This window comes from Micromonospora sp. WMMC241 (assembly GCF_027460165.1).
Lineage (GTDB): Bacteria > Actinomycetota > Actinomycetes > Mycobacteriales > Micromonosporaceae > Micromonospora > Micromonospora humi.
In genome coordinates this window covers 6539120-6596790 of sequence record NZ_JAPZBF010000001.1, presented here as the reverse complement: position 1 = coordinate 6596790, position 57671 = coordinate 6539120, and the positions used below count along the sequence as shown (strand labels likewise).

At 71.8% G+C, this 57671-nt stretch carries 50 protein-coding genes and 2 tRNA genes (2 of these 52 running past the window's edge); 29 read left to right on the top strand and 23 right to left on the bottom strand.

The annotated features are described in order from the left end of the window. The 4 genes from rplI to rpsF all read right to left on the bottom strand — a co-directional run. Positions 1–423: the 5' portion of a 50S ribosomal protein L9 gene (gene rplI / locus O7598_RS30115; protein WP_091061823.1), read on the bottom strand. 24 nt of this gene lie to the left of the window's left edge; the window shows 423 of its 447 coding nt (coding positions 1–423); it begins with the start codon at positions 421–423; its stop codon lies beyond the left edge, outside the window. A 14-nt stretch (positions 424–437) separates the two neighbouring features. After that, positions 438–677, bottom strand: coding sequence for a 30S ribosomal protein S18 (rpsR, locus tag O7598_RS30110; RefSeq protein WP_007073789.1), 240 nt, complete (start codon positions 675–677; stop codon positions 438–440). Between the two features lie 41 nt (positions 678–718). Further along, positions 719–1255 carry a single-stranded DNA-binding protein gene (locus O7598_RS30105; protein WP_269694542.1) on the bottom strand — a complete coding sequence of 179 codons (537 nt, stop codon included), beginning with the start codon at positions 1253–1255 and terminating at the stop codon, positions 719–721. An 82-nt stretch (positions 1256–1337) separates the two neighbouring features. After that, positions 1338–1628: a 30S ribosomal protein S6 gene (gene rpsF / locus O7598_RS30100; protein WP_088643630.1), complete on the bottom strand. Its 291-nt coding sequence runs from the start codon at positions 1626–1628 to the stop codon at positions 1338–1340. Between the two features lie 615 nt (positions 1629–2243). Between rpsF and O7598_RS30095 the strand changes: the two genes are divergently transcribed. Then, positions 2244–3026 (top strand): deoxyribonuclease IV, encoded by a 783-nt coding sequence (locus O7598_RS30095; RefSeq protein WP_091061825.1) that lies wholly within the window; start codon positions 2244–2246, stop codon positions 3024–3026. Beyond that, on the top strand, positions 3023–5377 hold the full coding sequence (locus O7598_RS30090; RefSeq protein ID WP_269694541.1) for a hypothetical protein: 2355 nt from the start codon (positions 3023–3025) through the stop codon (positions 5375–5377). The genes O7598_RS30095 and O7598_RS30090 overlap by 4 nt, the downstream gene beginning before the upstream one ends. 55 nt (positions 5378–5432) lie before the next feature. Here O7598_RS30090 and O7598_RS30085 read toward each other — a convergent pair whose 3' ends face one another. The 3 genes from O7598_RS30085 to O7598_RS30075 form a co-directional block, all read right to left on the bottom strand. Continuing rightward, on the bottom strand, positions 5433–6992 hold the full coding sequence (locus tag O7598_RS30085; RefSeq protein ID WP_269694540.1) for a glycosyltransferase family 87 protein: 1560 nt from the start codon (positions 6990–6992) through the stop codon (positions 5433–5435). A 121-nt stretch (positions 6993–7113) separates the two neighbouring features. Further along, positions 7114–9939, bottom strand: coding sequence for a transglycosylase domain-containing protein (locus O7598_RS30080; RefSeq protein WP_269694539.1), 2826 nt, complete (start codon positions 9937–9939; stop codon positions 7114–7116). Positions 9940–10133: 194 nt separating this feature from the next. Then, positions 10134–10580, bottom strand: coding sequence for a DUF5318 domain-containing protein (locus O7598_RS30075; RefSeq protein WP_269694538.1), 447 nt, complete (start codon positions 10578–10580; stop codon positions 10134–10136). Positions 10581–10756: 176 nt separating this feature from the next. Between O7598_RS30075 and O7598_RS30070 the strand changes: the two genes are divergently transcribed. Next, complete coding sequence (locus tag O7598_RS30070; protein ID WP_091062388.1) at positions 10757–11395, top strand: PadR family transcriptional regulator; 639 nt, start codon at positions 10757–10759, stop codon at positions 11393–11395. A gap of 23 nt (positions 11396–11418) precedes the next feature. Further along, a complete protein-coding gene (locus tag O7598_RS30065) occupies positions 11419–12498 on the top strand; it encodes an inositol-3-phosphate synthase (RefSeq protein ID WP_269694537.1) in 1080 nt (359 codons plus the stop codon). Positions 12499–12564: 66 nt separating this feature from the next. Here the strand turns inward: O7598_RS30065 and O7598_RS30060 are convergent, their stop codons facing one another. Beyond that, positions 12565–13044 (bottom strand): methylated-DNA--[protein]-cysteine S-methyltransferase, encoded by a 480-nt coding sequence (locus O7598_RS30060; protein WP_269694536.1) that lies wholly within the window; start codon positions 13042–13044, stop codon positions 12565–12567. Positions 13045–13111: 67 nt separating this feature from the next. Between O7598_RS30060 and O7598_RS30055 the strand changes: the two genes are divergently transcribed. The 4 genes from O7598_RS30055 to O7598_RS30040 are packed head-to-tail and all read left to right on the top strand — an operon-like array spanning position 13112 to position 16813. Further along, the gene (locus O7598_RS30055) at positions 13112–13621 is read left to right on the top strand and encodes a SigE family RNA polymerase sigma factor (protein WP_269694535.1); all 510 of its coding nucleotides are present in this window, start codon (positions 13112–13114) and stop codon (positions 13619–13621) included. Continuing rightward, entirely contained in the window at positions 13618–14709 is a 1092-nt protein-coding gene (locus tag O7598_RS30050; protein ID WP_269694534.1) for a hypothetical protein, read from the top strand. Before O7598_RS30055 ends, O7598_RS30050 begins: the two co-directional genes overlap by 4 nt. Positions 14710–14740: 31 nt before the next feature. Continuing rightward, positions 14741–15283 carry a hypothetical protein gene (locus tag O7598_RS30045; protein WP_269694533.1) on the top strand — a complete coding sequence of 181 codons (543 nt, stop codon included), beginning with the start codon at positions 14741–14743 and terminating at the stop codon, positions 15281–15283. Positions 15284–15307: 24 nt separating this feature from the next. Then, positions 15308–16813, top strand: a complete 1506-nt coding sequence (locus O7598_RS30040) for a flotillin family protein (protein ID WP_269694532.1) — start codon at positions 15308–15310, stop codon at positions 16811–16813. 63 nt (positions 16814–16876) lie between these two features. Here O7598_RS30040 and O7598_RS30035 read toward each other — a convergent pair whose 3' ends face one another. Continuing rightward, positions 16877–18916, bottom strand: coding sequence for a S8 family serine peptidase (locus tag O7598_RS30035; RefSeq protein WP_269694531.1), 2040 nt, complete (start codon positions 18914–18916; stop codon positions 16877–16879). Between the two features lie 185 nt (positions 18917–19101). Further along, a complete protein-coding gene (locus O7598_RS30030; RefSeq protein ID WP_269694530.1) occupies positions 19102–20565 on the bottom strand; it encodes a CCA tRNA nucleotidyltransferase in 1464 nt (487 codons plus the stop codon). Between the two features lie 131 nt (positions 20566–20696). Between O7598_RS30030 and murJ the strand changes: the two genes are divergently transcribed. The 7 genes from murJ (at position 20697) to O7598_RS29995 (ending at position 28964) form a co-directional block, all read left to right on the top strand. Beyond that, positions 20697–22442, top strand: a complete 1746-nt coding sequence (gene murJ, locus O7598_RS30025) for a murein biosynthesis integral membrane protein MurJ (RefSeq protein ID WP_269694529.1) — start codon at positions 20697–20699, stop codon at positions 22440–22442. A 371-nt stretch (positions 22443–22813) separates the two neighbouring features. Continuing rightward, complete coding sequence (locus tag O7598_RS30020) at positions 22814–24436, top strand: protein kinase family protein (RefSeq protein WP_269694528.1); 1623 nt, start codon at positions 22814–22816, stop codon at positions 24434–24436. A 43-nt stretch (positions 24437–24479) separates the two neighbouring features. Next, positions 24480–25208 carry an RNA polymerase sigma factor SigM gene (sigM, locus tag O7598_RS30015; RefSeq protein WP_269694527.1) on the top strand — a complete coding sequence of 243 codons (729 nt, stop codon included), beginning with the start codon at positions 24480–24482 and terminating at the stop codon, positions 25206–25208. Beyond that, positions 25205–26188 (top strand): hypothetical protein, encoded by a 984-nt coding sequence (locus O7598_RS30010; protein ID WP_269694526.1) that lies wholly within the window; start codon positions 25205–25207, stop codon positions 26186–26188. The genes sigM and O7598_RS30010 overlap by 4 nt, the downstream gene beginning before the upstream one ends. Positions 26189–26332: 144 nt before the next feature. After that, positions 26333–27286: a thioredoxin-disulfide reductase gene (gene trxB / locus O7598_RS30005; protein ID WP_269694525.1), complete on the top strand. Its 954-nt coding sequence runs from the start codon at positions 26333–26335 to the stop codon at positions 27284–27286. A gap of 27 nt (positions 27287–27313) precedes the next feature. Further along, on the top strand, positions 27314–27637 hold the full coding sequence (gene trxA, locus O7598_RS30000; protein ID WP_269694524.1) for a thioredoxin: 324 nt from the start codon (positions 27314–27316) through the stop codon (positions 27635–27637). A 166-nt stretch (positions 27638–27803) separates the two neighbouring features. Beyond that, complete coding sequence (locus O7598_RS29995; RefSeq protein WP_269694523.1) at positions 27804–28964, top strand: N-acetylmuramoyl-L-alanine amidase; 1161 nt, start codon at positions 27804–27806, stop codon at positions 28962–28964. A gap of 8 nt (positions 28965–28972) precedes the next feature. Here the strand turns inward: O7598_RS29995 and O7598_RS29990 are convergent, their stop codons facing one another. Next, positions 28973–29638, bottom strand: coding sequence for a GNAT family N-acetyltransferase (locus O7598_RS29990; RefSeq protein ID WP_269694522.1), 666 nt, complete (start codon positions 29636–29638; stop codon positions 28973–28975). A 292-nt stretch (positions 29639–29930) separates the two neighbouring features. On the opposite strand from O7598_RS29990, the gene O7598_RS29985 reads away from it, so the two are divergent. Continuing rightward, positions 29931–31244 carry an aminotransferase-like domain-containing protein gene (locus tag O7598_RS29985; protein WP_269694521.1) on the top strand — a complete coding sequence of 438 codons (1314 nt, stop codon included), beginning with the start codon at positions 29931–29933 and terminating at the stop codon, positions 31242–31244. 7 nt (positions 31245–31251) lie between these two features. Further along, the gene (locus O7598_RS29980; protein ID WP_269694520.1) at positions 31252–32253 is read left to right on the top strand and encodes a D-alanine--D-alanine ligase family protein; all 1002 of its coding nucleotides are present in this window, start codon (positions 31252–31254) and stop codon (positions 32251–32253) included. Between the two features lies 1 nt (position 32254). On the opposite strand, the gene O7598_RS29975 is transcribed toward O7598_RS29980, so the two are convergent. The 9 genes from O7598_RS29975 to rpmH form a co-directional block, all read right to left on the bottom strand. Next, positions 32255–33337, bottom strand: coding sequence for a hypothetical protein (locus O7598_RS29975; protein WP_442929905.1), 1083 nt, complete (start codon positions 33335–33337; stop codon positions 32255–32257). 1516 nt (positions 33338–34853) lie between these two features. After that, on the bottom strand, positions 34854–35891 hold the full coding sequence (locus tag O7598_RS29970) for a ParB/RepB/Spo0J family partition protein (RefSeq protein ID WP_269694519.1): 1038 nt from the start codon (positions 35889–35891) through the stop codon (positions 34854–34856). Positions 35892–35918: 27 nt separating this feature from the next. After that, the gene (locus tag O7598_RS29965; protein ID WP_269694518.1) at positions 35919–37259 is read right to left on the bottom strand and encodes an AAA family ATPase; all 1341 of its coding nucleotides are present in this window, start codon (positions 37257–37259) and stop codon (positions 35919–35921) included. A gap of 246 nt (positions 37260–37505) precedes the next feature. Further along, complete coding sequence (gene rsmG, locus O7598_RS29960; RefSeq protein ID WP_269695033.1) at positions 37506–38255, bottom strand: 16S rRNA (guanine(527)-N(7))-methyltransferase RsmG; 750 nt, start codon at positions 38253–38255, stop codon at positions 37506–37508. A gap of 398 nt (positions 38256–38653) precedes the next feature. After that, a complete protein-coding gene (locus tag O7598_RS29955; protein ID WP_269694517.1) occupies positions 38654–39229 on the bottom strand; it encodes a Jag family protein in 576 nt (191 codons plus the stop codon). A 215-nt stretch (positions 39230–39444) separates the two neighbouring features. After that, entirely contained in the window at positions 39445–40434 is a 990-nt protein-coding gene (gene yidC / locus O7598_RS29950) for a membrane protein insertase YidC (RefSeq protein WP_269694516.1), read from the bottom strand. A gap of 3 nt (positions 40435–40437) precedes the next feature. Next, the gene (yidD, locus tag O7598_RS29945) at positions 40438–40677 is read right to left on the bottom strand and encodes a membrane protein insertion efficiency factor YidD (protein WP_217628610.1); all 240 of its coding nucleotides are present in this window, start codon (positions 40675–40677) and stop codon (positions 40438–40440) included. Between the two features lie 41 nt (positions 40678–40718). Next, positions 40719–41135 (bottom strand): ribonuclease P protein component, encoded by a 417-nt coding sequence (rnpA, locus tag O7598_RS29940; RefSeq protein ID WP_269694515.1) that lies wholly within the window; start codon positions 41133–41135, stop codon positions 40719–40721. A 34-nt stretch (positions 41136–41169) separates the two neighbouring features. Then, positions 41170–41307 carry a 50S ribosomal protein L34 gene (gene rpmH / locus O7598_RS29935; RefSeq protein ID WP_091061882.1) on the bottom strand — a complete coding sequence of 46 codons (138 nt, stop codon included), beginning with the start codon at positions 41305–41307 and terminating at the stop codon, positions 41170–41172. Between the two features lie 551 nt (positions 41308–41858). Between rpmH and dnaA the strand changes: the two genes are divergently transcribed. The 5 genes from dnaA to O7598_RS29910 all read left to right on the top strand — a co-directional run bounded on the left by dnaA (position 41859) and on the right by O7598_RS29910 (position 48356). Further along, on the top strand, positions 41859–43682 hold the full coding sequence (gene dnaA / locus O7598_RS29930; RefSeq protein ID WP_269694514.1) for a chromosomal replication initiator protein DnaA: 1824 nt from the start codon (positions 41859–41861) through the stop codon (positions 43680–43682). A gap of 806 nt (positions 43683–44488) precedes the next feature. After that, positions 44489–45622 carry a DNA polymerase III subunit beta gene (gene dnaN, locus O7598_RS29925; RefSeq protein ID WP_269694513.1) on the top strand — a complete coding sequence of 378 codons (1134 nt, stop codon included), beginning with the start codon at positions 44489–44491 and terminating at the stop codon, positions 45620–45622. A gap of 41 nt (positions 45623–45663) precedes the next feature. Further along, a complete protein-coding gene (gnd, locus tag O7598_RS29920) occupies positions 45664–46536 on the top strand; it encodes a phosphogluconate dehydrogenase (NAD(+)-dependent, decarboxylating) (protein WP_269694512.1) in 873 nt (290 codons plus the stop codon). Positions 46537–46552: 16 nt separating this feature from the next. Next, positions 46553–47686 (top strand): DNA replication/repair protein RecF, encoded by a 1134-nt coding sequence (recF, locus tag O7598_RS29915; RefSeq protein WP_269694511.1) that lies wholly within the window; start codon positions 46553–46555, stop codon positions 47684–47686. Then, a complete protein-coding gene (locus O7598_RS29910) occupies positions 47676–48356 on the top strand; it encodes a DUF721 domain-containing protein (RefSeq protein ID WP_269694510.1) in 681 nt (226 codons plus the stop codon). Before recF ends, O7598_RS29910 begins: the two co-directional genes overlap by 11 nt. A 7-nt stretch (positions 48357–48363) precedes the next feature. Here O7598_RS29910 and O7598_RS29905 read toward each other — a convergent pair whose 3' ends face one another. Beyond that, positions 48364–48918: a hypothetical protein gene (locus O7598_RS29905; RefSeq protein ID WP_091061892.1), complete on the bottom strand. Its 555-nt coding sequence runs from the start codon at positions 48916–48918 to the stop codon at positions 48364–48366. A 547-nt stretch (positions 48919–49465) separates the two neighbouring features. On the opposite strand from O7598_RS29905, the gene gyrB reads away from it, so the two are divergent. From gyrB to argJ, 7 genes are all read left to right on the top strand, one after another. Beyond that, on the top strand, positions 49466–51412 hold the full coding sequence (gene gyrB / locus O7598_RS29900; RefSeq protein ID WP_269694509.1) for a DNA topoisomerase (ATP-hydrolyzing) subunit B: 1947 nt from the start codon (positions 49466–49468) through the stop codon (positions 51410–51412). A 130-nt stretch (positions 51413–51542) separates the two neighbouring features. Beyond that, on the top strand, positions 51543–54062 hold the full coding sequence (gene gyrA, locus O7598_RS29895) for a DNA gyrase subunit A (protein ID WP_269694508.1): 2520 nt from the start codon (positions 51543–51545) through the stop codon (positions 54060–54062). Between the two features lie 3 nt (positions 54063–54065). Further along, a complete protein-coding gene (locus tag O7598_RS29890; RefSeq protein WP_269694507.1) occupies positions 54066–55010 on the top strand; it encodes a DUF3566 domain-containing protein in 945 nt (314 codons plus the stop codon). Between the two features lie 123 nt (positions 55011–55133). Next, positions 55134–55207 (top strand) — tRNA-Ile (locus O7598_RS29885). Between the two features lie 43 nt (positions 55208–55250). Further along, entirely contained in the window at positions 55251–55379 is a 129-nt protein-coding gene (locus O7598_RS29880) for a DLW-39 family protein (RefSeq protein ID WP_013283222.1), read from the top strand. 33 nt (positions 55380–55412) lie between these two features. Then, positions 55413–55488: transfer RNA gene (locus tag O7598_RS29875), tRNA-Ala, on the top strand. A gap of 88 nt (positions 55489–55576) precedes the next feature. Beyond that, positions 55577–56728, top strand: coding sequence for a bifunctional glutamate N-acetyltransferase/amino-acid acetyltransferase ArgJ (gene argJ / locus O7598_RS29870; protein WP_269694506.1), 1152 nt, complete (start codon positions 55577–55579; stop codon positions 56726–56728). Positions 56729–56779: 51 nt separating this feature from the next. On the opposite strand, the gene O7598_RS29865 is transcribed toward argJ, so the two are convergent. Beyond that, positions 56780–57625 (bottom strand): DMT family transporter, encoded by an 846-nt coding sequence (locus tag O7598_RS29865; protein WP_269694505.1) that lies wholly within the window; start codon positions 57623–57625, stop codon positions 56780–56782. A gap of 15 nt (positions 57626–57640) precedes the next feature. Continuing rightward, positions 57641–57671, bottom strand: the end of a protein-coding gene (locus O7598_RS29860) for a methionyl-tRNA formyltransferase (protein WP_269694504.1). It continues 917 nt past the right edge of the window; 31 of the gene's 948 nt are visible here — the last part of the coding sequence; its start codon lies beyond the right edge, outside the window — the gene reads right to left on this strand; its stop codon occupies positions 57641–57643.

The window sequence follows — 57671 nt, the reverse complement described above, 5'->3', positions numbered from 1 at the left end:
GAACTTGGCGGTCACCTCGGGGTGCAGGCGAATGCTGACCGGGTAGGCGCCGAGCGACTTGATGTGGCCCGGCGTCTCCAGCCGGCGACGGTCCAGGGTCGGACCACCGGCCGCCTTGACGGCGTCGACGATCTCGGCCGGGGTGACCGAGCCGAAGAGCCGGCCGCCGTCGCCGGCGCGGGCCTTCAGGTTGACCTTCAGGCCCTCGAGCTGGCCCTTGATCTCGTTGGCGTGGCCGAGGTCGCGGACCTCGCGGGCCGAGCGGGCCCGCTTGATGACCGTGACCTGCTTCTCGGCACCCTTGGTCCAGGCGATCGCGAAGCCCTGCGGCAGCAGGTAGTTACGGCCGAAGCCGTCCTTCACCTCGACGATGTCGCCCGGAGAGCCGAGGCCGGACACCTCCTGAGTAAGGATGATCTTCATGTCCGTGCCTCCCCTCAGCGTGCCGTGGCCGTGTACGGCAGGAGCGCCATCTCGCGGGCGTTCTTGACCGCACGGGCGATCTGCCGCTGCTGCTGCGAGGTAACGCCGGTCACCCGTCGAGCGCGGATCTTGCCGCGGTCGGAGATGAACTTGCGCAGCAGCGCGGTGTCCTTGTAATCGATATAGGTGATCCCGTCCTTGTCGAGCGGGTTCACCTTCTTCTTCGGCTTGCGCAGTGCCGCAGCCTTCGCCATTGCTCTTGCTCCTGGTTTGCGATCGCGGGCGCTCGGCGCCATCAGAACGGGGGCTCCTCGTCGAAGTTTCCGCCGCCCGAACCAGCGCGGGAGGGGGCCGGGGCAGCCGAGGCCCAGGGGTCGTCGAAGTTGCCTCCGCCGCCACCCTGGCCACCACCGCCACCACCGCCGAAGCCGCCGCCTCCGCCACCGGAGCGGGACATCTTCTGCACCTTCGCCGTGGCGTAGCGCAGGGACGGGCCGATCTCGTCGACCTCCAGCTCGATGACGGTGCGCTTCTCACCCTCGCGGGTCTCGTACGACCGCTGACGCAGCCGGCCGGACACGATCACCCGGGCGCCGCGCTGCAGCGACTCGGCGACGTTCTCGGCGGCCTGGCGCCAGACCGTGCACGAGAGGAACAGCGGCTCGCCGTCCTTCCACTCGCCGGACGCCTTCTCCAGGAACCGGGGCGTCGAAGCGACCCGGAACTTCGCGACCGCCGCACCGGACGGGGTGAATCGCAACTCGGGGTCATCGGTCAGGTTGCCGATGACCGTGATGGTGGTGTCTCCTGCCATGACCATCTCCTCGCGCACTCATCGTTGTGCCGTACAGGCTCTCAGAGCCCTCCGACAGCGCGGATGAGGTTTTGATCCGGACGTGCCGGGTCCTAGATGCTCAGCGCATCTCCGGGCGAATGACCTTGGTGCGCAGCACCGACTCGTTGAGTCGGAGCTGACGGTCCAGCTCGGCCACGGCCTCCGGTGTCGCCTGGAGGTCGACGACGGCGTAGATGCCCTCGGCCTTCTTGTTGATCTCGTACGCGAGGCGCCGGCGGCCCCACACGTCGGTCTTCTCCACCGAGCCACCCGCGGTCCGGATCACGTTCAGGTACGTGTCGAGAGACGGGGCGACGGTGCGCTCCTCGAGGCTGGGATCGAGGATCACCATGACTTCATAGTGACGCAAGACGTGCTCACCTCCTGTGGGCTAGGCGGCCACGGTCCTTCCGTGGCAGGAGGTCGTGCGTCGTTGCCCGCCGGTGCCGGGGGAACCCGGCCGGACGCGGACAACCGGACCAGGATAGCCGGTCCGGACGATCATGCCGGGGCCGGTGGTCCGGGTGGCTCCGGAGGCGGCGACAGGGGCCCACCTCCGGCGTCGCGCGCCGAGAAGGTGGACCCCTGTCCACGGGGCCGCGAGGCGTCCCGTCCGCATTCCTTGGGTGGGACCTGGGGAGGAACGACCACACCGATGAGGTTGGATCGAGGACGCCCCGCGGAGCTTTATCATGTTGTCGCCTGGTGTGACCATACAGCGGCTCTCGTCACCACTTGGGGTAAATGCAGGAATTCGTCCAGCTGGTGGATCGCGCCCCGTCGTGCCGGGCCGCACGGCGGGGCGTCCCGTTGCCGGGGGCCTTGCCTGCCCGTGCCGTGCTGTGGACCACGTCCGGGCGGAGCGTCGACCATCGATCTCACCTCGGACAACGACCGCCGGGCCAGGTGGTGACGCGCACTCGGAGCCGCGACCCCCCGCGTGCGAGTACGCCGGGCGTCGGCGGGGCGACGTAGGCTGCCCTGCATGCGAATCGGAGCCCACGTCGATCCGGCCGACCCGCTGGCCGAGGCGACCGCCCGGGAGGCGGACGCGGTGCAGTTCTTCCTCGCCGACCCGCAGGGTTGGAAGGCCCCGAAGCCCCGCGAGGACGCCGAACGCCTGCGCGCCGCCGACGTCGACCTCTACGTCCACGCGCCGTATGTGATCAACGTGGCCACGCTCAACAACCGGATCCGCATCCCCAGCCGCAAGCTGCTCCTCGGTCACGCCACCGCCGCGGCGGCCGTCGGCGCCAAGGGTCTGATCGTGCACGGCGGTCACGTCAACGCCGGGGACGACCTCGCCAAGGGCTTCGACAACTGGCGCAAGACCTTCGCGTACGCGGCCGATTCCGGCGGCTTCCCGCTGCCGGTGCTGATCGAGAACACCGCCGGCGGTGACAACGCCTGCGCCCGCCACCTCGACGCGCTGGCCCGCCTCTGGGACGCGCTCGGCGACCACGAGGTCGGCTTCTGCCTCGACACCTGTCACGCCCACGCCGGCGGCGAGGAACTGCTGGGCCTGGTCGACCGGGTGAAGGCGATCACCGGTCGGATCGACCTGATCCACGCCAACAACTCCAAGGGCGCCTTCAACTCGGGCCAGGACCGCCACGACAACCTCACCGGCGGCACGATCGATCCCGAGCTGCTGGTGGCGGTGATCCGGGCGGCCGGCGCGCCGGTGATCGTCGAGACCCCCGGAGGCGTCGAGGGCCAGGCGTCCGACATCGCGTTCCTGCGCGGCCAGCTGGGCGCCACGGCATGACCGGGGAGCAGTCCGGCGCGACCGGGGCCGCCCCCCAGGCGGAGGCCGCCGCGACAGACGCGAAGCCGGCACCGGGCAGGGCATCGGCCGCACGGGTCGGAGCCACCTCGACCGCGACGGCCGCCACCCACGACGAGCCCCCGGGGACCACCGCGGCCGGCGGCGACGAGACCGCCGAAGAAGGCCGGACCGGCGGGAACGACAGCGGCACCAGGACCGCCGGGGCCGACGCCAAGCACGGGACCGGCGGCCCGGACGGCGACGCTCGGACCGAGAGCAGAACCGCAGGCGCGGACCGCGACGCCGCGGCCGACGCCCAGGACAGGACCGCAGGCACGGACCGCGCCCCCCGGAACGACGCCCAGGACAAGACCGCCGGCACTGACCCCGACTCCGGGACCGACGCCCAGGACAGGACCGCCGGCACTGACCCCGACCCCGAAACCGACGCCCAGGACAAGACCGTCGGCACGGACCGCGGCCCCGGGACCGACACCGAGGACAAGACCGCCGGCACGGACCGCGACCCCGGGACCGAGACCGACGGCAGGGGCGAAGCCGGGGGTACGGACGGCGACGCGCCGGCGGACCGCTGGACCGCGTTCGGGCCGGCCCCCGAGCCGGTGCTCGGTCGGGCCCGTCGGACCGGGCGCGCGGTGGGCCGGTTCCTGGTGCACGAATGGACGCTCGCCGCCGTCGCCACGCTGGTGGTGGCCGCGGCGATGACCTGGCCCACCCTGCGCTACCCGCGTTACACGCTGCCGCAGGACTACTGGGACCCGAGCCTGCAGGCGTGGCAGATGGCGTGGTCCGGGCACATCCTGCGTACCGACCCGGCGATGCTGTGGCACTCCAACACGTTCTTCCCGGAGAACTGGAGCTTCGCCTTCTCCGACACCCTGCTCGGGTACGCTCCGGCGGGCCTGATCGGGGTCGGCCCGGAGCAGGCCGTGCTGCGCTACAACATCATGTTCGTGCTCGCTCACGCGCTCGCCGCGTTCGGGGCGTACGCGCTGGCCCGGCAGCTCGGTGCGGGCCGGATCGGCGGCGCGGTGGCCGGCGCGAGCTTCGCGTACGCGCCGTGGCTGCTGGCCCAGGCCGGGCACCTGCACATCATCTCCAACGGCGGCATCCCGCTGGCGCTGGCCATGCTCGCCCGTGGGCACGGCTGGTCGCTGCGCCACGGCTACCGCCCGCGTCGCCGGCACGCGGGCTGGGCGCTGGCCGGTTGGCTGGTGGCCGCCTGGCAGCTCACCCTCGGCTTCGGCATCGGGTTGCCGTTCGCCTACCTGTTGGCCGGCGTCGGGCTGGTCGCGGTGGTGCTGTGGTTCGTCCGTCGTCGGCGGGTGAAGCGTCCGTTCGGCCGGCGGCTGTTCCTGGCCGACCTGGTCGGCGCGCTCGTCTTCGCCGCGGTCGGCGGGTTGCTGGCGATTCCGTTCTTCAAGGTCGCCGAGCTGCATCCGAACGCGGCGCGCTCACTCGCCGAGATCGACCTCTACTCGCCGCCGGCCAGCGGCTTCTTCACCGCGCCGGCCGAGTCCCGGGTCTGGGGCGGACTGCACGAGGGGGCGCGGGCGGTGCTGCCGTGGCATCCGGAGATGACGTTGCTGCCGGGCTTCGCGCTCTACGCGCTGGCCGCCGGCGGCTTGTTCTTCTCGGTCTGGCGGGTCCGCCACCGGCTCTTCCTGCTCGCCGGTGTGCTGGTGACGATGGCGCTGGCGATGGGCACCCGGTTCCTCGGCGGCCGGTTCACCTACGTGCCGCTCTTCGACTACCTGCCGGGCTGGAACGGGCTGCGGACGCCGGGCCGGATGATGCTCTGGACCACGCTGCTGCTCGGCCTGCTCGCGGCCGGCGCGGTCACCGCGTTCTGCATGCGGGTGCGTGAGCTGGCCGCCGAACGGGTCCCGCCGTGGCCGGGCCCTTGGCTGCGGCTGGCCACGCTGGTGCCGCTGGTGCTGGTGCTGGTCGAGGGGTTGAACGTCACGCCGCACCCGGTGGTGCCGCGGCAGCCGGCGGCGATGCGCACCGTCGACGGTCCGATGCTGGTGCTGCCCAGCAGCCAGAACCTCGACCAGCCGGTGATGCTCTGGTCGACCGACAGGTTCCAGCCGATGGTCAACGGTGGCAGCGGCTTCACCCCGAACTCCCAGGCCCAGGTCCGTGAGGCCACGGTCAGTTTCCCCGACTACGCCAGCATCGACTACCTCCGGCGGATCGGGGTCCGGAACGTGGTGGTGCTCCGGGACCAGCTCGGCGGCACCCCGTGGGAGGGGATGCTCGACCGGCCGGTGGAAGGGCTGGGCGTGACCCGGGAGCAGGTCGGCGAGGCGGTCGTCTACCGGCTGTGAGGCCGGCCGGGCCGCCTCGCGTCCCGGCCGGCGCGCCCCGCCGCCGCCGTCCCGGTCAGGCCGGAACGGGATCGACGGGGCGGTCGGCGGCGGCGCCGGAGCGCCAACGTTGGTGCCAGGGCGCGTCGGGTGCGCCGTCGAGCAACCCGCCGTCGGGGTCGTCGGCGTAGGTCTGCCGCACCGCGTCGCGCTCCGGTCGCAGGATGTCCCGGATGACGAAGCCGCAGAGCACCGCCACGGTGACCAGGCGCAGGGTGGACGCCAGCACGAAGACGCCCTCGGGGAAGACCGGCCGGGAGGTGGCGGTGCCGAGCAGTTCGCCGTAGAAGGCGGCGAAGTAGCAGACCTCGGCGAACTGCCAGGCCAGGAACGCGCCCCAGCGCGGCCGGGCGAGCACCGCCAGCGGCAGCAGCCAGAGCACGAACTGCTGCGACCAGACCTTGCTGAAGATCAGGAAGGCGGCGACGATCAGGAAGGCGACCGGGGCCAGCCGGGGCCGGCGCGGGGCGAGCATCGCGAGCGCGGCCACGCCGAGGCAGGCCAGCCCGAAGAGCAGGTACGACACCCAGTTGAGCGTGGAGATGTTGGCGTTGAGCCACTCGAACGGGCCGAGTTCACCGGGGGCGGACGGGCTGATCCGACCGTCCAGGTAGCGGCCGATGTACCAGAGCGTGCCCCAGTCGATGGGCCGGGTGGTGTTCAGGTCGAAGAACCGCCCCCAGCTCTCCCGGTAGGGGATCGCCACCGGCAGGTTGACCGCGACCAGCGTCACCAGCGCGGTGGCCGTGGTGACGAGCCCGGCCAGCAGCCGGCCGGCCCGCAACGTGAGCACCAGGATCGGGCCGAGGAGGAACAGCGGCCACATCTTCGCCGCGCCGCCGAGCCCGAGCAGCACGCCGGCCAGTCCGGGAAGCAGCATGCCGTACCGGTCGGGCCGGGCGCGCGCCCACGCCAGCAGGCCGAACGCGGCCAGGCCGACGGCGAGCAGGTCCCAGTTGACGGTGGCGGTGAGCACCAGGGCCGGGGCGAGCGCGAACAGGGCCGCGTCCCAGGGTCGTCGGCGGCGCAGGCTGAGGATGACCGCGACGGTGGCGACCGCGAGCGCGCCGAGCACCAGCGCGTTGAGGTTGTAGAACCACTGCCCCTGGTTGATGCCCGGGTTGTCGACGCCGAGGGCGTGCACCGGCAGGCCGAGCGCGCCCATGAAGTAGCCGGTCAGCACCGGGTATTCCACCGGGTGGTCGGCGTAGGGGACCTTGCCCTCGTTGAGCCCTTCGGCGTAGTAGAGCGCCAGCACGTCGGTGTAGCACATCCGGGTGTACTGGACGTTGTTCTGCCAGGCGCCGTCCTGGCAGGGCGACTTCTGCACCCAGTGCAGGGCGAGCGTGAGGCAGACCAGGGCCAGCACGATCCGCGCCGCAGTCCAGAACCGGCCCTCGCGACCGGCCGGCCGGTCGAGGGCGGTGGCGTGGTCACCGAGCGGCCCGCCGATCAGGCCGGACGTGCCCCGCACGAACCAGTCCGAGCGGGACGGATGGTCGGCGGTCGCTCCGGGTCGGGGCGACTCCCCGGACGCACCGGGTTCATCGATGCCTGCGGTCGACTGGGTGCTCATGGTGAGGCATCCTGCCGTACGTCGGGGGTGTCCGTCCCGCCGCGCGCGGAGAAATTCCGGTACGCGAAACGCGGCGGCGGCCGGACCGCTCGGGTCCGGCCGCCGCCGTCAGGGCTACGCGTCAGTTCGTCTGTCTGGTCGGTGGCGTGCTGGGCAGCACGCCACCGCCTCGGCCGCCGCCCCCGGGGAAGCCGGGGAGACCACCGCCCTGGTCGCCACCACCGCCCGGGTTACCGCCGCCGGGGTTACCGCCGCCCTGGTTGCCACCGCCCTGGTTGCCGTCGGGGCAGAACAGGCCCAGCGGATCGCAGGCGGGGCCGCCGGGGGTCGGCGGCGGCGGGGCCGGCATGTCGCCGTTGCCGACGTCGTCCTTGCCGATGTTCGCGGCCGGCGGGAAGTCGAGTTTCTCCTTGTCCTTCAACGCGTCGTTCATGAAGCGCTGGAAGATGGCACCGGGCATCTTGGCACCGCTGATCTTGTTGCCGTCCTTGTCCTTGATCGCCTTGCGGGCGTCCTTGTTGCCGACCCAGACCGCGGTGGCGAGTTGTGGCGTGTAGCCGATCATCCAGGCGTCGCCGTTGTCGAGCGTCTTCGCGTTCAACTCCCAGGTGCCGGTCTTCTCCGCGGCCTTCCGGCCGTCGTCGAGCCGCCGGTTCACCTGGCCCGGGTATTCCTCCAGCACCGAGGTGACGTCGGCGACGACGTCCTTCTTGATGCGTTGCTCCGGGGTGGTCTTCACCGTCTTGAGCACGTCCCACTTACCGGTGTCCGGGTTCTGCTTCTCGACCTTCCGGATGAAGTGCGCCTTGTTGTAGAAGCCCTGGTTGGCGAACGTGGCCACGCCGTTGGCGTGGTCGAGCACCGTGATCGGGTACTGGCCGTAGCCGATGACGTGGAAGAACGGATCGGGCGCGAGGTCCTTGGCGTCGTACTTGGCGAGGTCGTACGCCTTGGCGGGGTTGGTGTCCGTCCGCCACATGGTGCTGACGCCGGCCTTCTTGGCCATGTCGAGCACCTTGTCCGGGCCGATCTTCTCGGTGATGTAGTAGAACGGCACGTTCAGCGACTTGAGCGTCGACTGTTCGAGCGTGCAGGAGTTGCCGCAGCTGGCGTCGACACCCGCGTTGCTGACGGTGAACTCCATCTTGTCCGGCTTGAAGGACTTGCCCTTCCAGCGGGACTTCAGGGAGATGCCCTCGTCGAGGGCCGCCGCCAGCGTGTAGATCTTGAAGCTCGACCCGGGCGAGTGACCACCGCTGACCACGCCGTTGTCGACGTTCTTGCCGGCGTAGTCGGTGCCGGTGCCGTTGTCGCCGCCGTAGTAGGCGCGCACCTCGCCGTTACTGGGGTCGATCGACACCAGCGCCGCCATCAGGTTGCCCGGCTGGCCGGCCAGCTCGGAACCCTTCTTGGCCCGCTGCGCGGCAGCCACCGCGGCGCTCTGGACCTTGGCGTCGATGGTGGTGGTGACCCGGTAGCCGCCGCGGCTCAGCGCCTTGGCGCAGAGCGGATTCTTGTCGGTGACCTCGGCCTCGTTGTCGGTGCAGAGCTTCATCTCGCGCAGTTCCTGCGAGACGTAGTTGACGACGTTGCCGTACGGCGTGTCGATGCCGAAGCCGCCGGCGCTGTTCTTGGACGGCTTCTGAAGCGACTTGGTCGGGTACTCCGTGGGGTGCGGTGGCGTGTTCGGCGCGTCGAGCCACTTCTCGGTGATCATGCCGTTGATGACGTAGTTCCAGCGGTCCAGCGCGGCCTGCTGGTTGATCGCCGGGTCGTAGCCCTGGTGCGTGGCGCTCGGCTCGGGCTGCTTGATCAACGCGGCCAGCACCGCGCCCTCGGCGACGGTCAGCTTGGCGACGTCCTTGCCGAAGTACGTCCGCGCCGCCGCCTGGATGCCGTACGCGCCGCGCCCGAAGTAGATCACGTTCAGGTAGTGCTGCATGATCACGCTTTTGTCGTACTTGTCGTTCAGCTTGGAGGCGAGAATCGCCTCCTTCACCTTGCGGCCGTACGTGTCCTGGTTCAGGTTGTCGAACGCGTTGCGCGCGTACTGCTGGGTGATGGTCGAGGCACCCTGCTTGTCGCCACCGCTGACGTTGTTCCAGGCGGCCCGCGCGATGCCCTTGTAGTCCACGCCGGAGTGGCGGTAGAAGTTCCGGTCCTCCGCCGCCGCGACCGCGTGCTGGACCCACACCGGGATCTGCTGGATGGTGACCAGCTGCCGGTTCTGGTCGCCGATCCGCGCGATGGGCGTCTTGCCGGTCCGGTCGTAGATGGTGGTGGACAGCGGGGGGATGGTGTCCTCCGGCAGCAGCACCTTCTGCGAGTACCAGGTGAAGCTCACGACGCCGATGCCGGCGAGCATGATGAACACGGCGAAGCCGGCAATCAGCATGTTGAGCCGACGGCGCTTCTTCGACCGGGCCGGGTCGTCACCGCGACCGCCCCGCGCCGGGCCGAGGGGCACGCCCGGGCCACCGGGGCCGCCCGGGCCACCGCCGCTGAAGCCGGGCACGCCGGCCCGGGCCACCGCGGCCCGACCGCCGACCGGCGCCGCGCCGACGCTCGCCCGCCCGGCCCCGCCCACGCTCGCCGCGCCCACCGAGGCGCGTCCGGCCGGGCCGGCCGGGGAGACCGGGACCGACGCCCGACCGGCGCCCGCGCGCCCGGAGACGCCGGGTGCCGGCGAGACGGGCACCGAGGCCCGGCCCGCGCCGGCCCGGCCGACCGGGGCCGCGCCGGCGGTGCCGCGGGGCGCCGGTGGCACGCCGCTGACCGGGGCTCGGCCGCCGGCGCCGCGTGGCGTGACCGAGGCGCGCGCCGAGGCACCGCCCTCCGGGGCGCCGGACCAGCCGTTCCCGCGCGGGCTCCGCTCGGAGCCGGGGTCGCCGTTCGGGCCCGGGATCTGGGCCCGCCCACGCGAAGAACTGGAATCGCCGTAGTTCATTCCTCACACCCTGCCGGTCGCGGTGGGACGCGGGGGCGTCGCCACCGGGTTGCCGTGAGCTGAAACACGGGACGCTACCTGCCGGCCCTGCCGGCGCGCGCCCGTCAAATGCGAGCTATTCGGACCAATCACGCTTAACGGCTGTCGCTCGTGCCGCCCGGACAACGGGCCGGCGACGATCGGGACAGCCGTGTTCACCGTTGCGCCTCTCGCCTTCGCCGAGGGGTGGAGCCGTCGGCCACGGCCACCCCGGTCGCGTCCCCCGCCTCGCCCGCGAGACCGTCCCGGCCGAGCAGGAACTGCTCGACGAGATGGTTCCAGTCGCAGCCGGGGCAGACCTCCACCACGAACACCTGGAACTCACGCAACGTCATGGCCAGGACGGGCAACTCCGCCCGGGTACGCGCCTGGCCCGCCGACTGCTTGAGTTCGTCACCGTAAATGTAGTGGACGTGGATCAGGTTCTCGCTACGGCAGATCGGGCAGCGATGATCGGTCGGCTCGCCGTGGAAGTGGGCGGCGTTCTTCAGGTACGGCGAGGCGTCACAGACGTCGTACGTGCCGATCCGACCGGCGAGAAGCTCACGCAGCACCGCTCGCTTCTGGAGCGAGTAGTCGACCACCTGGCGCTGCGTACGCATGCGGCAAAGGGTACGCGCTCCGGCGAACCGAGGCGACCATGGTCACGATCAGTGACGATCGCGTCGCGTAACCCGGGGTTTGCCCTGGCCACCCCCGTCCGCTAACGTGCGATGTATCGGCCCGATACATCGCGGTGGTTAGCCCTCCACGCAGGGGGAAAGAAGGGATGGCGCCCGTGCTCGAGTTCGCCATCCTGGGCCTCCTGCAGGAGGCTCCGATGCACGGCTACGAGCTGCGCAAGGAGTTGACCGCCAAGCTCGGCGCCATCCGGGCGGCGATCAGCTACGGCTCGCTCTACCCGACCCTGCGCCGGCTGCAGGCGGCGGGATGGATCACCGAAGCCGCCGAGACACCCGCGACCGCCGAGGAGGTTCCCGCGCTGACCAGCCGACGCGGTCGGGTGGTCTACACCATTACCGCGGAGGGCAAGGAACGCTTCGCCCAGCTGATAGCGCAGGCTGGACCCGAGACGTACGACGACACGGGCTTCGGCGTGCACTTCGCGTTCTTCGCCCGGACCGACCAGGCCACCCGGCTCCGGATCCTGGAAGGTCGCCGTCGCAAGATCGAGGAGCGTCGCGAGGGTCTTCGCGACGTGCTCGGCCGGGCGGCCGAGCGCCTCGACGCGTACACCCTGGAACTGCAGCGCCACGGGCTCGACGCCTGCGAGCGCGAGGTCCGCTGGCTGGAGGAGCTCATCGCCAACGAGCGCTCCGGCCGGGCCCCGGCCGCCCCGGACACCGGGACGGCCACGGGCCGAGGAGACAACGACAGCCCGCCCACGCCTGGAACGTCCAGGACAGAGCGGCCGTGATGAAGAAGAAGGAGGCAGACGCTATGGGCTCCGTCCGCGTCGCCATCGTCGGTGTGGGTAACTGCGCCTCGTCCCTCGTACAGGGCGTGGAGTACTACCGGGACGCCGACCCGAACGACCGCGTCCCGGGTCTCATGCACGTCACCTTCGGCGACTACCACGTCTCGGACGTGACGTTCGTCGCGGCGTTCGACGTGGACGCCAAGAAGGTGGGCATGGACCTCGCGGAGGCGATCGTCGCCAGCGAGAACAACACGATCAAGCTGTGCGACGTCCCGCCGACCGGCGTGACCGTGCAGCGCGGCCCGACCTTCGACGGCCTGGGCCAGTACTACCGCGAGATCGTCGAGGAGTCGGACGCCAAGCCGGTCGACGTGGCCCAGGCGCTGCGCGACGCGCAGGTCGACGTGGTCGTCTCCTACCTGCCGGTGGGTTCCGAGCAGGCCGACAAGTTCTACGCCCAGGCCGCGATCGACGCCGGCTGCGCGTTCGTCAACGCCCTGCCGGTCTTCATCGCCTCCGACCCGGAGTGGGCGCAGAAGTTCACCGACGCCGGTCTGCCGATCGTGGGTGACGACATCAAGAGCCAGGTCGGCGCCACCATCGTGCACCGCGCGCTGGCGAAGCTCTTCGAGGACCGCGGGGTCGAGCTGCTGCGCACGTACCAGCTCAACTTCGGCGGCAACATGGACTTCATGAACATGCTGGAGCGCAACCGCCTGGTCTCCAAGAAGATCTCGAAGACCCAGTCGGTGACCTCGCAGATCCCGCACGAGATGAGCAAGAGCGACGTGCACATCGGCCCGTCCGACCACGTGCCGTGGCTGGACGACCGCAAGTGGGCGTACATCCGCCTGGAGGGCCGCTCCTTCGGTGACACCCCGCTCAACGCGGAGCTGAAGCTCGAGGTGTGGGACTCGCCGAACTCGGCAGGTGTCATCATCGACGCCGTCCGCGCCGCGAAGATCGCGCTGGACCGGAAGATCGGTGGCCCGATCCTCTCCGCCTCCTCGTACTTCATGAAGTCCCCGCCGGAGCAGTACGCCGACCACGACGCGCACGCCGCCGTCGAGGCGTTCATCGCCGGCGAGATCGAGCGCTGACGCGCCGTACCGCATGAAGGAAGAAGGCCGGGTCCGCGCGGACCCGGCCTTCTCCTTTCGCGTACGTCAGGACCAGGCGCGGCGCAGCGCCCCGGCCGCCTCCAACTCCAGCAGCGTCACCTTGCGCGGCAGCCCGCCGCCGAAGCCGACCAGCTTGCCGCCTGCCCCGACGATCCGGTGGCAGGGCACGATCACCGGCACCGGGTTGCGGTTGCACGCCACCCCCACCGCCCGAGCGGCACCCGGATCACCGAGCGCCTTCGCCACCTCGCCGTAGGTGGTCGTCTCCCCGTAGGGAATGCGTGTCATCTCGCGCCAGACCGCGCGCTCGAACTCCGAGCCGCGGGGCGCCGACACCGGCACGTCGAACTCGGTCAGCTCGCCCGCGAAGTAGGCCCGCAGCTCCGCCACGGCCTGCCGGGCCAGGTCGTCACCGGGCTCCTCGTCGGCCGAGGCCACCCGGCCGAAGTGCGCGCCACGCACGGCGTCGGCGTCCGTGCCGACGGAGAACTCCCCGATCGGCGAGTCGAGCACTGTCCAGCGCATGGCACCCATTCTCGCGCGGCGGGCAAAGTTTCCCGCACACCGGGCGTCTGAGAGACGGAGGTGGACGGTGGCCGAGGTCGACCGGGAGTTCACCGCGTTCGTCAACGAGCGCGGAGCGGCCCTGCTACGGGTCGCGTACGCGCTCGCCGGCAACCAGCACGCGGCGGAGGACCTGCTGCAGAACGCGCTGGCCAAGGCGTACGCCCGGTGGCCCCGGATCCGCGGCGACGCGGAGCCGTACGTGAAACGGATCCTCTACCACGACCAGGTCTCCGGCTGGCGGCGGCGGGCGCGACGCGCGGAGGTCCCGGTGGCCGACCTGCCGGAACGACCGGCGGCCGGTGACGACAGCGACCTGCGGCTGCTGTTGCGCGACGCGCTGCGCGCGCTGCCGCCCCGCCAGCGGGCCGTGTTGACGCTGCGCTACCTGGAGGACCTGAGCGTCGAGCAGACCGCCGCGATGCTCGGCTGCCGGCCGGGCACCGTGGCCAGTCAGAGCGCGAAGGCGCTGGCTCGGTTCCGGCAACTCGTGCCGGCGCTCGACGAGCTGACCACCCCGGCGGAGGTGACCCGATGAGCACGTCGCTGGACGAGACGCTCCGCACGGCCGTACGCGCCCTGGCCGACGACGCAGTGCCCGCGCCGGACCTGGCCTGGCGGGCGCTCGGGCACGGCCGACGGCTCCGCCGCCGCCGGCGGGTCGCCGCGACCGCCGCCGTGCTGGTCGCCGTGGTCGCGGTGACCCTGCCGTTCGTGCTGCTGCGCCCCCGCCCCGCGCCGCCGCCCACCGCACCGCCGGTCACCGCCGTCCCGTCGCCGGTGATCCGGTCGGCGCCGGGCGCGAACTGGTCGAACGGCCCGTTGACACTGCCGGGCGGCTGGGTGGTCACCAGCCTGAACGAGGTCGCCAAGTCGAACGGGAAGTCCGACCGGGCACGCGGCCGTTACCTCGTCAACGGCCGCTACGACGCGGTCCTCCCCGCCCCGACCGGGTCGCTGGTCGCGGTCTGGGACGACGACCGACCCCGCCAGGTCGGGCTCGTCGACCTGGCGCGCGGGACGACGCGTTGGTACGAGCCGGGTCGTGCGCTCGGCGCGCCGAACTGGTCGCCGGACGGCCGGCGCCTGGTGTTCACCAGCCAGCGGGTCGACCACTTCGGCTTCGTCGTGCTGAACGCGAAGGGCGCCGGCCGCACCCACGCCGTCGACACCGACGAGTTCCTCTGCACCGACCACTGCTTCTTCCTCTGGAGCCGGGACGGACGGGAGGTGCTGCTCCAGCAGACCGACCCGGGCCGCCCCCGGTCCGAGTCGGCCCGGCACCCGCGCCGGGGCGTGCAGTTCTTCTCCGCCGACACCGGCCGGCCCACCCGCTTCGAGCCGTTACCCGGTGACCCGGCCGGGCCGTGGGCCTGGTCGCCGGACGGGAAACTGGTGGTCGTCCAGGGGCAGCGGGAGCCGCTGCTGGTGGAGGCGGCGACCGGCCGGGTGGTCAACGCGCTGCCCGCTGCCGACGCCGTCTGGGCCGGCCCCGATCGGCTGCTCTACCGGCGGCCGAACGGCTCGCACGAGTTCGTGTACGCCGACACCACCGGCCGGGAGCTGGTCCGCCAGCCGCTGCCGGAGGAGTTCCGCCTCGCCGAGGTGACCATCGCGCCGGGCTGAGCGGTCGCTGAGGGTTCGCTGTACGCAGTGGATGTTGCGCGATGTCGATACTGTGCAGGTCGTGGCCACGGGGACGCTCATCTTCCTGATCATCGGTGGAGCCGGTGTCGGAGTGCTGACGCTCGCCCTGCTCGGTTCGGGAGTGCTGCACCTCGGCCACCCGGACGTCGACGGGCCGGTGTCGCTGGAGGCGGTCGCCGGGTTCACCGGAGCGTTCGGGTTCGGCGCCGCGATCGTCAACGAGCTGCTCGGGGGGCGTACCTCCGGGATGATCGCGGCGGCGGCGGCCGGCGGCGTGCTCGCCGCCGTGCCCACCGGCTGGCTGGCGACCCGACTGAGCCGCGCGGCCCGCAACATGCGCACCGACGCCACCCCCACCCGTGACCACCTGACCGGCGCGATCGGCCTGGTGGTGACCCCGATCCCCGTCGGCGGCTACGGCGAGGTCCGGGTACGCCTCGCCGGCCAGCCGGTCAAGCTCAACGCCCGGGCCGACCAGCCCATCGGAATCGGCGCCCGGATCTTCGTGGTCGAAGCGCTCAGCGAGACCAGCGTGCACGTCGAGACCTACTGAATCCCTCAACAGACGGGAACCCCCATGCCCCTGCTCGTCGCCATCGGCGGCGCGGTCCTCCTCGCCGTCCTGCTCGTGTTCTTCGTGCTCTCCCGGATCAAGGTCGCCGGGCCGAACGAGGCGTTCATCGTCACCGGCCGCAAGGGCCGGACCACCCAGACCGCCGACGGCATCCGATCCACCGACATGTCCGGGCAGAAGGTCGTGCTCGGCGCCTCGGTCTTCGTGCTGCCGGTGGTGCAGAAGCTCCAGTCCCTCGACCTGTCCAGCCGACGCATCGACGTCGGCATCCGGGGCGCGGTGAGCAAGCAGGGCATCCGTGCCGACCTGCACGGCGTCGCGATCGTCAAGGTCGGCGGCACCGAGGACGCGATCCGGGCCGCCGCCCAGCGCTTCCTGCACCAGCAGGACGAGATCGACAACTTCACCCGGGAGGTGCTGGCCGGCGCGCTGCGCTCGATCGTCGGCCGGCTCACCGTCGAGGAGGTCATCCGGGACCGGGCCGCGTTCGCCAGCGCGGTGGCCGAGGAGGCCGAGCACTCGATGACCAACCAGGGCCTGGTGCTGGACACGTTCCAGCTCCAGGACATCCTGGCCGAGGGCTCATACCTGGCCGACCTGGGCCGGCCCGAGGCCGCCCGGGTGCTCAAGGACGCGGCCATCGCCGAGGCCCGGGCCCGGCAGGCCGCCGAGCAGGAGCGGCTGCTCGCCGAGGAGGCGATCGCCGAGGCGAACCGGAACCTGTCGCTCAAGCAGGCCGGCATCCAGGCCGAGATCGACGCGGCGAAGGCGAAGTCGGCAGCGGCCGGTCCGCTCGCCCAGGCCGAGCGGGACCAGGCGATCCTCTCCGAGCAGCAGAAGGTGGCCGAGCGCAACGCCGAGCTGAAGCAGCGCCAGCTCGACACCGAGGTGCGCAAGCCGGCCGACGCCCAGCGGTACAAGGTGGAGCAGGAGGCCGAGGCGGCCCGCAACGCGGCGGTGCTGCGCGCCGACGCCGAGCGGCAGGCCACCATCGCCGCCGCCCAGGCCGTCGCCGAGCAGTCCCGGCTCACCGGTGAGGGTGAGCGGGCCCGCCGGGCCGCGCTGGCCGAGGCGAACGCGATCGAAGGCGCCAAGGAGGGCGAGGCCGAGCAGCGCCGGCGCTCCGCGATCGCCGAGGCGGTCGAGCGGGAGGGCCAGGCCGAGGCCGCGGCCATCCTGGCCAAGGGGCAGGCGGAGGCCGACGCGATGGCCCGCAAGGCCGAGGCGTTCGCCGCGTACGGCGAGGCCGCGGTGCTGGACCTGCTGGTCAAGGTGCTGCCCGAGGTGGTCGGCGCGGCCAGCGCCCCGATCGGCGCGATCGACAATATGACCGTCATCTCCACCGACGGCGCCTCCTCGCTGACCAAGTCGGTGGCCGGGAACGTCGCCCAGGGCCTCCAGCTCGGCAGCGACCTGACCGGCATCGACCTGGCCGGGCTGCTGGCCCGGCTGGGCGGCGCGCACACCAACGGCAAGAGCACGGTGGACGGCAGCACCGTCAACCCGTGACGAACGACGGCGCCCGCCGGTTCCCCTCGGGGAGCCGGCGGGCGCCGTCGTGTGTGGTGCCGGTCAGAGCACGGCGAAGACGAACTTCTCGCCGTTGCCCAGGCCCAGCGTCGCGCTGTTCAGGTTGATCGCGCGGCTGGCGATGAGCCGGGTGCCACCGGTGCTGCCGGCGGTGACCGCCTTGCCGTTGGCGTTCGCCCGCAGGTAGACCGAGCCGTCGGCGTTGTAGTCGACGAAGTCGAAGACCTCCCAGGCGCCGGGTGACGTGGCCCGGGCGATCAGCGGCTTGCTGCCGCCGCTCTCCGCGGTGACGAACTTCTTGTTGACCAGCGCACGCAACGTGAAGTAGCCGTCGCCGACGCTGACGACCTCGTACTTCTCCCACGCGCCGACCGCCGTGGACCGGGCGATCAGCGGCAGCGTGCCGCTGTTCTCCGCGGCCACGTACTTGCCGTTGGCCACCGCCTTGATGCCGACGACCGGGGCGGCGGCGTCGAAGTCGAACTTCTCCGCGGTGCCGATGGAGGTCTTGCTGGCGATCAGCGCGGTGGTGGTGTTCGAGGCGGTGACGTACTTCCCGTTGACCACCGCCTTCAGGCTGACGGTGCCGTCGGCGTTGGTGACGATCTGGAACTTCTCCCAGGCGCCGATCGAGGCGGCGCGGGCGAGCAGCGGCCTGCTGCCGCCACCGTCCGCGCTGACGAACTTGTTGTTCGCCTTCGCGCGCAGCCCGTAAAGGCCGCTGCCGGCGTCCACCACGTCGTACCTCTCCCAGGCGCCGGCCTCGGTGCCGCGCGCGACCAGCGGCTTGCTGCCGCTGCTCTCCGCCGTCACGTAGCGGCCGTTGCTCCGGGCCTTCAGGCCGTAGGACTCGCGGGCGACCACGGCGTTGCCGACGTGCAGGAGCCGGTCGACCGAGCCCATGGTGTCGTGCACCGCGCCGGCGATGCTGGTGTCCACGATCGAGTCGCGTACCTGCTGCGGGGTCCAGTCCGGGTGCGCCTCCAGCAGCAGCGCGGCGGCGCCCGCGACGTGCGGGGAGGCCATCGAGGTGCCGCTCATCGACTCGGTGCCGGAGGCGGTGCCGGCCTTCGCCGACACGATGCCGGCACCCGGGGCGTAGGTGTCCAGGCAGCGGCCGAAGTTGGAGAACCAGGCCCGCATGTCGATCCGGTCGGTGGCGCCGACCGTGATGGCCGCCGGGACGCGTGCCGGCGTGATCCCGCAGGCGTCCTTCCAGCTGTTGCCGGCCGCGATCGCGTAGCTGATGCCGGCGGCGATGGAGCGGCTGATCGCGTCGTCGACCGCCTGGTCGACGCCGGGGAAGCCCAGGCTCATGTTCGCCACGGACGGCCCGGTGGCGTGCGCGGTCACCCAGTCGATGCCGGCGATCACGTCCTCGCTGTCGCCGCCGCCGGCGCAGTCGAGCACCCGGACCGCGACCAGCTTGACGTCCTTGGCCACGCCGTACTTCGTGCCGCCGATGGTGCCGGCGACGTGCGTGCCGTGCCCGTCGCAGTCCTGCGCGACGTCGTCGGAGTCGACCGCGTCGTAGCCGTTCACGGCCCGCCCGCCGAAGTCCTGGTGGGCGATGTCGATGCCGGTGTCGATGACGTACGCGGTCACCCCGGCGCCGGTCGCCGGGTAGGTGTAACGGCCGTCGGCCTTCGCCTTGGCCTGGTCGATCCGGTCCAGGCCCCAGGGCGGGGTGCTCTGGGTGCCGGTGGCCGTCGCGCGTTGGACCTGCTGGACGTACGCGACGTCGGGGTCTGCGGCGAGACGCTCGGCCTGCCGGCGGTCCATGCTGGCGGAGTAGCCGTGCAGCGCCTTGCCGAACACCCGGCGGACGGAACCGCCGTGCTCGCCGGCGAGGGCCGACGCGGCGGACTTCACCTTGGCCGGGGTGGCCTTGCCGTTCTTGAGGACGACGATGTAGCGGCCGGGCACCGCCCCGGCCGTGTCGGCGCCGCGGACCGGGCCGCGCTTCGGGCCGTCCGGCGCGGCAGACGCCGGGCCGGCGGTGGCGGCGCAGAGGATGGAGGTGGCGGAGGTGAGGGCGAGCCCCACCAACGCGGAGCGGCGCAGCGCGCCGTGGCGTGACACTGAATGGACTCCCCGTCTCCAGCGACCGTCCGGAGCGGACGGGCGGATGCGATCAGGACAGCCGCGCCCGTCGGGCCGGGGGGCTGGTGATGACCAACATCATGCGGGAAAGATCGACCGGACCACGTCATCCGTTCGGTCGACACGCCGGCGTATCGTCGTCGATTTTCCGCCGGGGCCGACGATCAGCCGACGATGCCCTCGGCGCGCGCCCAGCGCAGCAGCTCCGCCTCGGCCTCGTCGCGGTCCAGCGGCCCGCGCTCCAGTCGCAGCTCCTTGAGGTGCTGCCAGGCGCGCCCGACCACCGGGCCCGGCGGCACGCCGAGCAGCTCCATGATCGCGTTGCCGTCCAGGTCCGGCCGGACCCGGGCCAGATCCTCCTCGGCGGCGATCCGGGCGATCCGCTCCTCCAGCGCGTCGTAGTCGGCCGCGAGCTGGGCCGCCTTGCGCCGGTTACGGGTGGTGCAGTCGGAGCGGGTCAGCTTGTGCAGTCGGGACAGCAGGTCACCGGCGTCGGTGACGTACCGGCGCACCGCCGAGTCGGTCCACTCGCCCCGGCCGTACCCGTAGAAGCGCAGGTGCAGCCCGACCAGCTTGACCACCTGGGAGGTGACGTCCTTGGGATAGCGCAGCGCCTTCATCCGGGCCTTGGTGAGCCGGGCGCCGACCACCTCGTGGTGGTGGAAGCTGACCCGGCCGTCCCCGCCGACCGCCTTGGTGCCGGGCTTGCCGACGTCGTGCATGAGCGCGGCCATCCGCAGCACGAAGTCGCAGCCGTCGGACTCCATCGACATGGCGTTGGTGACCACGGTGAGGGTGTGCTCGTAGACGTCCTTGTGCTGGGCGTGCTCGTCGATCGTGAGCTTGAGGCCGGTCAGCTCCGGGAGGAAGCGCTCGGCCAGGCCGGTGTCGACGAGCAGGCGCAGGCCGGTCACCGGGTCGGCGCCGCACAGCAGCTTGGTGAACTCGTCCCGGATCCGCTCGGCGGTGATCCGGTCGAGGTCGGACGCCATCCGGGTCATCGCGGCGCGGACGTCGGGGTGGACGGCGAAGCGGAGCTGGGCGGCGAACCGGGCCGCGCGCAGCATCCGCAGCGGGTCGTCGCGGAACGACTCCTGCGGCGTCCCGGGGGTACGGATGATCTTGGCGGCCAGGTCGGCCAGGCCGCCGTACGGGTCGGTGAACCGGTGGTCGGGGAGGCTCACCGCCATCGCGTTGACGGTGAAGTCGCGGCGCTTCAGGTCCTCGGTCAGGCTGGTGCCGTACTGCACCACCGGGTTGCGGCTCACCTGGTCGTAGACCTCCGCCCGGAAGGTGGTGATCTCCAGGGTGAGCCCGTCGCGCTGGCAGGCGATGGTGCCGAACTCACGCCCGGTTTCCCAGATCGACTCGGCCCAGCCGCGTACGACCTTCACCGTCTCGTCCGGGTGGGCGTCGGTGCAGAAGTCGAGGTCGTTGCCGAGCCGGCCGAGCAGCGCGTCCCGGACGGAGCCGCCCACCAGGTGCAGTTCGTGACCGGCCCGGGCAAAGCGCCGGCCCAGCTCGTCGGCGACCGGGGAGACGCGGAGCAGTTCGGCGACGGCGTTGCGCTGCGCGGCGGTCAGCTCGTGGCGTTCGGCGGCGGACGCGGAGGCGGAGGCTTCGGACATGGGATCGCCAGCCTATCGGGCCGGGGGTGGATCGACCGCGCCGGGCGCGGGTAACCGGCCGAGGTTGACTAAGGTTCCGGTTGTGCGGGGCCGTCGGGGCCCGGTTCCGGCGTACCCCTGGAGGCTGGCAGATGAGCGGCGGCGGGCTCTACCGCAGCGCGAACGCGCACGACGGCGGCCTGCCGCCGGACGACGGCGCCACCTTCATCTCGGCCGAGCCGCTGAACCAGCCCGGCGCCGAGGCGGTCGCGCCGCCGCAGGAGATCGTCGCCGAGACCAGCGCCGCGGCGAACAGCGCGGTGATGGCGATCGGCAGCCTGGTCAGCCGGGGTACGGGCTTCATCCGCAACCTGATGATCGGCGCCGCGCTCGGTGGCGCGCTGGTCGGCGACGCCTACACCACCGCGATCTTCCTGCCGAACCAGGTCTACGAGTTCCTGCTCGGCGGCGTGCTCACCAGCGTGCTGATCCCGGTGCTGGTCCGGCGGCGCAAGTCCGACCCGGACCGGGGCGAGGCGTACTCGCAGCGGTTGCTCACGCTCGCCGTGCTGGCACTGGCGGCCGTCGCGCTGATCGCCATGGCCGGGGCCTCGGTGCTCACCGCCATCTATGCGGGCGGCAAGGACCAGGACTACCAGGGCCTGGTCACCGGACTGTCGTACCTGATGCTGCCGATGCTGTTCTTCACCGGCGTGAGCGCGCTGATCGCCGCGGTGCTGAACACCCGCGGGCACTTCGCCGCCCCGATGTGGGCGCCGATCCTGAACAACCTGGTGGTCATCGCCGTCTGCGGGATCTACATCGCGGTCTTCGGCGCCAAGATCATCCAACCCGGCGAGATGAGCTGGGAACGGGTCCTGCTGATCGGCGGCGGCACGCTGCTCGGCGTCGCGGTCCAGACCGCCGGGCTGCTGCCCGCGCTGCGCAAGGTCGACTTCCGGTGGAAGTGGCGGTTCGACTTCCGCGCGCTCGGCCTGGCGGAGCTGGCCCGACTCGGCGGCTGGATGTTCTGCTACGTCGGGGTCAACCAGCTCGGCCTCTTCGTCGTGGTCAACCTGCTCACCCGGGCCGCCGGGGGCAAGAACGCCGGTCTGCTGATCTACAACAACGTGTTCCTGCTGCTGATGATGGCGCACGGCATCATCGCGGTCTCGATCATCACGGCACTGATGCCCCGGATGAGCGCGGCCGCCGCCGAGGGCCGGTTCGCCGACGTCACGGCCGACCTGTCCCGCGGCACCCGGATGGTCACCGCGGTGCTGGCCCCGATCGCGGTCTGCTACGCCGTACTGGCCGGGCCGATCTCCGTGATGGTGTTCCGCTACGGCGCCTTCGACGGCGACAACGCGGTGGCCACGTCGACGGTCCTGCTGGTGGCGGCGCTCGGGCTGGTGCCGTTCGCGGTCAGCCAGCTCTTCACGTTCGCCTTCTACGCGCTGCCCGACACCCGCACCCCGGCGCTGATCAACATCCCGGTGGTGATCCTGCGGGTGCTGCTCCAGGTGGGCCTCTTCCTGATCTTCTCGAACACGTTCGCGGCGGCCGGGATGATGCTCGGCAACGCGGTGTCGTACCTGGCCGCGGCGATCATCTCGGCCATGCTGCTGCGGCCCCGGGTGGGCCGGATCGGGCTGGGCCGGATCATGAAGACCCTCGGTCGGGTGGTGGTGGCCGCGCTGGGTGCCGCGCTGGTCGGGGTGCTCGTGGTCGCGGTGCTCCCCGGCGACCCGGAGGGCCTGAGCCGGCTGGCCGCGGCGGTCCAACTGGTGATCGGCGGCGCGGCGATCGGCGGGACGTACCTCGGCCTGGCCATGCTGCTGCGGATCGGTGAGATCACCGAGGTGGTGGGGATGGTGCGGCGGCGGCTCGGGCGCTGAGCCCGCCACGCCGGACCGTCGTGACCGACGGTGAACGAGGATCACCAGGCTGGGGATACGGCTGTGGATAACTCGGGATTCCGCCGTCCAGTGGGCCTCTCGGCCTGTGGACAACCAACCGTACGGCTGAGGGTGCCCAGGCCGGGGCGGGGAAAGCAGGAGCACGCCACACCGGTACGCCCCTGCGCCGCTCACTTGCCGTCAACCTCTAGATTGGCGGTGCGTGTCCGCGGTGACTGGCTTCCCACCGGCCGCAGCGGGAAGATGACATGTCGGAGAACCGGGCATCCCGGGTAAGGTCGCACTCGACGGGTACGTCCGGCGTCGACGTCGACCGTGCCGGTTCCACCGAAGCCAGAGCGGGAAACCACATGCCCAGCAACACGGGTCCATCGATCGACACGATCACCGAGGGAGGACGGGTGACCCAGGTCGGCGAGGGTCAGGAAGCGGAGGAAACCTCTCCGGCGGTCGTGACCCTCGGTGCTCCCACCGTCGGTGAGCTCCTCGCCGAGCGCTACGAGCTGGTCGAGCACATCAACAACGACAGCGCCGGCCGGCTGGTCTGGCGCGGTGTCGACGTGGTGCTGCGCCGGCCCGTCGCGGTGGTCCTCCGCTATCCGGGTGGCGACTCCGCCACCGAGATGCTCCAGGCCGCGGTCGCCGCGAGCCGGGTGATCCATCCCAACCTGGTCGGCGTCTACGACGCCATCGACGAGGACGACCGGGCCTACGTGGTACGCGAGTGGGTCGACGGTCAGTCGCTGCGCGAGATGGTGGCCGCCGACGGTCCGCTGGACCCGGCCCGCGCCACCGCGATCGGCAACGCCGTCGCCAGCGCGCTGGCCGCAGTGCACGCCACCGGCATGGTGCACGGCAACATCCACCCCGGCACGGTGATGATCAGCGACGACGGCCGGGTGGTGGTGGCCGACGCGCGCACCGACGGGGCGGACAGCCAGGAGAACGACCTGCGGGCCGTCGGCGGGGTGCTCTACTTCGCCCTGACCGGGCACTGGCCGCACGGGGAGGCCCCGCTGCACGGCGCCACCGCCGGGCACGGTCGGGCCGCCCTGCCCGACGCCGTGCGGGACTCCGCCGGCGGCATCGCCGCGCCCCGCCAGGTGCGCGCCGGGGTGCCGGCCTATCTCGACGACCTCACCATGGACCTGCTCGACCCGGAGATCGCCCCGCCCTCGTCGGACGTGCTGTCCGCCGAGCTGAGTCGGCTCGACATCCCGGCCGACGAGCAGTTCCTGGAGCAGGCCGGGCCGTTGCGCTTCACCGCCGATCCCGGCGAGGAGCCGTCCCCGCTGGCCGCGGCCGGCGGCCGCAAGGTGGCGCTCGGTGTCGCCGGCCTGCTGGCGGTGGCCCTGGTCGGGCTGTTCATCGGGATCAACGTGCTCGGTGGCGGCGACGACGGCGGCAAGGAGCCGGTGTCCCAGCCCTCCAACAGCGCCCCCGCCACGGGCGGCGGCAGCAGCGAACCCGAAGCGCCCGCCGCCCGCAAGCTCAACGTCCAGGACGTCCGGATCATCGATCCGAAGAGCAAGGACCGCGCCGAGGTGCGCGACGCCGAGAAGGTCATCGACGGCACCGACGAAGAGGGCTGGGAGACCCAGACCTACCGGAACAACGGCAAGTTCGGCGGCCTCAAGGACGGCATGGGCATCTGGATCGACCTGGGCGCCCCGCACACGGTCAAGTCGGTGCAGGCCACGCTGTCGTCCGCAGGCGCGGCCGCCGAGCTGCGCACCGGCACCAACGGCGACTTCCCGTCCAGCTCCACCGGGGACAAGCAACTCGTCGCGGCCTACCCCACGGTGATCGGGCAGCCGTTCGAGAGCAGCGACTCCGGCACCAACATGATCTTCAACGGGTTCGACCCCGCCAAGAAGTACCAGTACCTCCTCTTCTGGATCACCGAGCTGCCGGAGAAGGACAGCGGCGGCTGGAAGCTGGGGGTTCAGGAGATCACGGTCCAGGGCTCGTGAGCCGCCCGCCGTACCCCCGTCGCCACCTCCCCCGGACGTGGTGATGGCGGGTCCCGGCGCGCGCACCTCCGGGCCGGCGACCGGCGACGGGCTGCCGGCCGGGTCCGACCTGGAGCTGCTCCGGGCCCACGTGGCCGGCGACCGGGACGCCTTCACCGAGCTGTTCCACAGGCATCGCGACCGGCTCTGGGCGGTGGCCCTGCGGACGATCGGCGACCGCGAGGACGCGGCCGACGCGCTCCAGGACGCGATGCTGTCGGCGCACCGCGCCGCGGCCCGCTTCCGGGGCGACTCGGCGGTCACCACCTGGCTGCACCGCATCGTGGTGAACGCGTGCCTGGACCGGATGCGGCGACGCCAGACCCACGCCACCGTCCCGCTGCCGGACGGGGTGCACGACGACGGGGAGCCCGGTCGGCACACCGGTGGGGTGGAACCGGCCGCGCCCGCCCGCGACCACGACACGGCGCTGGTGGTCCGGCAGGCGCTCGCGGCCCTGCCGGCGGAGCAGCGGGCGGCGCTCGTCCTGGTCGACGTGCAGGGCTACCCGGTGGCCGAGGTGGCCCGGATCCTCGGCGTCGCCGAGGGCACGGTGAAGAGCCGGTGCGCCCGCGGTCGGGCCCGGCTCGCCGTGGTCCTCGGGCACCTGCGTACCGGCTCGGACGACCCGACGGACGTGCCCCGGGTCACGGCGGGGAACCGCAGGCCGCCCGAGGGCGTCGGATCCTCGTCGGGGCACGCCCGACCGGACGCCAGCCAGGAGGAGCCGTGAGTTCCCGCCAGTTCAGCGAGGTCGACCACGACCTGCTCGCCGACTACCTCGGCGGGGCGCTGGACGGCACCCCCGAGCAGGCCACCGTGGCCCGGCTGGTCGAGCAGGAACCGGCCTGGGCCGAGGCGTACGACGCGCTGGCCCGCGCGACGGACCTGGTCCACGCCGACCTGGCCGCCTGGGCGGCGGAGCCCACCCCGGAGCTGCCGGTGGCGGTGTCCGACCGGATCACCGCCGCGCTCGCCGGCGCCGGCCCCGCTCCGGTCGCCGGCCACGTGCCCGACGCGCCCGGCCGCGAGGCGACGACGACAGTGCCGGCGCAACCCGTCCGGGCGACCCGTCCGCCCGGCCCGGCGTCCCGCTCCGAACGGCACCGCGGCCCGGGTCGGCGGTCCCGGCGCTGGGGCCGGGTCGCCGGACCGGTGGCCCTGGCCGCGGCCTCGGTCGCCGCGGCGGGTCTCGGCGTGAGTTGGCTGACGAACGCGGGCGGCTACGGCGACACCACGGCCGACCGGGCGGCCGGGGAGGCCGCGCCGGCCGTCGGCGCGCCGTACCGCACCACCGGGCCGGCCGTGCGCAGCGGCACGGACTGGACCCCGGAGCGCTTCGCCCCGGGTGTGGGCGGTGCCACGAAGGGCCCCGCCCGGCCGGACATGGCCGGACCGTCGGGTGCGGCGAAGGACGGCCGGGAGAGCCCGTTCTCCGCCGCCACGGAGGAGAAGCGGCTGAGCGCGCCCGGTGGGACGGACCGACTCGACCGCCCCGAGGCGCTGGCCGCCTGCCTGACCGCGATCGGCGCCGAGCACGGTGCCACCCCACTCACCGTCGACCTGGTCGACTACGCCCGGTTCCAGGGCGCCCCGGCGCTGGTGGTCACGTTCTCCGACGCCGGCGGCAGCCGCTGGGGCTGGGTGAGCGGACCGGAATGCGGCGTACCCGGGTCCGGCGCGGACACCCGGTTCCGCACGCGGGTAGGGTGAAACCGCGGTCAGCGGGCCTGTCCCGCCACGTGACGTGACCCACCGGATGACCGGCTCGGGAATCCCCGCTTCGTACGATGACGTTCTGCAAGTCAGGCGCCGGCCCTGCGCGCCGGTGACGAACACACACATCGGGAGACGGCAGTGGACGAGGTCCGCAACCTGATCATCATCGGCTCCGGGCCGGCCGGTTACACCGCGGCGGTCTACGCGGCACGCGCCAACCTCAAGCCGCTGGTGATCGAGGGCGTGCAGTCCGGTGGCGCGCTGATGACCACCACCGAGGTGGAGAACTTCCCCGGCTTCGCCGACGGCATCCTCGGTCCCGAGCTGATGGACAACATGCGCAAGCAGGCCGAGCGGTTCGGCGCCGAGTTCCTGACTGACGACGTGACCCGGGTCGAGCTGAAGGACACCGGCGAGATCGGCTCCGACGCGGTGAGCACCGTGTGGGTCGGCGAGACCGCCTACCGGGCCCGGGCCGTGATCCTCTCCACCGGCTCGGCGTGGCGTCCACTCGGCGTGCCGGGCGAGCAGGAATACCTCGGTCACGGCGTGTCGTCCTGCGCCACCTGTGACGGCTTCTTCTTCCGCAACCAGCACATCGTGGTGGTCGGCGGCGGCGACTCGGCCATGGAGGAGGCGAGCTTCCTCACCCGCTTCGCCGAGTCGGTGACGATCATCCACCGCCGCGACTCGTTCCGGGCCAGCAAGATCATGGCGGAACGCGCGCTCGGCAACGAGAAGATCAAGGTCGAGTGGAACACCACCGTCGAGGAGATCCTCGGCGACGACGGCAAGGTCAGCGGCGTCCGGGTGCGCAACGTGCACACCGGCGAGAGCAAGGTGCTGGACGTCACCGGCGTCTTCGTGGCGATCGGCCACGACCCGCGCAGCGAACTCTTCCGCGACCAGGTGGAGCTCGACGACGAGGGCTACGTCAAGGTGCAGGCGCCCAGCACCCGCACCGACGTGCCCGGCGTGTTCGCCGCCGGCGACGTGGTGGACCACACCTACCGGCAGGCCATCACGGCGGCCGGCACCGGGTGCGCGGCCGCGCTGGACGCCGAGCGCTTCATCGCCACCCTGCAGGGCTGAGAATTTCACGAGGAGGAGGGGTTCATAGTGGGAGCAACCAAGGCGGTCACGGACGCGAGCTTCGCGAACGACGTGCTGAAGTCCGACAAGCCGGTTCTGGTCGACTTCTGGGCGGAGTGGTGCGGTCCGTGCCGCAAGGTCTCGCCGCTGCTGGAGGAGATCGCGGGCGAGATGAGTGACCAGGTCACCATCGTCAAGCTCAACATCGACGAGAACCCCGAGACGGCGCGCACCTACCGGGTGATGTCCGTGCCGACGCTGACCATCTTCAAGGACGGCGAGCCGGTGCAGTCGATCGCCGGTGCCAAGCCGAAGGGCGAGCTGGTCAAGCTCATCGAATCGGCGCTCTGAGGCCGTACCCGACACCGCCGGAACCCCCGTCGCCCCGCCCGGGTGACGGGGGTTCCGGCTTTCCTGACCTGCGCGAACACGAACCCGGTGGGTGACCGGCCACGGTACGCTCCGTAGGCGTCCGTCGGAGTTCCGGTCCACCAGCTTCCGAGCAGAGGGGGTCGTCGTGCGTCCGATCCGACCCGGTGACCGGGGACCCGCGGTGGCCGAGATCCGCACCGTCCTCGCCGGCCTGGAACTCCTGCCCGCCGACGGCCACGCCGACGACTACGACGCCCAGACGGAGCGTGCGGTCCGCGCCTTCCAACAGTCACGCGGCCTGAGCGTCGACGGGCGCGTCGGCGCGGAGACCTGGCGGGCGCTGGACGCGGCCCGTTGGCGGTTCGGCGCCCGCGCCCTCTACCACGCCGTTCCCGAGCCCCTGACCGGCGAGGACGTGCGCTCACTCCAGGAGCGCCTGCTCGAGATGGGATACGACGTGGGCCGCGCCGACGCCATCTACGGCATCCGCACCTCCCGGGCGGTGGCCCAGTTCCAGCGCGAGATGGGGCTGAAGCCGGACGGCGCCTGCGGCCCGCACACCGTCAACGCGCTGCGCCGCCTCGGCCGCAAGGTGGTCGGCGGTCGACCGCAGTGGCTGCGCGAGTCCGACGCCATCCGCCAGGCCGGGCCGACGCTCGTCGGCCGGACCGTGGTGATCGACCCGGGCCACGGCGGCACCGACCCGGGCGTGGTGGTGCCCGACGGCGCGCTGCGCTGGAGCGAGGCGGACCTCGTGCACGACCTGGCCAGCCGGCTGGAGGGCCGACTCGCGGCGGCCGGCGTGCGAGTGCAGCTGACCCGGGGGCCCTCGCCGCTGACCTGCCTGCCGGACGCCGACCGGGCCCAGCTCGCCAACTCGCTCGGGGCTGACGTGTTCATCTCCCTGCACACCGACGGGCACGTCAACCCGGAGGCCGACGGGGTCGCCACCTACCACTACGGCACCGACAACGGGGTCACCTCGGCCACCGGGGAGCGCCTGGCCGGGTTGGTGCAGCGGGAGATCGTGGCCCGCACCGGGCTACGCGACTGCCGCACCCACGCGAAGGCGTGGGACCTGCTCCGGCTCACCCGGATGCCCGCGGTCCGCGTCGAGGTGGGCTACCTGACCTCTGCCCTGGACCGAGGCCGGCTGGTCGACCCCCGGTTCCGGGACCGGGTGGTCGAGGCGATCGTGGCCGGGGTGCAGAGGATGTACCTGCCGATCGAGCGGGACGTGCCGACCGGCTCGATCGACGTGAGCGAACTGCGGGCGATCGTGGCCGCCGGCACCGTTGTCGACTGAGTCGCGGGTCAGCTCATCGAGCGGGTGGCCGGAGCCGGGCGGACCGGGCGCAGCAGCGTCTCCGGGCTCATCGAGCCGAGCAGCTTCTCCAGCGCGTACTCGACGTCGGACTTCCAGCTCAACGCGGTGCGCAGTTCCAGGCGCAGGCGGGGGTAGCGGGGGTGCGGGCGGACCGTCTTGAAGCCCACCGACAGGAAGAAGTCGGCCGGGGCCAGGCAGGCCCGGTTCGGGTCGTCCGCGTCGTCGCCGAACTTGGCGTCGCCGAACGCCTCGATCGCCTTGATCCCCCGCTTGGTGAGGTCGCGGGCGACACCCTGCACCAGCATCCGGCCCAGGCCGCCGTCGGCGAACGCGGGCACCACGTGCGCGGTCGTCAGCAGCGCCGCGTCCGCCGAGACCGGCGAGGTGGGAAACGCCATCGAACGCGGGACGTACGCCGGCGGGGCGTACATGACGTAACCGGCGGGCATTCCGTCGACGTAGACCAGCTTGCCGCAGGAACCCCATTCCAGCAGCGTCTGGGAGACCCATGCCTCCTTCTCCAGCCCGGGGTCGCCGGCCGCGCAGGCCCGCTCGGCGGAGACCGGATCCAGCTCCCAGTAGACGCACCGCCGGCAGGATCGGGGGAGGTCCTCCAGGGTGTCCAGGGTCAGGCTGACCAGACGTCGCGACATGAGCGCACCCCACCAAACAGTCTCGGAGCGTCGGCCACCGCGGTGTCCCGCCGCCCTCCTGCTCCCGACGAGCGATCGTACGCCCCTGCCCGCCGGTGCGGGAGTGGACGCGCGAACCCCCACCCGGGCGGCGGACCGGTCGGTCCGGGATGTGGACGTGTCCACACGGCGGGTTCCGCGGCGGTCACCAGGGACTACCATCGACCAATCGGCCGCGCGCCGCCATTGGATGCCGGCATCGCGGGTACCACACCGGGCGGCAGCCCCGCCGACACCCGATCGAGGTGATGTCATGACCGGCACGACGCTCGACGACTACACCGACCGGTACGCCCGGCGTGTGCGGGGGATGACCGCCTCCGAGATCCGGGCACTCTTCGCGGTGGCCAGCCGGCCGGAGGTCGTGTCGCTCGCCGGGGGTGCGCCCTACATCGCCGCGCTGCCGCTCGACGCGGTCGGCGAGATGCTCGGCCGGCTCGGCGCCGAGCACGGCACCACAACCCTGCAGTACGGCATCGGCCAGGGCACCCTCGATCTGCGCGAGCGGATCTGTGAGGTGATGGCCCTCTCCGGGATCGACGCGTCCTGCGGCGCCTCCCCGGAGGACGTGGTGGTGACCGTCGGCGGCCAGCAGGCCCTCGACCTGGTGGCCCGCCTCTTCCTGGACCCGGGTGACGTGGTGCTCGCCGAGGGCCCGACGTACGTCGGCGCGCTCGGGGTGTTCCAGGCCGCCCAGGCCCAGGTGGCCCATGTGCCGATGGACGACGAGGGCCTCATCCCGGAGGCGCTGGAGATCGCCATCGCCGACCTGGCGCGGGCCGGCCGGCGGGTGAAGTTCCTCTACACCATCCCGACCTACCAGAACCCCGCCGGCGTGACGCTGAGCGAGGAGCGGCGGGAGCGGGTGCTCGACATCTGCGAACGCGCCGGGCTGCTCGTGGTGGAGGACGACCCGTACGGTCAGCTCGGTTTCTCCGGCGAGGCGCCCGCGCCGCTGCGGGCCCGGCGGCGCGACGGGGTCTTCTACCTCAGCACGTTCTCCAAGACCTTCGCCCCCGGCCTCCGGGTGGGCTGGATCCTCGCCCCGCACGCGGTCCGCGACAAGCTGGTCATCGCCAGCGAGGCGCAGATCCTCTGCCCGAGCGGATTCGCGCAGGCGGCCGTCTCCACCTACCTCGCCACCATGCCCTGGCGGGAGCAGCTCAAGATCTACCGGGAGGTCTACCGCGAGCGCCGGGACGCGCTGCTCGACGCGCTGGCCGACCTGATGCCCGAGGGCACCACCTGGACCACACCCGCCGGTGGCCTCTTCGTCTGGGCGACCCTGCCGGACGGGCTCGACGCCAAGGCGATGATGCCGCGGGCCGTCGCCGCCCGGGTGGCGTACGTGCCGGGCACCGGCTTCTACGCCGACGGGACGGGCACCGGGAACATGCGGCTCAACTTCTCCTTCCCGCCGCCGGAGCGGATCCGTGAGGGCGTCCGCCGGCTGGCCGGCGTGATGGAACAGGAGATCGCCATGCGGCGGGTGTTCGGGGCGATCGGCGGCACCGGGCCGCGCCGCCGCCAGGGCGGCTCGGACACGCCCGGCCCCGACTTGGCATGATGCCGGCATGGCCGTCAGTCCTGCCGCACCGACACCCGTGACCGGATCCTCCGCCGACGAGCTGCACGTGCTGGTGCTCGCCGGTGGCCTCTCCTACGAGCGGGACGTCTCGCTGCGGTCCGGCCGCCGCGTGCTCGACGCGCTGCGCGCGGTGGGCGTCGAGGCGGAGCTGCGGGACGCCGACGTCGCGCTGCTGCCCGCGCTGACCGCCGACCCGCCCGACGCGGTGGTGATCGCCCTGCACGGCGCCACCGGCGAGGACGGCTCGCTGCGCGGCGTGCTCGACCTCTGCGACGTGCCCTACGTCGGCTGCGACGCCCGTTCCTCCCGGCTCGCCTGGGACAAGCCGTCGGCCAAGGCCGTGCTGCGCGAGGCCGGCATTCCCACGCCCGACTGGGTGGCGTTGCCGCACGACCGATTCTCCGAGTTGGGCGCGGTCGCCGTCCTGGACCGGATCGTCGATCGACTCGGGCTGCCGCTGATGGTCAAGCCGGCGCAGGGCGGGTCGGGCCTGGGCGCCGCCGTGGTCCGGGAGGCCGCGTCGCTGCCGGCCGCGATGGTCGGCTGTTTCGCGTACGACCAGACGGCGCTGGTGGAACGCTACGTGCCCGGGATGGACGTGGCGGTTTCCGTGCTCGACCTGGGCGAGGGTCCGCAGGCCCTGCCCCCGGTGGAGATCGTGCCCCGCAACGGCGTCTACGACTATGCCGCCCGCTACACCGCCGGGCGCACCACCTGGCATGCGCCGGCCCGGCTCGACGCCGCGACGACCGCACGGGTGACCGAGGTGGCGCTCGCCGCGCACACCGCACTCGGCCTGCGCGACGTGTCCCGGGTCGACCTGATCGTCGACGCGGAGGGCCAGCCGCACGTGCTGGAGGTCAACGTCTCACCCGGGATGACCGAGACCTCGCTGCTGCCGCTGGCCATCCAGGCGGCCGGGCTCGACTTCGGTCGGGTGCTGGGCACCCTGGTCGGCCGGGCCGCCGCCCGCCGCCCGCCGAGCTGACTCAGCCGGCGGCGCCCGCACGCCCGCCGTTCGGCGTCGTACCTTCCTCTTCGGCGGGCCGCGCCGTGTCATCGCCCGCGTGCACCGTCCCCGGCTCGCCGGCCCCGGCGTGACCGCTGTCATGGTCCGGCCCCGTGCCGCTCCGCCCTGGGCCGCTCCGCCTCGCGCCGCCGGTCGAGGTCGCGCCGGCGCCCGACCCCGCGTCGTCAGTCCCATGGCCGTCGGCGGTCGGGTAGCTGCCCTCGGTCCCGTGGCCGTCGTCGGTCGGGTCGGCGTCGCCGTAGTCTCCGGAACCGCCGTTACCGTCGACTGCGGCTCCGGAGTCGCCGGCCGCGCGGACCGCGCCCGGATCGGCGGCCGCGCGGCTCGACTCGACGCCGTCCGCGTCCCCCTCCGTCGGCTCGGCCTCCGGGATCTCGTCCGCGGCCTCGATCACGGACAGGGTCTCCTCCTCCGGCTCCTCGGCCGCGCTCGCCGGTGACGGCGAGGAGAGGCTCGACGGCGCTTGCCACCGGATGCGCGGCGGCTCGGCGAGAGGGCGGCCACCGAACTCGGCGAGCCAGGCGGCCACCATGGCCAGGTTCTCCCGCCACTGCTCCTCGGAGATCGGCGGCAGGATCGAATCCCACAACGACAGGAACGTGCCACGCAGTTGCAGCCGCCCGTACGGCCGGGCCAGGAACCACATGTGCAGATGCGCGGAACCGTCGCCCCACCGGTTGACGTGCACGCGAGCCACGCCGTCCAGCGAGCGGATGGCCCGCTCCAGGCGGACGGTCATCACGCCCAGCTCGGCGGCGAGCAGGTTCGGCAGGTCGCCGAGGTCGAGGTGGGAGCGGGACTCCAGGATCAGGACCATGGGCAGCCCGGTGGGTCGGTCCATGGTGCGGACCCGCCATCGCTCACCGACCCAGATGTACGCCTCGTCGGGGGCGTTGCACGCGGTGCACTCCCGGTCCGCCTCGCCCCGACGGGGAGGTTCGACCGGTACGGGATCGTCGAGTTGCTTGACGCGGATCTCGCCCTCGAACGGGAAGGAGGGCCACTGGGTGAAGTCCGGGACTGAGGGAGGGGTGTCCTGCACGACGCTGACCCTAACCGAGTTGGCGACGCCTGTCCCTACCGTGCCCGGCGCAGATCCACCGGGACCGACGGGTTGTCCACCACGTTGTCCACAGGGTGCCGAGATCACCACCACAGCGCGTCATCCACAGCTCAGCAACGGTTTTCGCCGCTTGTTTCACGTGAAACGGCGCCGCCCTGTGGACAACCGCTGTGGATAACTTTGGTGGCACCAGCGGGGCGCACCGGCCCCTTCTTCTCAACGAACGAGCGCCGCCTTCGCCTCGCGTTCAGGCATCCCGATGTCGCCCGTCGCCGGTCCGCCGCACCGACCAGCCTAGTCGTTTCACGTGAAACAGAGTTGGGGCGACTGGCTGCGGTGGAGCAGGTCAGCATCCACGGGAGCTAAGAGCGTCCCGACGAGCGCAACCGCCGCTGCTTCCCGTCGGTCGAGGCCTTCGTTCGAGCCTCGCTTGCCGTCTCGCGGACGCGGCCATGGCTGATCGGCGAACCACCGAGCCGCCGCTGCGGGCCGCCGCGGTTTCACGTGAAACGCAACGTCCTCGTTCCCCGGTCAGGAGTCAGATCCTCCCCGTCCACGGTGAAGTGCCCCAGCCTCGCGACGGCAGCAGATTCGCCCCTAGGCGTCGGGGTTCCGGTCGGGGACCCGTGGGGCAGGGTCCACCCGCCCCAGTGGCCCAGACACCGACGTGGGCTGCACTACGGGATCACACGCGAGGGCCACGGGCACGGCTGCACGTGCTCGTGCACCCGAATCTGGCCGGTCCTGAAATACTGCCCGGAACGTCGTCCCAAATAGCGGCACCGATGCGCCCAATAAGAGAGGGTTCCGAGCGGGGCATCAGACGCGCCTGAACTACGCGGGCCGCTGATCGAGCGGGCCGACAGGCCAGGGGTACGGCGCTGACCGGCCCGAGGTGTGACATGAGGACGCGGATGGCGCGGGCGGCGCGGGCGGCACGAGGACGCGGGCGGCACCAGGACGCAGGAGGCGAGGGCGGCACGAGGACGCGGGCGACGCGGGCGGCACGGGCCCGGCTCGTGTCGAGTGACGCAACGCCTTGGCGGAACCGCACCGCGCCGGGGGCCGCCGGGAGGAGCGAACGGCGGTCTGTCGCGGAACTGCGGTGCCTCATGGGGCGCGCCTGCGGTGTCTCGGTTTGGCACGCGCACGAGCCTTATCGTCTCGCCCTGATCCCACTGCGCGCGGTCCGGACAGAGATGAAGGCGAGCGCCGGCGCGTCGGCCGGCGACCGGGCTCAGGGCTCAGGGCTCAGGGCTACGGCGTCACATCGGCGACGGCGGTGGGCCCTTCCTTAAGGACCGTGCTCCGCGTGCGTGAGTCAGCGGGCCCGAATGATGATCGGAGCGCGCACCCCGTTTCACGTGAAACGACGAGGGACCCGGGAGCCGGGCGATGCCCGGAAAGGTGCCACCGCCAGTCGAGCGCCCGCCCCGGAACGACATCGGCCGCACCACCCGATGGTGGTGCGGCCGAAACCGAACAGAAGCCGGGGCTACTCGTCGAGCTGTCCCTCCTCGCTCACCCCGATGATGCCGACGATCCGCTCCAAGTCGTCGACCGTCGCGAACTCGATCGTGATCTTGCCTTTGCTCCGGCCGATGTCCACCTTCACCCGCGTGTCGAACCGATCGGAGAGCCGGTCGGCGAGATCGGAGAGCGCCGGCGCATGCGCCTTGGTGCGGCGCTTCGCGGCAGGGGCCTTTGCCGGCCCGTCAGCGAGCGCCAGAGCCACCAGTTCCTCGGTGCCGCGTACGGAGATGCCCTCGGCGACGATCCGCGTGGCGAGCTTCTCCTGAGCCTCGGCGTCGTCGAGGCTCAGCAGCGCCCGGGCATGACCGGCGGAAAGCACCCCGGCGGCGACGCGCCGTTGCACGACCGCGGGGAGGTTCATCAGTCGGATCGTGTTGGAGATCTGCGGACGGCTACGCCCGATCCGGCGCGCCAACTCCTCGTGGGTGGCGCCGAACTCCTCCAGCAACTGCTGGTAGGCCGCTGCCTCTTCGAGCGGGTTCAGGTTGGCGCGGTGGATGTTCTCCAGGAGCGCGTCCCGGAGCATCGCGTCGTCCTTGGTGTCCCGCACGATGGCCGGGATGCTCTCCCGCCCGACCGCCTGGGCGGCACGCCAGCGCCGCTCGCCCATGACGAGTTCGTACTTCTCGCCGTCGAGCTGCCGGACGACGATCGGCTGGAGGAAGCCGACCTCCTGGATCGAGGTCTTCAGCTCCTCCAGCGCCTCCTCGTCGAAGACGTGCCGGGGCTGCTTCGGGTTCGGCACGATGGCGTCGACCGAGATCTCGGCGAAGCGGGCACCGGGCACCGGGCTCAGCTCGATCTCCGGCTCGACCGGCGCCGTGGTGCCGCCGACCGTACCGGTCACGACGGCGGACGCGCCGGTGACGGGCGGAGCCGGGGCGGGAGCCGTCGATACCGCCTCCGTCTCGGCGCCGTCCGGCGCCGCGTCCGGCGGAGGGCCGGTGGGGATGAGGGCGCCGAGCCCTCGGCCCAGGCCGCCGCGGGGACGGTTCTTCATGCGACGCCTCCCAGCGACTTCTCCGTACTACGCATTCCGGCTCACCGGCTCCTTGACCCCTCGCTCAGCGATCTCCTGGGCGGCCTCGAAGTAGCTCGTGGCACCCCGCGATCCGGGATCGTAGGTCATCACCGACTGGCCGTAGCTGGGCGCCTCGGAGACCCGCACGTTGCGGGGGATGACGGCCTGGAGGACCTTGTCGCCGAAGTGGTTCCGGACGTCCTGTTCCACCGCGTCGGCCAGCCGGGTACGCCGGTCGTACATGGTCAGCAGGATGGTGGAGACATCGAGCTTCGGGTTCAGGTGCTGGCGTACCAGGTTGATGTTGTTTATCAACTGGTTGAGACCTTCCAGCGCGTAGTACTCGCACTGGATCGGGATGAGCACCTCCTGCGCGGCGACCAACGCGTTGACGGTCAGCAGGCCGAGCGAGGGCGGGCAGTCGATGAAGACGTAGTCGAAGTGACCCGGGTACGCCTCGATGGCCCGCGACAGGCGGGACTCGCGGGCGACCACCGAGACCAGCTCGATCTCGGCACCGGCCAGATCTATGGTGGCCGGCACACACCACAGGTTGGGGATGCCCTCGACCGCTTGGGCGACCTCCGCGAGCGGAACGCTGTCGATCAGGCAGTCGTAGACGTCCGGCACTCCGGTGTGGTGCGGCACGTTGAGCCCGGTCGAGGCGTTGCCCTGCGGGTCGAGGTCGACCACGAGCACGCGGTTGCCGTGCAGCGCGAGCGCCACCGCGAGGTTCACGGTGGTGGTGGTCTTGCCCACGCCACCCTTCTGGTTGGCGACGCACATCACCCGGGTCCGGTCGGGACGGGGCATGGAGACCTCGCCACTGGGATTCAGGATCTGCACGGCGCGCATCGCCTCCATAGCCAACGGTGGGTCATCCTCTTCGCGCGTCGGGGTTTCACGTGAAACGTACGGGTCGGCACCGGTCTCTTCCGCGTACCCGGTAGCCGGTGGCGTGTCGGCCGGTGATGTCGTGGTCTCGACGGCGGCGGCGCCGGGCTGGTGCGGCACGGCGGAGGCCGGGGTCTGCGGCTCGAAGCGCGCCGAGACCGCGACGTTCGCACGGGCCGCTGCCGGCCGGGGAGTCGGGGCGTTCACCGGGCCGTCGCTCGGATCGTGCGGGTCACGGACCGGCGGGACATTGGCCGGCGCGGAAGAGACCGGCCGGACGGCGCCGGTCGACGGATCCGGCCGTGCGGTCGGATCGACGGGGTGCGGGGATGCGTCACGGGGATCGTTCACCGCCCACTCCTGATAGCTGGTTTCACGTGAAACGGGATCGTCGGGTGATCGCCCGTCGCCCCCGGTCAGCCGAGGATCGTCGTACCTGCCGTCGTCATGCACCTGTCATCCCTACCCGCTCCGGATGGTCGGTCCGCACCCGTCAGTCGGGCCCCGCACTTCGCGCGGCGTCACCGGCCCGGCGGGAACGGTCGGGGTCGGGTGCCACCCGGCGCCGCCGCTCCAGACTATCGACGCGCGGTCAGCCTACGGCCGACGGGCGCGGCGGGTCCATGTCGGGTTGTGATCGATCCGGTCACGTCCCCTCCGGTCCAACGACCGACGGGGGGCCACGGAAGCCTTACCGGGTCAGCGATCCCGGTTCCGGCCGCCGCGCCGGCGACCGCCACGTGAGCGCTTCGGGCCCTTCGGCTTGCGCTGGTTGACCACCCGCTCCCGGACCACCTCGACCACGGTGGCGGCGGGCTCGATCACCCCGATGCCGCACTGACGCAGTTCGGGCTCCCCACCGCCGACCCGACCGACGGCCTCGGCGTGCTCGGTGATCTCCTCGGCCGCGGACGCGCCCTTGAGCGCGAGCAGTCGTCCGCCCGGTGCGAGCAGCGGAAGGCACCAGGTGGCGAGCCGGTCCAGTGGCGCCACCGCGCGTGCCGTGACGATGTCGGCGCTCAGCGGATCGCGGTCCCGGGAACCGGCCGCCGCTTCCTCGGCCCGCCCCCGGAACACCCGTACCGACTTGGTCAGACCGAGGCGTTGGATCGCCTCGACCAGGAAGGACACCCGTCGGGCGAGCGGCTCGACAAGCGTCACGGAGAGATCGGGTCGCGCGATCGCCAGCACCAGCCCGGGCAGCCCCGCCCCGGAGCCGACGTCGATCACGCTGGCCCCCTCCGGGATCCGCTCCGCCACCACGGCGCAGTTGAGCAGGTGCCGATCCCAGAGGCGGGGCGTCTCGCGGGGCCCGATCAGGCCGCGGACCACGCCCTCGGTGGCGAGCAGTTCGGCGTACGCGGCGGCGAGGTCCAGCCGATCGCCGAAGAGCGACTGTGCGGCCTCCGCCAGCTCGGGCGGCAGGGACGCGTCGGCCGGATCGGGCACGGCGCCGGTCGCCGGCACGGCCACACCACCGTCCACCCCGGACGGATCGGCGACGGCTCCCGGATCGGCGAACGCCGGCTCGGCCACGGCGTCCGGCTCGGCGAAGAACGGATCGGCCGCGCCAGCCGGCACGTCGGACTCGACGGGTTCGGCGACCGCCGACGGCTCGCCGGAGAAGGCCGGTGTCACCGGAGCAGCGGTCGGCTCGATCTCACGCGCGTCCGCCGACGACTCACCGGAGAAGTCCGGGTCGGCGACGGTCCCGGCCGGGTGCGCCGGGTCGGCCGGGTGTTCCTCGTCGGAGAAGATCGGATCGGCGCGTACAGCCGGCGGCCCGGGCGGCGTGCCACCCGGGCCGGTCACGGCGTCCGCCGTCGGGTCGTCGGAAGCCACTGGCCTCAGTCCGATACCGGCCGGACGACGATGCGCCGGTTCGGCTCGACGCCCTCCGACTCGCTCTCCACGCCGCTCATCGCGTTGACCACGTCGTGCACGCACTTGCGCTCGAAGGCGGACATCGGCTCCAGGCGTACGGCCTCGCCGTGCTCCTTGACCTTCTCGACCGCGTTCTTGGCGACCGCGGCCAGTTCCTTGCGCCGGGCGGCCCGGTAGCCGCCGACGTCGAGCAGCAGGCGGCTGGGCGTCCCGGTCTGCCGGAACACCGCCAGCCGGGTCAGCTCCTGGAGCGCCTCCAGGGTGGCGCCGCGCTGGCCGACCAGGTTCTGCAGGCGGGAGCCGACCACCTCGACGACCGGCCGACCGCCGGAGACCAACTCGTCGATGTCGCCGTCGTAGTCGAGGATGTCCAGCAGGCCCTCGACGTAGTCGGCGGCGATCTCGCTCTGCCGGAACAGGTCGCTGTCGGCCGGGGCCTTCTTCTCCCGGGGCTCGGGGGTGCCCTCACCGGTCTCGGTGGAGGCCGAGGTCTCCTCGTCCACGGACTGGTCGGCGCTGGGGATGCTGGTGTCGGTCACGGTCTCATCTCCGTACTCGCTCGGCCGGACCGTCGAGGTCCGTTGGTCTCCCGAGAGCCGGCGGGAGGTTCGCCGGATGCCTCTCGGGCACGTCCGTACGGGCCAGTCTCGCCCGTGACCGCGCAGTGCGCGGCGGTTCCGGCCCGGCGCCTACTCCTCGGGGCAGCTCGGGGACCGGACGGGCCACCGCCGGTCGCGGCGGTGGCCCGGATGCTCTAGCCCTGTCGCTTGGCGGGGCGGTTGCCGGCCTTCTTCGGGTTGACCGGCTTGGCACCCGGCTTCGGGCCGGCCACCTTCGGCGCGACGGCCGGCGCCTTGGCGACGGGCTGGGCGGTCTTGCGGCCGAGCAGGCCGGTCTTGGCCGGCTGCACCGGGCTCTTGCCGCCGGTGGTCGTGGTGGCCTTCTTCGGCGGCACCAGCGGCGGGAACTTCCGCAGCACCCACTGCTGCTGGCCGAGCGTGAAGAGGTTGTTGGTGACCCAGTAGATGATCACACCGATCGGGAAGATCGAGCCGGAGACCAGCAGCGAGACCGGGATGCCGTAGAGCATCAGACGCTGCACCATGCGCTGCTGCGGGTCCTCCGCCCAGCCGGTCTTGAGGATCATCTGCCGGCTGGTCAGGTAGGTGGTGGCGATCATGATGAGCACCAGGACGCCGGCGATCACCTTCACCGTGCCGGTGTTCGCACCCAGCGGAGCCAGGTCGGCGGCGGTGGAGCCGAACCGGCCGGAGATGGGGGCGGTGAAGAGCTTCGCGCTGGAGGCGCTGTTGAACTGGTCGACGGTCCAGCCGTAGAGGGTCTTTCCGCCGTTCTCCGGGTTGAGTCGCTTGAGCGTGTGGAACAGGCCCAGGAAGACGGGGATCTGGAGGAACATCGGAAGGCAGCCCATCAGGGGGTTGGCCTTTTCCTTCCGGTAGAGCTCCATCATCTCCTTCTGGAGCGTCTCCCGGTCACCCTTGTGCTTCTCCTGGAGCTCCTTCACCTTCGGCTGGAGCGCCTGCATGGCCCGCTGGGACTTGATCTGCTTGACGAAGACCGGGAACAGGATCACCCGGACCGTCACCACCAGGAAGATGATGGCGAGGATCCAGGCCCAGTTGGTGCCGATGACCGCGCCGACCGGCACCCCGATGGCGTCCCAGGCCGAGTGCCAGGTCAGCAGGATCCACGAGATCGCGTAGTAGATCCAGTCGAGACTCAATTCTCAGGCTCCAGTCACGTCGGCACGGCGGCGACCGCCCGGCTCCGGCACCGGGTCGTGTCCACCTGGGTGAAAGGGGTGGCAGCGCGACAGCCGCCGGACCGTCAGCCAGGCCCCCCGCGACGCACCGTGCCGGGACACCGCCTCCACGGCGTAGGCACTGCACGACGGGTAGAACCGGCAGCGGGCCGGCAGCGCCGGACTTATCCACCGACGGTACGCGATGATGGGTGCCAGCAGCATGCGGGCACCGGTAGTCGGCGACGGAGTCGCGGTCCCGCCGTTCATCGCGACCGCCGTCCCCGGGGGGCCCGTGCGGCGGTCAGGGCGGCGTCCAGATCGGCCCCGAGCCGCGCGTACGTCGCGTCGGCGGCCGGCGGCAGGGCACGTACGACCAGGGTGGCCCCGGCGGGCAGCTCGGCCAGACGCTCCCGGACCAGGTGCCGGAGCCGGCGGCGGACCTTGTTGCGGACCACGGCGCCGCCGACGGCCTTGGACACGACGAAGCCGGCGCGGCTGGGTGCGGAGTTCTCCGCACCGCTGATCCGCGCCGGCTCCGGCGAGGTTGTCACGGCATCGGCGCCGGTCGGCTCCGGGAGCGTCAGGTGGACCACGACGGCACCGCGGCCGACGCGTCGGCCACCGCGAACCGCTGCGGCGAAGTCGCTACTGCGCCGCAGTCGCTGTGCGGCGGCCAGCACGACTGCCCACGTCCCCGTACCGGACCGGACGGCCTCAGGCCGCCAGGCGGGTGCGGCCCTTGGCGCGACGGGTCGAAAGGATGGCGCGGCCGGCACGGGTGCGCATGCGCAGCCGGAAGCCGTGGGTCTTCGCGCGCCGGCGGTTGTTCGGCTGGTAGGTGCGCTTGCTCACGTCAGGCTCTCCGTTGTGGTACGCCCCGCGCGGCGGATCGCCCGGGGTCCTGTGCTGGTCCAGATCACCTCGACGGTGACCTCCGATCGACGCTGCCCCGGCAAGGCCACGGGCAGCGAGCATCTATCACCCTAGCAGAGGGCGAGAGAGCATCCGCTCCAGCCTACGCAGGGGCGCAATGACCGTCAAACCTCACACTCCGGCCCCCGACCTGCGCCGGAACGGCGACCGAAGGGGCCGATTTCACTGATGTCGTCAACGCCGGGTGGGTGTCGACGGTTGATGGCGTGGGGTCCCCGCTGTTAGCGTGCGCGATTGCGGTCGGCGTCGGGGGTCCGGGTTTGTCGCCGACCGGCAAGACCGGACAAGCTGTTGAATCGTTCGGCACGGTGAACCCGCTTCAGCGCCTCCGCGAATCCAGGGGGCAGGTCCGACCCGCGTCCGGTGGGCGGCCACAATCGGTCGGTACACACAGGCTGTGGATAACTTGTGGATGACGACCGGTCAGCCGTCCGGGCGGGCGTGAGGATCAGGCGAGGGGGTGGCACGACGTGACCGGAGCGACAGACCTTGCCGCGGTGTGGGCGGCGGCCACCGAGGAACTCGCCGACGAGATCATCTCCGCCCAGCAGCGGGCCTACCTGCGCCTCACCCGCTTGCGGGCGATCGTCGAGGACACCGCGCTGCTCTCCGTACCGGACGCCTTCACCCGGGACGTGATCGAGTCCCGGCTCCGCCCGGCCATCACCGAGGCGTTGAGCCGCCGGCTCGGCCGCGACATCCAGGTGGCCGTCACCGTGCGCGTCGCCGAGGACCCGGCCGGTCGACCGGCCGGCACGGTCTACCGCGCCAACCCGGAGCCGTCGGCCGAGCCGAACGGCCCGGCCGACCTGCTGCCGGGATTCGACCGGATCGGCCCGGCGCCGGCTCCGCCGGCGTTTCCCGCCCCCCGGCCCGAACCGGGTTACCCCGCCGACCCGCGACCGGAGCACGGGGCGGAGGAGCCCGCCCCGCGACAGCGGAACACCGACGGCGGGCGGCCGCACCTGATCCCGGCCGGCCGGGACGCCCAGGACACGCTCTTCGGCGCCGCCTTCACCGAGCCGCTCCGCGCCGCGCCCGAGCGTCGCGCCTTCGACGAGCGCCCCGGCGCCGGGCACCCCGCCCCCGCCGCAGGCGGCTACGAGCCGCGCTACCGGGAGGCGCCCGGGCCGGTCGACGCCCCGCCGCTGCGTGGCCTGCCCCGCGACGGCGCGACGGACAACGGCCCCGGCCGCGGCGGTCTCGACCACCACCGTCCCGGCGGCCAGGGTGATCGTCGACTGCCCGGCGGCACGGAGAGCGGCGGCAACCGGCTCAACCCGAAGTACATGTTCGAGACGTTCGTCATCGGGTCGTCCAACCGCTTCGCCCACGCGGCGAGCGTGGCGGTGGCCGAGTCGCCGGCCAAGGCGTACAACCCGCTGTTCATCTACGGCCACTCCGGGTTGGGCAAGACCCACCTGCTGCACGCCATCGGCCACTACGCCACCACGCTGGGCAACGCCCGCTCGGTCCGGTACGTCTCGACCGAGGAGTTCACCAACGACTTCATCAACTCGCTGCGCGACGACAAGACCAGCGCGTTCCAGCGCCGGTACCGGGACGTGGACATCCTTCTGATCGACGACATCCAGTTCCTGGAGAACCGGGAGCGGACCCAGGAGGAGTTCTTCCACACCTTCAACACCCTGCACAACGCCAACAAGCAGATCGTGATCACCTCCGACCGGTCGCCGCGCCAGCTCGCCACGCTGGAGGACCGGATGCGCACCCGGTTCGAGTGGGGGCTGCTGGCCGACATCCAGCCGCCGGACCTGGAGACCCGGATCGCGATCCTGCAGAAGAAGGCGGCGCAGGAGCGGATGTACGCCCCGCCGGACGTGCTGGAGTTCATCGCCTCCCGGGTGTCGAACTCGATCCGGGAACTCGAGGGCGCGCTGATCCGGGTCACCGCGTTCGCCAGCCTCACCCGTTCCTCGGTCGAGCTGTCGCTGGCGGAGGAGGTGCTGCGGGACTTCATGCCGGACGGCGCCGGCCCGGAGATCAACGCCGACCAGATCATGGCCTCCACCTCCGAGTACTTCGGGGTGAGCCTGGAGGACCTGCGCGGCCACTCCCGGTCCCGGGTGCTGGTCAACGCCCGCCAGGTGGCCATGTACCTGTGCCGCGAGCTGACCGACCTGTCGCTGCCCCGGATCGGGCAGGCCTTCGGCGGTCGCGACCACACCACGGTCATGCACGCCGACCGCAAGATCCGTCAGCAGATGGCGGAACGGCGCTCGCTCTACAACCAGATCGCCGAGCTGACCAACCGGATCAAGCAGAACACCTGAGACTCTCGTCTCCCCTAGCCCTGTCACGACAGCCCGGCCGGACGCCTCCGGCCGGGCTTCTTCATCCCCACGCCGGTGCGCGGAGGCCACGAACGGCCTTCGCGGACGTCGCCTGTTGACCCTCGACCCGGTCGAGGGCGCAGGATCGATGTCGTGCTTGTCCACAACTCGTGCCCGTTGTCCACACCCCCTGTGTCACAGGCGGTGGATAAACACCGTCTGCACTTGGCCGGTTACCCACAGACTGTGGACAAGTCCTGGGGACGAGCCTGTGGACGCCTGGGGACAACGCCCGCGTTGTCCACCGACGACGGTCCACCTGTGGGGAGCCTGTTGAAGGTTCTGGGGACGACGGTGGCCGACGTCGTTCGCACCGTCCACAGCACTGGGGAGAAACCCCGTGGATAACCGGTGGACAACCGGTGGACAGCGGTGGAAAACCCGGCGGCCGGCGGCGGCTGTGGACCGGGGCACGAGTTGTACCCCTGGTTCTCCACAGCGAAACCACCGGTGGATAACCTGTCTGACCTGGGCGGACGCGGGTTCTCCACAGTTTGCACAGGTGCGATGAAGACGATGAGTTATCTCTTCTAAACAACAAAAACCAATCATCACCGTTGGACTTCCTGTGGATCGGGCCGAAGCACTGCCGTCGGCAGTCGCCCGGGCACCTGGAAGCAACGGGGTCGGGCGCACAGCCGATGCCCTCGCGCCCTAAGGTGCGAGGGGCACCCGCACGGTCGGGCGGGGCGGGTGGCAGCGGTCGGCATGAGAGAGTTGTCGCTGACGTCGACGCGGAGGCATTGATGAAGTTCCGAGTGGAGCGCGACGCGCTCGCCGAGGCGGTCGCGTGGACCGCCAAGAGCCTGCCCAACCGACCCTCCGTGCCGGTGCTGGCCGGGGTGATGCTCCGGGTGACCGACGGCAACCTCCAGGTCTCCGGCTTCGACTACGAGGTGTCCAGCCAGGTGACCGTCGAGGTGCAGGGTGACGCGGACGGCGCGGCCCTGGTCTCCGGTCGGCTGCTCGCCGAGATCACCAAGGCGCTGCCGGCCAAGCCGGTGGACATCGCCGCCGTCGGCGCGCACCTGGAGCTGGTGTGCGGCAGCGCCCGGTTCACCCTGCCCACCATGCCGGTGGAGGACTACCCGACCCTCCCGGAGATGCCGGAGAGCGCCGGCACCGTCGACGCCGCCGCCTTCGCCGCCGCCGTGGCCCAGGTCGCCGTGGCCGCCGGCCGCGACGAGACGCTGCCGATGATGACCGGCGTCCGGATCGAGTTGTCCGGCAGCACCATGGCCATGCTCGCCACCGACCGCTACCGTCTCGCGCTGCGGGAGATGGAGTGGAACCAGGACGACCCGGAGATCAGCCTCAACGCGCTGGTGCCGGCCCGCACGCTCAACGACACCGCCAAGGCGCTCGGCCCGCTCGGTGGCCACGTCACCATGGCGCTCTCCTCCGGCGGCGCCGGCGAGGGCATGATCGGCTTCTCCGGCGGCACCCGCCGGACCACCAGCCGGCTGCTCGACGGCGCCAACTACCCACCGGTGCGCTCGCTGTTCCCGGCCGACCACAACGCCGAGGCCCGGGTCGCGGTGGCCACCCTCATCGAGGTGGTCAAGCGGGTGGCGCTGGTCGCCGAGCGCACCACCCCGGTGCTGCTCAGCTTCAGCTCCGACGGCCTCGTGGTGGAGGCCGGCGGCACCGAGGAGGCCCGGGCCAGCGAGGCCATGGACGCCACCTTCAGCGGTGACCCGCTCACCATCGGCTTCAACCCGCAATATCTGATCGACGGCCTGACCAACCTGGGCGCCCAGTTCGCCCTGCTGCGCTTCGTCGACGCCTTCAAGCCCGCGGTCCTTTCTCCGGCCGGCGAGGATGGCGAGGTCATTCCGGGGTACCGGTACCTCATCATGCCGATCCGCGTCTCCCGCTGATCGCAGGCAGCACCACCCTTGACGTACGGAGGTAGCAGCACATGCAGCTCGGCCTGGTAGGACTCGGCCGGATGGGCGGCAACATGCGCGAACGGTTGCGCGCCGCCGGGCACGAGGTGGTCGGCTACGACCGCAACCCGGACCTCAGCGACGCCGCGAGCCTCGCGGAGCTGGCCGAGAAGCTCGACGCGCCCCGCGCGGTCTGGGTCATGGTGCCCGCCGGCGTCACCGACGCCACCATCGACGAGCTCGCCGGCGTGCTCGGCGAGGGCGACATCGTCATCGACGGCGGAAACTCCCGCTTCAGCGACGACGCCCCGCGCGCCGAGCGCCTCAACGAGCACGGCATCGGCTACGTCGACGTCGGCGTCTCCGGTGGCGTCTGGGGCCGGGAGAACGGCTACGGGCTGATGGTCGGCGGCGCCCAGCAGCACGTCGACCGGCTCATGCCGATCTTCGACGCGCTCCGGCCCGAGGGCGAGTTCGGCTTCGTGCACGCCGGCCCGGTCGGTGCCGGTCACTACGCCAAGATGGTGCACAACGGCATCGAGTACGGCCTGATGCACGCCTACGCCGAGGGCTTCGAGCTGCTCTCGGCGTCCGAACTCGTGACCAACGTCCCCGGTGTGGTCAAGTCGTGGCGCAAGGGCACCGTCGTCCAGTCCTGGCTGCTCGACCTGCTCGACCGGGCCCTCGACGAGGACCCGGAGCTGGCCGAGCTGAGCGACTACACCGAGGACACCGGCGAGGGCCGGTGGACGGTCGACGAGGCGGTCCGGCTCGCCGTGCCGCTCAACGTGATCACCGCCGCGCTGTTCGCCCGGTTCGCCTCCCGGCAGGACGAATCGCCCGCCTTGAAGGCCGTCTCCGCGCTGCGCCAGCAGTTCGGTGGCCACGCCGTCCACAAGCGCTGAGCGGTATCCACAGGCTGTGTACGTCCGCCGGCTCGAACTGGTCGACTTCCGCTCCTACGAGCGGGTCGGCGTCGACCTGGAGCCCGGCCCGAACGTGCTGGTCGGCGCCAACGGCGTCGGCAAGACCAACCTGGTCGAGGCGTTGGGCTACGTGGCGACCCTGGACTCGCACCGGGTCGCCACGGACGCCCCGCTGGTGCGGATGGGCGCCAGCTCGGCGGTGATCCGCTGCGCCGTGGTGCATGACGGCCGGGAACTGCTGGTCGAGCTGGAGATCGTCCCGGGCAAGGCCAACCGGGCCCGGCTCGGCCGCTCCCCGGCCCGCCGCGCCCGGGACGTGCTCGGCGCGCTGCGGCTGGTGCTCTTCGCGCCGGAGGACCTGGAACTCGTCCGCGGCGACCCGGCGGAACGCCGCCGCTACCTGGACGACCTGCTGGTCAACCGCCAACCCCGCTACGCCGGCGTCCGGGCCGACTACGAGCGCGTCGTGAAGCAACGCAACGCGCTGCTGCGCACCTCGTACCTCGCCCGCAAGACCGGCGGCTCGCGCGGCGGCGACCTGTCGACGCTCGCGGTCTGGGACACCCACCTGGCACAGCACGGGGCCGACCTGCTCGCCGGCCGGCTGGAGCTGGTCGCCGCGCTCACCCCGCACGTGGCGAAGGCGTACGACGCGGTGGCGGCCGGCCGGGGCGCGGCCGGCATCACCTACCGGCCCTCGGTCGAGCTGCCCGAGTCGACCACCGACCGGGCGGCGCTGGCGGAGGCGCTGGCCGCCGCGCTCACCGCGAACCGCACCGCCGAGATCGAACGCGGCACCACGCTGGTCGGCCCGCACCGCGACGACCTGGCGCTCACCCTCGGCCCGCTGCCCGCCAAGGGGTACGCCAGCCACGGCGAGTCCTGGTCGTACGCGCTGGCGTTGCGGCTGGCCGGGTACGACCTGCTGCGCGCCGACGGGATCGAGCCGGTGCTGGTGCTGGACGACGTCTTCGCCGAGCTGGACGCCGGCCGGCGGGAACGCCTGGCCGAGCTGGTCGGTGGCGCCGGCCAGCTCCTGGTGACCTGCGCGGTGGACGACGACGTGCCGGCGACGCTGCGGGGCACCCGCTACACGGTCGGCGAGGGGACGGTACGACGTGCCGGATGACGACGAGGTGCGGCTCCCGCCGGCCCGGCTGGGGCCGGGGCGCGACGGCGGGACGGCCGGGCGGGGCGAGTCCGCGCCGCGTACCCCCGGGAAACCGGCGGGCGGCGAGCGGGCCGCGACGCGTACCCCGGGAAAGCCCGCGGCCGGCGAGCCGGACGCGGCGCCGGAGGGTGCGGCCGGGCCGGAGCTGGCCCGGGCGGTGCTCGACGCGGCGAAGGCCAGGCGTCAGGCCGCGGCCGGCACCCGGCGGCGCAGCGCGGTCCGGGGCGACGGCGAGAAGCGGCTGCGCGGCTACTCCGGCCCGGGTCCGGACCCACGCGACCCGCAGCCGCTCGGCGCGGTGCTCGACAAGCTGGTCAAGGCGCGGGGCTGGCAGCAGCCGGCGGCCGAGGCGACCGTCTTCGGCGCCTGGGAGAAGGTGGTCGGCCCGGAGGTCGCCCAGCACAGCCGCCCGGTGAAGCTGGAGAACGGCGAGCTGACCGTGGAGGCCCGGTCGACGGCGTGGGCCACCCAGCTGCGGCTGCTGGCCGGCTCGCTGCTCAAGCAGATCGCCAGCGAGGTCGGCCACAACGTGGTGCGCAAGCTGCACATCCACGGCCCGGCCGCGCCGTCGTGGTCGCGCGGCCCTCGTCGGGTACGCGGGCGCGGCCCGCGCGACACCTACGGCTGAGCGGGCGTCACACGTCCGCGTAGACGGCGAAGCCGCGTTCCGCGCAGCGCCGGTAGAACGCGGCCAGCACGCTCAGCTCGGCGCAGGTGAAGTTCCACTGCGGCGGGTCGCCGCTGTCGTCGCGCAGCTTGTCCAGCCGGGTGTCCAGCCAGCGGAGCTGCTGCTCGGCCAGCCGCCCGTCGCCGAGCAGCGCGCGCAGCACCTCGCTGACCGACTCGAACGTGACCGTCTCGCCGTAGGGCCGGTGCCGGGCGACGAACTTCTCCACGCCCTCGGCGATCCAGGAGCAGCCGTCCGGGTCGATCACCGGGTCCTCGTCCTCGGCCGCGTTCTCCGTGGCGTAGAGCACATTCTCCAGCCCGAGGATGAGGTCGACCAGTTCGGTGTAGGCGGTCGCCCGTACGGTGCCGGTCTTCGCGATCAGCTCGGCGAGCGCGGCGGTCGGGGCGGAGATGCGTGGCACGTCCACGATCTCGCCGAAGTCCACGAACTCGGCCGGCGCGACCGGGTCGTAGAAGCGGCCGGTACGCGGCCAGTGCACCGCGACGTTGTCCAGCCCCATCTGCGTCACCTCTCACCAAGCGTCTGTCGGACCATCTCCGCCGATGGTCCCCGGTCCGGGCGCGAAAGATCAAGACCGCAACGGCGGCGCCGCAAAAGGTACGGCACGTCGCGTTCCACCGCGACCCCCGGCCATGGTGACCGCCGATCATGGGCCCGGGGACGTCCACCGCTCACGGGGGCCGGTGGCGCGGCACGGCGTCGCTGGCGTGTAGGGGGAGTCGCGGGCAGCGAGGTTCGCCCGGCTACGGCATTCTCAGCCGCCCCCAAGGGGGTGCCGAGTGGCGGTTTGGTCGGCTGCGCACAGTAAGATTGGAGGCGAGACGAAAGACCCGGCACGGAGCGACGGACACGGGCCCCCGGGGCCCTTGATCATAGTCCCGCATCGGGTCCGAGCCGATCGCGATCCGCGGGCAACCGCGGCGCCCGGCGCACACGATCCGTGACCTGGTGATCCCGGGGGCGGCCCGTGCACGCCGACGTCGCGTCCTGTCCGCCGAACCCGCGCCCCGCGCCCACGCGCGGCCGGTGCGAGAAAGTGGCCGAGCGTGGCAGCGGAGGACAACAAGAAGTACGGTGCCGAGTCCATCACCGTGCTCGAGGGCCTGGAAGCGGTCCGGAAGCGGCCCGGTATGTACATCGGGTCCACCGGCGAGCGCGGCCTGCACCACCTGGTGTGGGAGGTCGTCGACAACGCGGTGGACGAGGCGATGGCCGGTTACTGCGACACCATCGACGTGGTGCTGCTGGCCGACGGGGGCGTCCGGGTCACCGACAACGGCCGAGGCTTCCCGGTCGACCTGCACCCCAAGCTGAAGAAGCCGGGTGTCGAGGTCGCGCTGACCGTGCTGCACGCCGGCGGCAAGTTCGACGGCAAGGCGTACGCCGTCTCCGGCGGCCTGCACGGTGTCGGCGTCTCGGTGGTCAACGCGCTCTCCACCCGGATGGCCGTGGAGATCCACAAGGACGGCTTCGTCTGGCGGCAGCGCTACGACCACTCCAAGCCGACCCCGCTGGAGAAGGGTGAGCCGACCGACCGCACCGGCTCCGCGGTCTCGTTCTGGCCCGACCCGGACGTCTTCGAGACCGTCGACTTCGACTTCCACACCATCTACCGGCGCCTGCAGGAGATGGCCTTCCTCACCCGCGGCCTCACCATCCACCTGCTGGACGAGCGGGTGCCGGAGGACGAGGACGGCAAGCCCCGCGAGGTCACCTTCCACTACGACGGCGGCATCGCCGACTTCGTCCGGCACCTCAACGCCTCGAAGAGCCCGATCCACAAGACGGTGGTCGAGTTCGGCGCCGAGGAGACCGGCATGTCGGCCGAGATCGCCATGCAGTGGAACGAGTCCTACGGCGAGTCGGTCTACACCTTCGCCAACAACATCAACACCCACGAGGGCGGCACCCACGAGGAGGGCTTCCGGGCGGCGCTGACCAGCGTGGTCAACCGCTACGGCGTCGAGCGCAAGCTGCTCAAGGGCGACGAGCGGCTCTCCGGCGAGGACATCCGCGAGGGCCTGGCCGCGATCATCTCGGTCAAGCTGACCGACCCGCAGTTCGAGGGGCAGACCAAGACCAAGCTGGGCAACACCCCGGTCAAGGGCTTCGTCCAGCGGGTCTGCAACGAGTCGCTCGTCGACTGGTTCGACCGCAACCCGGCCGAGGCGAAGATCATCATCACCAAGGCCTCCCAGGCCGCCCGCGCCCGCATCGCCGCCCAGCAGGCGCGCAAGCTGGCCCGGCGCAAGTCGCTGCTGGAGTCCGGCTCGATGCCGGGCAAGCTGGCCGACTGCCAGTCCACCGACCCGCGCGAGTCCGAGGTCTTCATCGTCGAGGGCGACTCGGCCGGCGGCTCGGCGAAGCAGGGCCGCGACCCGCGGACCCAGGCGATCCTGCCGATCCGCGGCAAGATCCTCAACGTGGAGAAGGCCCGGATCGACCGGGTGCTGAAGAACAACGAGGTGCAGGCGCTGATCACCGCGCTGGGCACCGGCATCCACGACGACTTCGACATCGAGAAGCTGCGCTACCACAAGATCGTGCTGATGGCCGACGCCGACGTGGACGGCCAGCACATCCAGACGCTGCTGCTCACCCTGCTGTTCCGCTTCATGCGGCCGCTCGTCGAGTTGGGCCACGTCTACCTGGCCGCCCCGCCGCTCTACAAGATCAAGTGGAACAAGAAGGGCGACGACGCCCAGTACGCGTACTCGGACCGGGAGCGGGACGGCCTCATCGCGCTGCGCCAGCAGAAGAAGGCCAACGCCCGGCCGGACGACATCCAGCGGTTCAAGGGTCTCGGCGAGATGAACTATCCCGAGCTCTGGGAGACCACGATGAACCCGGCCACCCGCACGCTGCGCCAGGTGACGCTGGACGACGCCGCCACCGCGGACGAGCTGTTCAGCGTCCTGATGGGTGAGGACGTCGAGGCCCGCCGGTCGTTCATCCAGCGCAACGCCAAGGACGTGCGGTTCCTGGACATCTGACGGACGCGCCCGGGCCGGCCGGAGATCCACCGGCCGGCCCGGCGGTCCACAGAGTTATCCACAGTCCGGCCGCTTTCCACAGCCGTTATCCACAGCTAGATCACGACTCTGAGTCTGATAAGGGTTAACAGTGACCGATACTCCCGAGTCCACCCCGAACGAGCCGGAGACCCCGGAGACACCGACCGCGGTCGTCCAGCACGACCGGATCGAGCCGGTCGGCCTCGAGGTCGAGATGCAGCGCTCGTACCTCGACTACGCGATGAGCGTCATCGTCGGGCGGGCCCTGCCGGACGTCCGGGACGGGCTCAAGCCGGTCCACCGCAAGATCCTCTACGCCATGTTCGACTCCGGCTACCGGCCGGACCGCGGGTACGTGAAGTGCTCCCGCGTCGTCGGCGACGTGATGGGCCAGTTCCACCCGCACGGCGACTCGGCCATCTACGACGCGCTGGTCCGGATGGCGCAGCCGTGGTCGCTGCGCTACCCGCTGGTCGACGGCAACGGCAACTTCGGCTCGCCGGGCAACGACCCGGCCGCCGCCATGCGGTACACCGAGTGCAAGCTCGACCCGCTGGCCATGGAGATGCTGCGGGACATCGACGAGGACACCGTCGACCTCCAGGACAACTACGACGGCCGGGCCAAGGAGCCCACCATCCTGCCGTCGCGGATCCCGAACCTGCTGATCAACGGGTCCGAGGGCATCGCGGTCGGCATGGCCACCAAGATCCCGCCGCACAACCTGCGCGAGATCGGCGCGGCGGTGCAGTGGTGCCTGGAGCACCCGGAGGCCGACGAGGCGACCACCCTGGAAGCCCTGCTGGAGATCGTCAAGGGTCCGGACTTCCCGACCTACGGCCTGATCGTCGGGCAGCAGGCCATCCAGGACGCGTACCGGACCGGGCGTGGCTCGATCCGGATGCGCGCGGTGGTCGAGGTGGAGGAGGACAAGCGGGGCCGGCCGGCGCTGGTGGTCAGCGAGCTGCCCTACCAGGTCAACCCGGACAACCTCGCCGAGCGGATCGCCGAGCTGATCAAGGAGGGCAAGCTCGCCGGCATCGCCGACATCCGGGACGAGTCCTCCGGGCGTACCGGCATGCGGATCGTGCTGGTGCTCAAGCGCGACGCGGTCGCCAAGGTGGTGCTGAACAACCTCTACAAGCACACGCAACTCCAGGAGACGTTCGGCGCCAACATGCTGGCGCTCGTCGACGGGGTGCCGCGCACGCTCAACCTGGCTCAGTTCATCCGCTACTACGTCGAGCACCAGATCGAGGTGATCCGCCGGCGGACCGCGTTCCGGCTGCGCAAGGCGGAGGAGCGGGCGCACATCCTGCGCGGCCTGAGCAAGGCGCTGGACGCGCTGGACGAGGTGATCGCGCTGATCCGGCGTTCGCCCACGGTGGAGGACGCGCGGCAGGGCCTGATCCGGCTGCTGGAGATCGACGAGGTCCAGGCGACCGCGATCCTGGACATGCAGCTGCGCCGGCTGGCCGCGCTGGAGCGGCAGCGGATCCTGGACGACCTGGCCAAGCTCGAGGTGGAGATCGCCGACCTCAAGGACATCCTGGCCAAGCCGGAGCGGCAGCGGAAGATCGTCTCCGACGAGCTGGGTGAGATCGTCGCGAAGTGGGGCGACGACCGGCGCACCAAGATCATCCCGTTCGACGGCGAGGTCTCGATGGAGGACCTCATCGCCCGCGAGGACGTGGTCGTGACGATCACCCGCACCGGGTACGCGAAGCGGACGAAGGCCGACCTCTACCGGTCGCAGCGTCGTGGCGGCAAGGGCGTGAGCGGGGCGACGCTCCGGCAGGACGACATCGTGAGCCACTTCTTCGTATGCTCTACCCACGACTGGATCCTGTTCTTCACGAACAAGGGTCGGGTCTACCGGGCGAAGGCGTACGAGCTTCCCGAGGCCAGTAGGGTGGCCAAGGGCCAGCACGTGGCCAACCTGCTCGCGTTCCAACCGGACGAGCAGATCGCGCAGATCATCGAAATTCCGAACTACCAGGTGGCGCCCTACCTGGTACTGGCCACGAAGAACGGCCTGGTGAAGAAGACGCGGCTCGAGGAGTTCGACTCCAACCGTTCCGGCGGCATCATCGCGGTCAACCTGCGCGATGAGGACGAGCTGGTCGGTGCGGTCCTGGTGGCGCCGGAGGACGACCTGTTGCTGGTGTCGAAGAACGCGCAGGCGATCCGCTTCAACGCCACCGACGAGGCGCTGCGTCCGATGGGCCGGGCCACCTCGGGGGTGATCGGCATGCGCTTCAGCGGAGAGGACGAGTTGCTCGCCGTCGAGGTCGTCCGGGAGGGTCTGGACGTCCTGGTCGCGACGAACGGGGGATACGCGAAACGCACCCCGATCGAGGAATACCCGGTCCAGGGCCGGGGAGGTAAGGGCGTGTTGACTGCGAAGATCACCGAGCGACGCGGTGGTCTGGTCGGCGCGGCCGTGATCGATCCGGAGGACGAGCTGTTCGCCATCACGAGCAACGGCGGCGTCATCCGGACTCCGGTGAAGCCTGTACGCCGTACGCGTGACCGGAACACAATGGGGGTCAAGCTGATGGACCTCCCGGACGGCGTGACTATCGTGGCGATTGCTCGCAATGCCGACGAGCCTGACGAACAGGACTAGTTGATGACGGAGACACAGGCGAAGTCGGGGAACAAGGGGACCTCGGCCACCCCGGTCGAGGAGGAGGCCGCGCAGGGCGGTACACCAGCTACCGGCCGCGCGGCCGTGGGCCGGGCCACGGTCCCCGCCGACGCGCCTGCCCCGAAGTTCACCCGGGCCCCCGGCATGGCCCCGCCTCCCGACAAGCCGGGCGAGGACTCCGGGTCCCGTGAGTCGACCGAGACCAAGATCGACGCGCCGACCTCGGCCGACGGCCTGGCGGCTCCGGTCGCGGCGAAGCCCGCCACGAGCGCGCCGCCGACCAAGGCGACCGCGTCCGCACGCACGTCCACCGGGACGACCGGCACGCAGCCACGCATCGGCGCCGGCCTGGGCACCGCCCCGAAGTCGGCACCCGAGACCGCCCGCCCGACCGGCCCCGGAACCACCGGCGCCGGTGCCGGCGCCGCCCAGGGCCGCCCCGCCAACGGCGGCGGCCTGCCGCCGGGCATCGGCGGCGCGGCGGCGGTCGGCGCGGCGCGCGTGGGTGAGGCGGTACGCGCCGCGCGTACCTCGGTCAGCTCGGCCGCGTCCCGCGGACCGCGCCGGGCCCGGCTGAACCTGAAGCGGATCGACCCCTGGTCCGTGATGAAGTTCGCCTTCGCGGTCTCGGTCGTGCTCTTCATCGTGGTGGTCGTCGCCACCTCGGTGCTCTACCTCGCGCTCGACGCGATGGGCGTGTTCAAGAGCGTCAACGACAGCCTGACCGACCTGGTGAACGCCGGCGGCGGCCAGGGCGGCGGCGGTGGCTTCCGCGTCACGGCCAAGGGCGTGATCCTCACGTCGGCACTGATCGGCCTGGTCAACGTCGTGCTGTTCACCGCGCTGGCCACGCTGAGCGCGTTCGTCTACAACGTCTGCGCCGACCTGGTCGGCGGGATCGAGCTGACGCTCGCCGAGCGGGACTGATTCGACGACGCCGGGGCGCCGCGTAAAGCGGTCGCCCCGGCGTCTCGCGTCCGGGTAGGTTCGTGGTGTGACCCCGATTTGGGGGCGAAGAACGCGATGGGTTAACCTTGCTCGTCGCTACGCGGGGCTATAGCTCAGTCGGTTAGAGCGCAGAGCTGATAACTCTGAGGTCGCTGGTTCGATTCCAGCTAGCCCCACCGCACATCGTCCGACGCCAGTCGAGCGCGAGGGGTCAAGCCCATGTTCAAGAAGCTCCTGATCCTTGCCGGCATCGTCGGCGTCGCCGCCGTGGTGGCCAAGAAGGTCAAGGCCTCGAACGACGAGCGTGCCCTGTGGCACGAGGCCACCACCGCGCCCGACCTGCGCTGAGCGCGTGACACCGGGGCGGTTTCCGCCCGGCACGGGGCCCTAGCTCAACTGGCAGAGCACTGCCTTTGCAAGGCAGGGGTTAGGGGTTCGAGTCCCCTGGGCTCCACCAACCGATCGCATAGTGGACAGCAGGCCGCATATTCCTGTGACCCGCGGTATGTTCATGCCGCTCGTGGTCGATCAGGGAGAGTCATCACGTGGACACCACCGCCCCCCGGGGTTTCCGTGCGTTCGTCGGCAACGCGGGGCTCAAGGACGAGGGCGACGACTTCGCCGCGCTGATCTCGGAAGCGCCCTCGGTCAGCGCCGCGGTCTTCACCCGGTCCCGGTTCGCCGGTCCCAGCGTGACGCTCAGCCGCTTGGCGCGTACCTCGTCGGCCCGTGGCGTGGTGGTGCTCGCTCGTAACGCCAACGTCGCCACCGGCGAGGAGGGCATGGCGAACGCCCGCGAGGTTCGGGCGATGACCGCCCAGGCGTCGGGGTTGGATCCGGACGACCTGCTGATCGCGTCGACCGGGGTGATCGGACGGCAGTACCCGATGCCCCGGGTGCGGGCGCGCCTCGCCGGGCTGCGCGGGCCGTTCCCGCCGGCGGACTTCGACCGGATCGCCACGGCCATGATGACGACCGACACCCATCCGAAGGTGTCCCGCTCGCGGTGCGGTGCGGCCACCGTCGTGGGAGTCGCCAAGGGCGTCGGCATGATCGAACCCAACATGGCCACGCTGCTGACCTTCTTCTGCACCGATGCCGAGATCGCCCCGGCGGACCTGGACCGGGTGTTCCGCGCGGTCATCGATCGCACCTTCAACGCGGTGAGCATCGACACCGACACCTCCACGAGCGACACCGCGGCCATCTTCGCCAACGGGCTCGCCGGGCCGGTCGACCTCGACGAGTTCGCGGAGTCGCTGCACACCTGCGCCCTCGACCTGGTGCGGATGGTGGCTCGCGACGGCGAGGGTGCCAGCAAGCTGATCGAGGTCCGGGTGACCGGCGCCCGCGACGACGGCCAGGCCAAGCGGGTCGGTAAGACGGTGGTGAACTCACCGCTGGTGAAGACCGCCGTGCACGGCGCCGACCCGAACTGGGGGCGGGTGGCGATGGCGGTGGGCAAGTGCGAGGAGGACGACGACATCCGGCCGGAGCGGGTGCGGATCGGCTTCGGCGGCCTGGAGGTCTTCCCCGCCCCGGCGACGGACGAGACGTTGCGGCGGTTGCAGGAGCACCTGCGCGGCGACGACGTGGTGATCGAGGTGGACCTGGGGATCGCCGCCGGCGCGTTCACCGTCTACGGCTGCGACCTGACCGAGGGATACATCCGGATCAACGCCGACTACACCACCTGACGCGGCCGGGGTGGCACCCTCCGTGGGAACCACCCCGGCACCGTGGTGCGGTCAGCGTGCCGCCAGCAGGAAGATGCCGGCCAGTGCGAGGCCGACGCCCGCCCACTGCACGCGCGTGGCCCGCTCGCGCAGCACCACCCGGGCCAGCACCAGCGTGCTGATCGGATAGAGCGAGGCCAGCAGGCCCGCCACCGAGAGGTAGCCCTCGCGGACCGCCACCAGGTAGAGCACGCTGGAGAACATGTCGAGTGCGCCGGAGAGCAGGGCGAGCCCGGCGGTCGGTCGGGACAGCCGGGCCGGCCAGCGGCCGACCGGCCAGAGCACCGCCAGCATGGCGAGCGAGGCGCACCGGGCGGCCACCAGCGGCCACAGCCCCGACGTGTCCCCGGTGCGGGACAGCAGCACGAAGAAGAGCCCGAAGCCGGCGCCCGCCGCCAGGGCCCCGGCCACGGTGCGCAGAGCCGGCCGACGGCGGGCACCCTCCTCGGCCGGCGCCACCGACACGCACGGGATGGCCACGATCCCGCAGGCCAGCCCGACCGCCGCCGTCGTCGACACGGTCTCGCCGCTGCCCACCCCGACCAGTACGGGCAGGATCGCGGCCATCGCCGCGGTGGTCGGCGCCACCACGCTCATCGTCCCGTGCGCCAGCGAGTGGTAGAGCAGCATGGCGCCGACGCTGCCGGCCAGCCCCGCCAGCGCCCCCCAGACCAGGTCGCCGGCGCCGAAGCCGTCACCGCCGACCAGCCCGACGAACAGCACCGCGGTGAGCAGCCCCGCGGCGTTGGACCACAGCACCACCGTGACCGCGGCCGCGCGTTTGGTAGCGATACCGCCGACGAAGTCGGCGGACCCGAGCACCGTGGCCGAGGCCAGGGACAGGAGAATGCTGAACAACGCTTACCCTCGCCTTCAGGGGTGGGAGGTCAGGTAGCCCCCCATG

What these genes read in the sequence shown, in the direction of transcription:
- rpsR (WP_007073789.1), bottom strand. Translation starts at nt 677, where the DNA reads ATGGCGAAGGCTGCGGCACTGCGCAAGCCGAAGAAGAAGGTGAACCCG.
- O7598_RS30095 (WP_091061825.1), top strand. Translation starts at nt 2,244, where the DNA reads ATGCGAATCGGAGCCCACGTCGATCCGGCCGACCCGCTGGCCGAGGCG.
- O7598_RS30090 (WP_269694541.1), top strand. Translation starts at nt 3,023, where the DNA reads ATGACCGGGGAGCAGTCCGGCGCGACCGGGGCCGCCCCCCAGGCGGAG.
- O7598_RS30085 (WP_269694540.1), bottom strand. Translation starts at nt 6,992, where the DNA reads ATGAGCACCCAGTCGACCGCAGGCATCGATGAACCCGGTGCGTCCGGG.
- O7598_RS30080 (WP_269694539.1), bottom strand. Translation starts at nt 9,939, where the DNA reads ATGAACTACGGCGATTCCAGTTCTTCGCGTGGGCGGGCCCAGATCCCG.
- O7598_RS30075 (WP_269694538.1), bottom strand. Translation starts at nt 10,580, where the DNA reads ATGCGTACGCAGCGCCAGGTGGTCGACTACTCGCTCCAGAAGCGAGCG.
- O7598_RS30065 (WP_269694537.1), top strand. Translation starts at nt 11,419, where the DNA reads ATGGGCTCCGTCCGCGTCGCCATCGTCGGTGTGGGTAACTGCGCCTCG.
- O7598_RS30060 (WP_269694536.1), bottom strand. Translation starts at nt 13,044, where the DNA reads ATGCGCTGGACAGTGCTCGACTCGCCGATCGGGGAGTTCTCCGTCGGC.
- O7598_RS30050 (WP_269694534.1), top strand. Translation starts at nt 13,618, where the DNA reads ATGAGCACGTCGCTGGACGAGACGCTCCGCACGGCCGTACGCGCCCTG.
- O7598_RS30045 (WP_269694533.1), top strand. Translation starts at nt 14,741, where the DNA reads ATGTTGCGCGATGTCGATACTGTGCAGGTCGTGGCCACGGGGACGCTC.
- O7598_RS30040 (WP_269694532.1), top strand. Translation starts at nt 15,308, where the DNA reads ATGCCCCTGCTCGTCGCCATCGGCGGCGCGGTCCTCCTCGCCGTCCTG.
- O7598_RS30030 (WP_269694530.1), bottom strand. Translation starts at nt 20,565, where the DNA reads ATGTCCGAAGCCTCCGCCTCCGCGTCCGCCGCCGAACGCCACGAGCTG.
- murJ (WP_269694529.1), top strand. Translation starts at nt 20,697, where the DNA reads ATGAGCGGCGGCGGGCTCTACCGCAGCGCGAACGCGCACGACGGCGGC.
- O7598_RS30020 (WP_269694528.1), top strand. Translation starts at nt 22,814, where the DNA reads ATGCCCAGCAACACGGGTCCATCGATCGACACGATCACCGAGGGAGGA.
- sigM (WP_269694527.1), top strand. Translation starts at nt 24,480, where the DNA reads ATGGCGGGTCCCGGCGCGCGCACCTCCGGGCCGGCGACCGGCGACGGG.
- O7598_RS29990 (WP_269694522.1), bottom strand. Translation starts at nt 29,638, where the DNA reads ATGTCGCGACGTCTGGTCAGCCTGACCCTGGACACCCTGGAGGACCTC.
- O7598_RS29985 (WP_269694521.1), top strand. Translation starts at nt 29,931, where the DNA reads ATGACCGGCACGACGCTCGACGACTACACCGACCGGTACGCCCGGCGT.
- O7598_RS29980 (WP_269694520.1), top strand. Translation starts at nt 31,252, where the DNA reads ATGGCCGTCAGTCCTGCCGCACCGACACCCGTGACCGGATCCTCCGCC.
- O7598_RS29970 (WP_269694519.1), bottom strand. Translation starts at nt 35,891, where the DNA reads ATGAAGAACCGTCCCCGCGGCGGCCTGGGCCGAGGGCTCGGCGCCCTC.
- yidD (WP_217628610.1), bottom strand. Translation starts at nt 40,677, where the DNA reads ATGCTGCTGGCACCCATCATCGCGTACCGTCGGTGGATAAGTCCGGCG.
- dnaN (WP_269694513.1), top strand. Translation starts at nt 44,489, where the DNA reads ATGAAGTTCCGAGTGGAGCGCGACGCGCTCGCCGAGGCGGTCGCGTGG.
- gnd (WP_269694512.1), top strand. Translation starts at nt 45,664, where the DNA reads ATGCAGCTCGGCCTGGTAGGACTCGGCCGGATGGGCGGCAACATGCGC.
- O7598_RS29905 (WP_091061892.1), bottom strand. Translation starts at nt 48,918, where the DNA reads ATGGGGCTGGACAACGTCGCGGTGCACTGGCCGCGTACCGGCCGCTTC.
- O7598_RS29890 (WP_269694507.1), top strand. Translation starts at nt 54,066, where the DNA reads ATGACGGAGACACAGGCGAAGTCGGGGAACAAGGGGACCTCGGCCACC.
- O7598_RS29880 (WP_013283222.1), top strand. Translation starts at nt 55,251, where the DNA reads ATGTTCAAGAAGCTCCTGATCCTTGCCGGCATCGTCGGCGTCGCCGCC.